Source organism: Borrelia turicatae 91E135, from assembly GCF_000012085.2.
GTDB lineage: Bacteria > Spirochaetota > Spirochaetia > Borreliales > Borreliaceae > Borrelia > Borrelia turicatae.
This window is the reverse complement of record NC_008710.1, coordinates 230687-288357: the sequence shown is the minus strand read 5'-3', so window position 1 is coordinate 288357 and position 57671 is coordinate 230687. Positions and strand designations below refer to the sequence as shown.

Annotated in this window: 47 protein-coding genes, 1 tRNA gene and 1 pseudogene (2 of these 49 running past the window's edge); 28 read left to right on the top strand and 21 right to left on the bottom strand. The window is 29.1% G+C overall.

Translation table 11 applies throughout. The features are described from left to right. From flhB to BT0_RS01315, 9 genes and pseudogenes are all read left to right on the top strand, one after another. Positions 1–359 carry the 3' end of a flagellar biosynthesis protein FlhB gene (gene flhB / locus BT0_RS01355; RefSeq protein WP_011772229.1) on the top strand. It extends 763 nt beyond the left edge of the window, so only the last 359 of its 1122 coding nucleotides appear in the window; its start codon lies beyond the left edge, outside the window; its stop codon occupies positions 357–359. Positions 360–367: 8 nt separating this feature from the next. Further along, positions 368–2458 (top strand): flagellar biosynthesis protein FlhA, encoded by a 2091-nt coding sequence (gene flhA, locus BT0_RS01350; protein WP_011772228.1) that lies wholly within the window; start codon positions 368–370, stop codon positions 2456–2458. A gap of 4 nt (positions 2459–2462) precedes the next feature. Continuing rightward, positions 2463–3629 carry a flagellar biosynthesis protein FlhF gene (gene flhF, locus BT0_RS01345; protein ID WP_041178439.1) on the top strand — a complete coding sequence of 389 codons (1167 nt, stop codon included), beginning with the start codon at positions 2463–2465 and terminating at the stop codon, positions 3627–3629. Between the two features lie 12 nt (positions 3630–3641). After that, positions 3642–4529 (top strand): MinD/ParA family protein, encoded by an 888-nt coding sequence (locus BT0_RS01340; protein WP_041178566.1) that lies wholly within the window; start codon positions 3642–3644, stop codon positions 4527–4529. A 5-nt stretch (positions 4530–4534) separates the two neighbouring features. Beyond that, entirely contained in the window at positions 4535–5020 is a 486-nt protein-coding gene (locus BT0_RS01335; protein WP_011772225.1) for a hypothetical protein, read from the top strand. A gap of 2 nt (positions 5021–5022) precedes the next feature. After that, a complete protein-coding gene (locus BT0_RS01330; protein ID WP_011772224.1) occupies positions 5023–6921 on the top strand; it encodes a FapA family protein in 1899 nt (632 codons plus the stop codon). Positions 6922–6945: 24 nt separating this feature from the next. Then, entirely contained in the window at positions 6946–7257 is a 312-nt protein-coding gene (locus tag BT0_RS01325) for a hypothetical protein (RefSeq protein ID WP_011772223.1), read from the top strand. A gap of 21 nt (positions 7258–7278) precedes the next feature. Continuing rightward, positions 7279–7834 (top strand): annotated as a pseudogene (locus BT0_RS01320) (DUF6115 domain-containing protein). Then, positions 7776–9284, top strand: a complete 1509-nt coding sequence (locus BT0_RS01315; RefSeq protein ID WP_041178438.1) for an Hsp70 family protein — start codon at positions 7776–7778, stop codon at positions 9282–9284. The pseudogene BT0_RS01320 and the gene BT0_RS01315 overlap by 59 nt, the downstream one beginning before the upstream one ends. A gap of 45 nt (positions 9285–9329) precedes the next feature. Here BT0_RS01315 and lepB read toward each other — a convergent pair whose 3' ends face one another. After that, positions 9330–9833 (bottom strand): signal peptidase I, encoded by a 504-nt coding sequence (lepB, locus tag BT0_RS01310; protein ID WP_011772220.1) that lies wholly within the window; start codon positions 9831–9833, stop codon positions 9330–9332. A 64-nt stretch (positions 9834–9897) separates the two neighbouring features. On the opposite strand from lepB, the gene BT0_RS01305 reads away from it, so the two are divergent. Continuing rightward, positions 9898–11151 (top strand): peptidoglycan DD-metalloendopeptidase family protein, encoded by a 1254-nt coding sequence (locus tag BT0_RS01305; RefSeq protein WP_041178437.1) that lies wholly within the window; start codon positions 9898–9900, stop codon positions 11149–11151. Position 11152: 1 nt separating this feature from the next. On the opposite strand, the gene BT0_RS01300 is transcribed toward BT0_RS01305, so the two are convergent. After that, on the bottom strand, positions 11153–12523 hold the full coding sequence (locus BT0_RS01300; protein WP_011772218.1) for a tetratricopeptide repeat protein: 1371 nt from the start codon (positions 12521–12523) through the stop codon (positions 11153–11155). A 189-nt stretch (positions 12524–12712) separates the two neighbouring features. Here BT0_RS01300 and BT0_RS01295 point away from each other — a divergent pair, with 189 nt between their 5' ends. The 4 genes from BT0_RS01295 to BT0_RS01280 are packed head-to-tail and all read left to right on the top strand — an operon-like array spanning position 12713 to position 19194. Then, positions 12713–13906, top strand: coding sequence for a hypothetical protein (locus BT0_RS01295; protein ID WP_236842842.1), 1194 nt, complete (start codon positions 12713–12715; stop codon positions 13904–13906). Then, positions 13845–16028, top strand: coding sequence for a flagellar assembly lytic transglycosylase (locus BT0_RS01290; protein ID WP_181005553.1), 2184 nt, complete (start codon positions 13845–13847; stop codon positions 16026–16028). Before BT0_RS01295 ends, BT0_RS01290 begins: the two co-directional genes overlap by 62 nt. Before the next feature lie 15 nt (positions 16029–16043). After that, a complete protein-coding gene (locus tag BT0_RS01285; RefSeq protein WP_041178435.1) occupies positions 16044–16838 on the top strand; it encodes an undecaprenyl-diphosphate phosphatase in 795 nt (264 codons plus the stop codon). A 13-nt stretch (positions 16839–16851) separates the two neighbouring features. Continuing rightward, positions 16852–19194, top strand: coding sequence for a DNA translocase FtsK (locus BT0_RS01280; protein ID WP_011772214.1), 2343 nt, complete (start codon positions 16852–16854; stop codon positions 19192–19194). Between the two features lie 39 nt (positions 19195–19233). Here the strand turns inward: BT0_RS01280 and rpsU are convergent, their stop codons facing one another. Genes rpsU through BT0_RS01260 form a run of 4 tightly spaced genes read right to left on the bottom strand, consistent with a single transcriptional unit; the run spans position 19234 to position 23224 of the window. Next, positions 19234–19443 carry a 30S ribosomal protein S21 gene (gene rpsU, locus BT0_RS01275; RefSeq protein WP_025375292.1) on the bottom strand — a complete coding sequence of 70 codons (210 nt, stop codon included), beginning with the start codon at positions 19441–19443 and terminating at the stop codon, positions 19234–19236. 19 nt (positions 19444–19462) lie between these two features. Continuing rightward, positions 19463–20401, bottom strand: coding sequence for a M23 family metallopeptidase (locus tag BT0_RS01270; protein ID WP_011772212.1), 939 nt, complete (start codon positions 20399–20401; stop codon positions 19463–19465). Further along, positions 20401–22515, bottom strand: a complete 2115-nt coding sequence (recJ, locus tag BT0_RS01265; protein WP_011772211.1) for a single-stranded-DNA-specific exonuclease RecJ — start codon at positions 22513–22515, stop codon at positions 20401–20403. The genes BT0_RS01270 and recJ overlap by 1 nt, the downstream gene beginning before the upstream one ends. Before the next feature lie 22 nt (positions 22516–22537). Further along, positions 22538–23224, bottom strand: a complete 687-nt coding sequence (locus tag BT0_RS01260; RefSeq protein WP_011772210.1) for a hypothetical protein — start codon at positions 23222–23224, stop codon at positions 22538–22540. A gap of 67 nt (positions 23225–23291) precedes the next feature. Here BT0_RS01260 and lon point away from each other — a divergent pair, with 67 nt between their 5' ends. Further along, positions 23292–25739: an endopeptidase La gene (gene lon, locus BT0_RS01255; protein WP_011772209.1), complete on the top strand. Its 2448-nt coding sequence runs from the start codon at positions 23292–23294 to the stop codon at positions 25737–25739. A gap of 58 nt (positions 25740–25797) precedes the next feature. Here the strand turns inward: lon and BT0_RS01250 are convergent, their stop codons facing one another. From BT0_RS01250 to rdgB, 7 genes are all read right to left on the bottom strand, one after another. Continuing rightward, on the bottom strand, positions 25798–28083 hold the full coding sequence (locus BT0_RS01250; protein WP_011772208.1) for an efflux RND transporter permease subunit: 2286 nt from the start codon (positions 28081–28083) through the stop codon (positions 25798–25800). A gap of 10 nt (positions 28084–28093) precedes the next feature. Further along, positions 28094–30622, bottom strand: a complete 2529-nt coding sequence (leuS, locus tag BT0_RS01245; protein ID WP_011772207.1) for a leucine--tRNA ligase — start codon at positions 30620–30622, stop codon at positions 28094–28096. 142 nt (positions 30623–30764) lie between these two features. Further along, positions 30765–30848: transfer RNA gene (locus tag BT0_RS01240), tRNA-Leu, on the bottom strand. A gap of 18 nt (positions 30849–30866) precedes the next feature. Further along, entirely contained in the window at positions 30867–31475 is a 609-nt protein-coding gene (locus tag BT0_RS01235; protein WP_011772206.1) for a DedA family protein, read from the bottom strand. Positions 31476–31484: 9 nt separating this feature from the next. Continuing rightward, the gene (gene pcsA / locus BT0_RS01230; RefSeq protein ID WP_011772205.1) at positions 31485–32192 is read right to left on the bottom strand and encodes a phosphatidylcholine synthase; all 708 of its coding nucleotides are present in this window, start codon (positions 32190–32192) and stop codon (positions 31485–31487) included. 11 nt (positions 32193–32203) lie between these two features. Next, positions 32204–33976: an oligoendopeptidase F gene (gene pepF / locus BT0_RS01225; RefSeq protein ID WP_011772204.1), complete on the bottom strand. Its 1773-nt coding sequence runs from the start codon at positions 33974–33976 to the stop codon at positions 32204–32206. Between the two features lie 133 nt (positions 33977–34109). Beyond that, entirely contained in the window at positions 34110–34709 is a 600-nt protein-coding gene (gene rdgB, locus BT0_RS01220) for an RdgB/HAM1 family non-canonical purine NTP pyrophosphatase (protein ID WP_011772203.1), read from the bottom strand. Positions 34710–34938: 229 nt separating this feature from the next. Between rdgB and BT0_RS01215 the strand changes: the two genes are divergently transcribed. The 3 genes from BT0_RS01215 to BT0_RS01205 are packed head-to-tail and all read left to right on the top strand — an operon-like array spanning position 34939 to position 36998. Next, positions 34939–35964 (top strand): M23 family metallopeptidase, encoded by a 1026-nt coding sequence (locus BT0_RS01215; RefSeq protein ID WP_041178433.1) that lies wholly within the window; start codon positions 34939–34941, stop codon positions 35962–35964. Further along, positions 35965–36507 carry a bactofilin family protein gene (locus BT0_RS01210; protein WP_011772201.1) on the top strand — a complete coding sequence of 181 codons (543 nt, stop codon included), beginning with the start codon at positions 35965–35967 and terminating at the stop codon, positions 36505–36507. After that, positions 36504–36998 (top strand): YaaR family protein, encoded by a 495-nt coding sequence (locus tag BT0_RS01205; RefSeq protein WP_011772200.1) that lies wholly within the window; start codon positions 36504–36506, stop codon positions 36996–36998. Before BT0_RS01210 ends, BT0_RS01205 begins: the two co-directional genes overlap by 4 nt. An 85-nt stretch (positions 36999–37083) precedes the next feature. Here the strand turns inward: BT0_RS01205 and BT0_RS01200 are convergent, their stop codons facing one another. From BT0_RS01200 to BT0_RS01180, 5 genes are all read right to left on the bottom strand, one after another. Then, positions 37084–38646, bottom strand: coding sequence for a glycerol-3-phosphate dehydrogenase/oxidase (locus BT0_RS01200; RefSeq protein WP_011772199.1), 1563 nt, complete (start codon positions 38644–38646; stop codon positions 37084–37086). Between the two features lie 41 nt (positions 38647–38687). Next, complete coding sequence (gene glpQ, locus BT0_RS01195) at positions 38688–39704, bottom strand: glycerophosphodiester phosphodiesterase (RefSeq protein ID WP_011772198.1); 1017 nt, start codon at positions 39702–39704, stop codon at positions 38688–38690. A 73-nt stretch (positions 39705–39777) separates the two neighbouring features. After that, positions 39778–41142 carry a glycerol-3-phosphate transporter gene (glpT, locus tag BT0_RS01190; protein WP_011772197.1) on the bottom strand — a complete coding sequence of 455 codons (1365 nt, stop codon included), beginning with the start codon at positions 41140–41142 and terminating at the stop codon, positions 39778–39780. Positions 41143–41246: 104 nt separating this feature from the next. After that, the gene (gene glpK, locus BT0_RS01185; RefSeq protein WP_041178564.1) at positions 41247–42740 is read right to left on the bottom strand and encodes a glycerol kinase GlpK; all 1494 of its coding nucleotides are present in this window, start codon (positions 42738–42740) and stop codon (positions 41247–41249) included. A 61-nt stretch (positions 42741–42801) separates the two neighbouring features. Next, positions 42802–43563 (bottom strand): MIP/aquaporin family protein, encoded by a 762-nt coding sequence (locus BT0_RS01180; protein ID WP_011772195.1) that lies wholly within the window; start codon positions 43561–43563, stop codon positions 42802–42804. A gap of 813 nt (positions 43564–44376) precedes the next feature. Here BT0_RS01180 and BT0_RS01170 point away from each other — a divergent pair. After that, positions 44377–44979 carry a deoxynucleoside kinase gene (locus BT0_RS01170; RefSeq protein ID WP_041178432.1) on the top strand — a complete coding sequence of 201 codons (603 nt, stop codon included), beginning with the start codon at positions 44377–44379 and terminating at the stop codon, positions 44977–44979. A gap of 69 nt (positions 44980–45048) precedes the next feature. After that, complete coding sequence (locus BT0_RS01165) at positions 45049–45813, top strand: hypothetical protein (protein WP_041178431.1); 765 nt, start codon at positions 45049–45051, stop codon at positions 45811–45813. Here BT0_RS01165 and lnt read toward each other — a convergent pair. Continuing rightward, positions 45777–47330: an apolipoprotein N-acyltransferase gene (gene lnt, locus BT0_RS01160; RefSeq protein WP_011772191.1), complete on the bottom strand. Its 1554-nt coding sequence runs from the start codon at positions 47328–47330 to the stop codon at positions 45777–45779. The two genes, BT0_RS01165 and lnt, sit on opposite strands and share 37 nt — an antisense overlap. Before the next feature lie 156 nt (positions 47331–47486). Here lnt and BT0_RS01155 point away from each other — a divergent pair, with 156 nt between their 5' ends. From BT0_RS01155 to BT0_RS01120, 8 genes are all read left to right on the top strand, one after another. After that, entirely contained in the window at positions 47487–49493 is a 2007-nt protein-coding gene (locus BT0_RS01155) for a hypothetical protein (protein WP_181005557.1), read from the top strand. A gap of 25 nt (positions 49494–49518) precedes the next feature. After that, positions 49519–50625 (top strand): redox-regulated ATPase YchF, encoded by a 1107-nt coding sequence (ychF, locus tag BT0_RS01150; RefSeq protein ID WP_011772189.1) that lies wholly within the window; start codon positions 49519–49521, stop codon positions 50623–50625. Between the two features lie 17 nt (positions 50626–50642). Next, on the top strand, positions 50643–51464 hold the full coding sequence (locus BT0_RS06195; protein ID WP_011772188.1) for a hypothetical protein: 822 nt from the start codon (positions 50643–50645) through the stop codon (positions 51462–51464). Between the two features lie 73 nt (positions 51465–51537). Beyond that, entirely contained in the window at positions 51538–51795 is a 258-nt protein-coding gene (rpsT, locus tag BT0_RS01140; RefSeq protein WP_011772187.1) for a 30S ribosomal protein S20, read from the top strand. An 11-nt stretch (positions 51796–51806) separates the two neighbouring features. Next, complete coding sequence (locus BT0_RS01135; protein ID WP_011772186.1) at positions 51807–52133, top strand: HU family DNA-binding protein; 327 nt, start codon at positions 51807–51809, stop codon at positions 52131–52133. Between the two features lie 3 nt (positions 52134–52136). Next, on the top strand, positions 52137–52544 hold the full coding sequence (locus tag BT0_RS01130; RefSeq protein WP_011772185.1) for a bactofilin family protein: 408 nt from the start codon (positions 52137–52139) through the stop codon (positions 52542–52544). An 88-nt stretch (positions 52545–52632) separates the two neighbouring features. Beyond that, positions 52633–54177, top strand: a complete 1545-nt coding sequence (gene rho, locus BT0_RS01125) for a transcription termination factor Rho (protein ID WP_011772184.1) — start codon at positions 52633–52635, stop codon at positions 54175–54177. A 57-nt stretch (positions 54178–54234) separates the two neighbouring features. Continuing rightward, a complete protein-coding gene (locus BT0_RS01120; RefSeq protein WP_025375264.1) occupies positions 54235–54483 on the top strand; it encodes a type B 50S ribosomal protein L31 in 249 nt (82 codons plus the stop codon). 16 nt (positions 54484–54499) lie between these two features. Here BT0_RS01120 and BT0_RS01115 read toward each other — a convergent pair whose 3' ends face one another. Together BT0_RS01115 and BT0_RS01110 are read right to left on the bottom strand one after the other, a co-directional pair. Next, entirely contained in the window at positions 54500–57418 is a 2919-nt protein-coding gene (locus BT0_RS01115) for an insulinase family protein (RefSeq protein WP_011772182.1), read from the bottom strand. 12 nt (positions 57419–57430) lie between these two features. Continuing rightward, positions 57431–57671, bottom strand: partial view of a hypothetical protein gene (locus tag BT0_RS01110; RefSeq protein WP_011772181.1) — the final stretch only. Its footprint extends 476 nt past the window's final position; 241 of the gene's 717 nt are visible here — the last part of the coding sequence; its start codon lies beyond the right edge, outside the window; it ends in the stop codon at positions 57431–57433.

The window sequence follows — 57671 nt, the reverse complement described above, 5'->3', positions numbered from 1 at the left end:
ATCCTCTGCTTCGTTCTAGAATGCGGGAGCGAATGAGAGAAATTTTGAATGCTAATTTAAAAGTAACGGTTCCTCAAGCGGATGTAGTAATTACGAATCCGGAACATTTTGCTGTTGCTATTAAGTGGGATAGTAATACTATGTTAGCACCAAGGGTGCTTGCAAAGGGGCAAGATGAAATTGCATTTGTAATTAAGCAAATTGCCAGGGAAAATAATATTCCTGTGATGGAAAATAAGCCTCTTGCAAGGGATCTTTATGCTAATGTTGATGTTAATGAAGAAATTCCAAGAGAATATTGGGAAATTGTTTCTAAAATTCTTGTGAAAGTGTATTCTATCGCTAAAAAATTTAATTAGAGGTTAAGTTGTTGGATGCAAGAAAAAACTCTGTATTAGTATATTTTGGACTTAATAATAAAGCGGACTTGGTAGTTTCAGTTGGTTTAATACTTGTTGTTGCTAGTTTTATTTTGCCACTTCCTGCATTTATTTTAGATGCTTTGATTGCAGTTAATTTGGTAATAAGTCTTTTAGTTATGCTTATTGTTCTTTATTCTAAACGTTCACTTGATTTTTCAGTTTTTCCAACGCTTTTACTTGTGATGACCATTTTTGGTCTTGTTTTAAATATTTCTTCTACTAGATTAATTTTGATAAAAGGAATAAGTTTTGATGGTCAAATGATAAGGGCCTTTGGAACATTTGTTGTTGGAAGTTCTGGAACTCAAGGTCTCTTTGTTGGTTTTATAATATTTCTTATTATAATTGCAGTTCAATTTATTGTTATCACTAAGGGTTCTACAAGAGTTGCTGAAGTGGCCGCTCGTTTTGCTCTTGATGCTCTTCCTGGAAAACAGATGGCTATTGATTCTGCCTATAGTTCTGGAAATTTAACAGAAGAGGAAGCTACAAGGCAGAAGAATGATTTGCAAGCTGAAGTAAATTTTTATGGTGCTATGGATGGTGCTTCTAAATTTGTATCAGGCAATGTGAAGGTTGGATTTTTAATAACGCTTATAAATATTCTTGGAGGACTTATAATAGGGGTTACTCTTCAAGGACTTAGTTTTAGCGATGCGGTCAATAATTATGTGTCTTTGACTGTTGGGGATGGACTTGTTTCTCAGCTTCCAGCGTTGTTAATTTCAACAGCAACAGGGCTTATTGTTACTAGATCGATATCAAAAAATAGTTTTGGAGTTGAGATTATTGAACAATTTACTTCCTATTCAGGAATTTATTGGATTGTATCTGGGTTTTTATTATTTTTGGCATTTCTTCCAGGGTTCCCTACATTAATACTCATTCTTTTAGGTATGTTGATAGCCTTTTTAGCTTATTCACTGTCTAACTTAGATAGGAATAGAGAACTTCATGAAAAACAAAAAGCCGAAGAGCAAATATTAAGTTATGCTGATAAGGAGATTGCTCCTGTAGTGCCACTAGATCCATTGGCTTTAGAGATTGGGTATAATCTTGTTCCAATAGTTGATGATTCAAAGACCTCAGAACTTCTTGATCGTATTGTGAAAATACGTCGTGAAATTGCTCTTGAATTGGGAATAGTTGTGCCTAAGATTAGAATAGTGGATAATATGCGACTTGAACCAAATGAGTATTCATTTAAGCTTAGGGGAGTAGAGATTGGACATGGGGAAATTAAGTTAGGTAAGTTTTTGGTTATAAATGTGGGATCTGATTCTGGTATTGAAGGAGATCTTACAAAAGATCCTTCATTTGGACTTCCATCTCTTTGGGTAAATGACAATGGGAGGGAAATTGCTGAAAAATTGGGTTATACTGTAGTTGATCCTCCTTCAATTATTGCTACTCATATGACTGAACTTATTAAGAGGCATGCTTGTGAGATTTTGACACGTCAAGATGTTCAAAATATTCTTGATATTTTTAAAAAAGATTATGGAGCTATTGTTGAAGAAGTTTTAAAAGATTTTTCAGTGGGAGAAATTCAAAGAGTGTTACAAGGTCTTTTAAAAGAACAAGTCTCAATACGTAATTTAGTGACAATTTTTGAAACAATAGCAGACTTTACGAGTATTACTAAAGATACATTTTTTTTAATTGAAAAATGTAGACAAGCAATTGGAAGACAGATAGTTAGTGGATATTTAAATTCTAATTTAGAACTTAATGTGATAACAATAAATCCAGAATTTGAGCAAAAAATAATTGATTCACGATTTGAGACAAATAACGATCTTATAAGTTCTCTTGATCCAAATTTAAAAACTAAATTTATTTATGAACTTTTTAGACTTGTAAATGAGGTTCAATCACAAGGATATTATCCTGTTATACTATCGAGTGAATCCGCACGACCTGTAATAAGGGTCTTGACCAGTAGAGAACTTCCAGATATTGTTGTTATATCTGTTTTAGAGGTTCCTAAAAATGTTAAAGTTAATGTGCTTAAAACAGTAGAGGTTGAAGAGTAGTATTATGGTTCAGTATTTTACAGAAAGAGGTCCGACCTATAATGAGGTCATAGAAACTGTTAAGAAGAAATATGGAAAGAATGCTAGAGTTATGACTTATAAGACAATAGCTCATGGAGGAATATTTGGCTTGTTTAGTAGAGATTGGATTGAAGTTTCAGGTTATGTTAGATATGACATTGGACAACAACAAATAAATGTCGAAGAGGAGAAGCGTAAAATTCTTCAAAGCATTAAAAAAGAAGAGAGTTCTTCAATTGAGGATGTAATTAAGGAAGTTAAATCTCTAAAAAATGAACTTGCACATAAAAAGGAAGAAATTAATCATCCAACAATTTTAAAAATAGAAGATATTTTACGTAGTAATGATTTTTCTGAAAGTTACATTAGAGATATTAATGATTTTATTAAGAGAGAGTTTAGTTTATCAGATCTTGATGATTATGATAAAGTTAGAGATAGTGTTATAATATACATTGCTAAAACTATTAAATGTTCAGGTTCTATTATTGATAATCTTAAGAAAAGAATTTTTATTTTAGTTGGACCAACGGGTGTTGGGAAGACCACTACTATTGCAAAACTTGCAGCGATCTATGGAATTAATAGTGATGATAAGAGTTTGAATATTAAGATTATTACCATTGATAACTATCGTATAGGAGCTAAGAAACAAATTCAAACATATGGTGATATTATGGGGATTCCTGTTAAGGCGATTGAATCTTTTAAAGATTTAAAAGAAGAAATTACACAGTCAAAGGATTTTGATCTTGTTCTTATTGATACAATTGGTAAGAGTCCTAAAGATTTTATGAAACTTGCTGAGATGAAGGAACTTCTTAATGCTTGTGGTCGTGATGCTGAATTTCATTTGGCTGTCAGCTCTACTACAAAGACGGCAGATATTAAAGAAATATTTCATCAATTTTCTCCCTTTAGCTACAAGACCGTGATTTTTACGAAGTTAGATGAGACAACATGTGTTGGTAATTTAATAAGTTTAATTCATGAAATGAGAAAGGAAGTTTCTTATGTTACTGATGGGCAAATTGTTCCTCATAATATTAGTATTGCAGAACCGCTTACCTTTATCAAAAAAATAAATGGATATAGAATAAGTGATGATATTGAATTTATTCGAAAGCTAAAAGGTAAATCTTATTATTAAGGATAATATATGATAGAAGATCAGGCTCAAAGTTTACGTGATATTATGAGATTGAATAATAGGGCTAGTTTTGTTGTTGATGATAAAATTCAAAATAATAGAACAAGATTTATTGCCGTTACTAGTGGTAAAGGTGGTGTTGGCAAAAGTAATATTGCTGTGGGTCTTGCTCTTAAATATGCAAATCTTGGTAAAAAAGTTTTAGTTTTTGATGCAGATATTGGTATGGCTAATATTAATATTTTGCTTGGAGTCATTCCAAAGTACAGTATTTATCACATGATTATGCAAGGGCGAGGTATTAAGGACGTAATAACAAAGACAGAATATAATATTGATCTTTTAGCTGGTGCTTCTGGGACAACAGAACTTTTAGATTTATCAGAGACCGAGATGAATCAGTTTATAAAGGAGTTATTAAAAGTTTATGAATATGATATAGTGATAATAGATACCAGTGCTGGAATTTCAAGACAGGTTATTTCGTTTTTGTTTTCTAGTGATGACGTAGTTATTGTTACAACGCCAGAACCTACTTCTATAACGGATGCTTATGGTATAATCAAGGTTTTATCTCATAAAATGGAAAATTTAAAAAATTTAAGACTGGTTGTCAATAGAGTGGCTAATGTAAGTGAGGGAAAAGGAGTGGCTAAAAAAGTTATTGATATATCAAGTCAGTTTTTGAATTTAAATATTGATTATTTAGGATATGTTTATGAAGATCAAAATATTAGGAATTCTGTTTTTAAACAAAGACCTTTTATTTTATTAAATCCCAATAGTAAGGCTAGTTATTGTCTTGATTCTATTGTGGCTGCTCTTGAAGAAATTACTCTTGATAATAAAAAAAGAAGAGGTGTCATAGGTTTTATATCTAAATTTTTTGGGATGGAATAGGTAATATGTTATTTACTAAAAGACGCAAGTATGTTTTATTATTTAGTGCGTTTGCATTTGTTCTTGCGGTGATTCTTGGCATTTTTGCTCGCGTGCCTTTTATTACAGTATTGTTTAGAGCGGTTTTTCAGTTTATAGTTTTTTTTTGTATTGGACTTTTACTTGAATTTATATACAAGAAATATTTGTATGATCTTTTTAAAGATGATAGTTTGAGTAATGATACAAGGAAGAAGGATATTGATGAGAATAGTAACTGTAAGCCTGAAACAGATGATAAGAATTCTTTTTCTAAAAATATTCATCTTGATAATAATAAAAGTGGTGATAATGACAATTATAGTCTTTCAGACAAATTGAGTAAATATGATACAGTTGCTAAAGAGAGTAAATTAAGTAGTAAGTTATTAGATCAAATTTCACATGTTGAGAATACTGATCCAAAAATTGTTGCTGAGACTATTAAGAGTTTGATTAATAAAAAGGAATAATTATGGCTACGATTAGCGATTTTGCGGATTTTAGGAATAGAATTAAGAATTATTTAGAAAGAGAAAATCGTATTAATTTAATAGAGGTGGAATCAGATACGCTTGAAGAGGCTTTAAATGATGCTTCTTTAGAACTTTCAGTTCCTTATAAAGACTTGAATTATGAGGTCTTGGTACGTGGAAATAATGGACTATTTGGATATGGTAAGAAAAACTGGAAAATAGTTGCTTATAAGAATTCTTATTCAAAGTTTGGTGTTACTGATGTTTTAAGTTCACAAAGTGAATTTGAAGAAGTTGCGTCTCTGGATGGGAAATTTTTTATCAGGAGAACTGCCAAGGGGGTATTTTTGAAGGTTACTCCTGCTCAAGGAGATGGGAGTGTTGTTAAGTTTAAAGATGTAATGGATAAATTTGCTTCATATAGTAATATCAAAGATTTGGATGAAAATTTTGTTAGATCGGTTATTGAGGATGCTAATGGTAAGTATGAACAAGTATCTGTTTTTGAGGCCGATCTTGTTGAGAGTGTAACTATGATGGTTCATATATCAGAAGATTCAATGTCAGTAACTGTTGAATTTACTGTTCCTGGACCTAATGGTGCTGAAGTTTTGGAAAAAGATATTTATAGTATTCTTAAGAAATATGGAGTATCAGATCGAGCATTGCTTAAGAATAAAATAAAAGAATTTGTAGATTATCCTTTTTATGGTGAACCAGTTGAGATGGCAAGGGGAGTAAATCCTGTTAAGGGAAGAGATGCTTATATTAATTTTATTGCTAAGAGTAAGTCTTCAGGTGAGTATGGTGCTGTAGGTAATGAGTTTAGAAATGTTAATAGAGGAGATGAATTGGCAGAAATTATTCCCTTATCAGAGGGTATTGAAGGGTATACTGTTTTTGGAAAAATATTAAGAGCAGAGCATGGTCGAGAGCTGGATTTGATTTTGGGAGATAATACTTTCATGGAAGGAAATAAGATTATTGCAGGGTGTGATGGATATATATCTATTTCAAATGGTATTATTTCTGTGCATGATGTTTATGTTGTTGAGGGTGATGTTGGACCTGGTACTGGAAATATAGTAAATAATGGTATGGTGCTTGTTAAGGGAAGTGTTTTAGATGGATATAATGTTATGGCTAAGAGTGGAATAGAAGTCAATGGACTTGTTGGTAGGTGTAATTTGAGAACTGATGGTTCTATTGTTCTTCGAAGTGGGGCTAATGGAAAGGGTGGTTCAGAGATTTATGCAAAGAAGTCTATTAAGTCTAAATTTTTAGAAAATGTTAATGTACGATGTGAAGGCAATATTGAAGTTGTAAGAGGAATTGTCAATTCTTTTGTTTCTTGTACAAAGAAGGTGCTTTGCATTGGAAAAAAATCTAAGATAGTTGGTTCTGATGTTCGTGCGAGAGAAGAGGTTCGAGCATATTCTATTGGATCTGAGGGTAATGCTGAGACTTCTATTTGTGTTGGGTGTGATCCTGAAATAAAAGTTTTGCTATCTAGATTTACTGAATATCTTGTGAAGATTGAGAAACGGTTGGAAGTTTTAACAAAAGATATTTCTGCTTTAAAGAAGAACATTCAACTTACTGTTGATAAAGCTGAGAAATCTTTAAAAATTGACAGTTGTAATGAGCTTATTAATGAGCGAGATATTTTAATTTTGGAAATAAAGATGGTAAAAGATAAGCAAGAAAGTTTGCAAGATGCACTTGAAGATAGTAAGATTGATGGCAAAATTTTTGTTGAGTACATAGCTTATACTGGCGTTAAGTTGCATATTAAAGATGCTTATTATGAACTTCCAAGAGATTATAATAATATTACTTTTGTAGAGGATGACAATATTATTAAAATGTTAGCTTATGTTCCTTTTAAATCTAAATAGGTTGCAAATTGTAGGAGGAGCTTTATGGATATTAATGGTTCATCTGAAGTTGTAAAGATAATTACACAAGGTGCTTTTAAGGCTAGTGAAATTTCAAATGAAGATTTAAGGAAAAAAAAGATAAGAGAAAATAAAAATCTGAGTTTAAATCAAAGCAAGAGTTATCATGTTGACTCTGAAATAAATAGCATATATCCAGCTGATGAAAGCATGGATGGTAATGTCAATTTTATTACAATGTCAAAAATTAAGACTGCTAAGAGAAATTCACCTGGCATATATGATATTAATTTTCATGATCCAAAAATTGGAAGAAACATTGATATTGAGCGATAGTTTAAGTATAGGACATTCTGTATGTTTGTTGTTTTTTGTTTTATTTTGATTATATTTATTTTTATATATTTTCATATTTATATTAGTTTGAAAATCAAATCTAATAGTATACTTAGGAAATTTAGGAGTGAGGTAGATAAAACTATTATTGAAATTAATCAAGCAACTGATAGAAATATAAATATTATTGAGATAAAGATTGAAAGCTTAAATAGAATTATTAAGGAAGTTGATGAGAGGATAGAAATACTTGATCAAAGACTATTGGGATTTAATGCTCATTCGATTTCAATGGGAAGTAATAATTTTAGCATGAAAGGGGATAGTAGTGTTTATAAGAGTAATTTAGATTATTCAATACCTACTATTGAGAAAAATATAATCAAGGAAGGATATAATATTCGCCAGCAAGTTATTTCACTTTATGAGCAAGGAATGTCTTTAGAAGTTATTGCTAAAAAGTTGAAATTGGATTTGGGTGAAATTGAATTAATTGTTTCAATTCATAGGGGTACTTGATGGAAAAATGGATAGGCATAGATCTTGGGACTACAAATACTGTAGCGTCTTATTTTGATGCTAATTCTAGGGTTATATTAAATGATAGGGGTGAGAGAATGACACCTTCTATTGTGTCTTTTACAGATTCTGGTATTATTGTTGGTAGTATTGCTAGACATCAAATATTGGTAAACCCAGATAAGACTTTTTATAATTTTAAAGTTGATATAGGTACCGAAGTCTCTTATGAAGTGGGTAATAATACATATAGAGCTGAGGATATTGCTTCTTATTTACTTTTAAATGTGAAGATGAATGCTGAGAAATTTTTAGGTACAGAGATTTGTGATGTTGTAATAACTGTTCCTGCTTATTTTTCTGAAATTCAAAGAAGAGGTGTTGTAGAAGCTGCAAGTCTTGCGGGATTGAAATGTCGTGCAATACTTAATGAACCAACAGCAGCCGCTTTGTCTTATGCTTTTGAAAAACAAATAGATGGATTATTTCTTGTTTATGACCTTGGTGGTGGAACTTTTGATGTTACTCTTTTAGAAAAACAAAATGATACTTATACTGTTCTTGCAATTAAGGGCGAGAATAAACTTGGCGGAAATAATTTTAATGAAGTCATAGAAAGGCATGTCTTAACCAGTTTTGAGGAAGAATATCCTGATATTGATTTAGATGATATTGTTATTCTTGAACAGATAAGAGACAAAATTGAAGAAGCTAAAAAAAGTTTATCTATTATGGATGAGGTTAGTATTGTATTACCTTTTCTTGATGGCAAGCATTTGAATTATAAACTTAAGAGAAATGATTTTAATTCTATGATTAAGGAATTTATAGAGAAAACTATTAGTCTTACAAATGAATGTATTGCCGATTCAGGTGTTGATCTTGAACGTATTTCAAAAATAATACTTTCAGGAGGTTCAACAAGAATTCCTTTAGTTAAAGAGAGATTGAAGGAAATTTTTCCTAAAATTGAAGTATTGGATTCCTTAAATCAAGATGAAGTTGTTGCAAATGGTGCGGGCATTCATGCTTGTAGTCTGTCAAATAATAGTACTCTTATTGATTTTAAAGATGTAACCCCTTATTCTCTTGGCATTGAGACTTGTAATGATGGATTTTTTACGTTAATTAAGAGAAATACTTTATTACCGGTTTGTGAGCGAAAAATCTTTACAACAACTAATGATTATCAGGAAGAGATTGAGATACATGTCCTTCAAGGTGAATATAAGAAAGCATCTTTGAATTATTCTATAGGCAGATTCTTTTTTAGTAATATACAAAAGGCTTTAAGAGGTATGCCAAAGATAGAGATACTTTTTAGTTTGGATGAAAGTGGTATCTTAAGCATTTCTGCAAAAGATTTAGATACGCATGTTTCTAAGTCAATTCAAATAAGAATGACAAGTTCTTCTTTTGATAGTGGTTTTGAAAACGAAGGTGTTCTTGCTTCATTAGAAGACATGAGATCTAGTAGGGTGTTAGAAGACAGTATTGAATTGACTTAAACATTTATTTGAATTGAGATATTAATTTTGTTATTATAAGTTTTTTTACAGGCAGTATATTATTTTTCCAATGATATCATTGATGTTTATAAACCCATATTCTCTTGAATCAAGGGAAACTTTTTTGTTTTCTCCTACTACCAGGTAATAATCCTTTGGGATATATATATTTTCTAAAATTTTTAGATGTTCCTTATCTATATTAAAGTTTAAATTATGTATGGATATTACATTTTGTTTTAGCTTTATAAATTTTTCGCCTGGTATGGCAAAAATTTTTTTAATGGATATTTTTTTTGTTATAGGGTCTTTAATAAGTACCATTTCGTTTTTTTTAGGCAAGCCCCATAATATAATATATGTTTTGCTGTTCTTTAGTCTTATTCCATAAGCTAGTTTGTTATTGATTATCCAATGTTTTTCTAAAATTTTTGGTGACATTGAAGAACCTTTGACTAAATGAAAAGACAGAGATATTTTTATGATTGCTATCATTAATAATAAAGCCAGTATAATGGGTATTAGTACTTGTTTATGAGTTTTGATCATTTTTTAAATTTCCAATTGATATCTTTTAGCAAATTGAAATTTCTAGTGTATAATGAGTCATATTATGATTATACCAAAAAAGGATCAGAATGTATTAAAAAGAAATAGAAATTTTTTATTTGATAGGGCTATTAAAGGTGATTTTGAATTGAGAGATTTTGGTAATATTCGTAACTTTCATAGAAAAAAACGGAAAAAATTTTTTCGTTTTATGAATATTCCAAACAAACTTTTAGATGTAATTAAGTTATTATTTTTGACTTTATTTGGTAGGATGGTAATCATTGATAATTATAAGTATCGATCTTCTTATAATAAGATTCGACTTAAAATGATTAATGATTATGATATCAATCTAACTTATATTTTTATTTTTAGATTTAATGCGATAATTTTTGTTTTAGTATTAGTCTTTTACTTAAATATTTTTTCGTATTATGGTTCGTACATTTTTTTAAGTAGGCTGAGTTTTCCCAAGGATTATTTTATTGATACTTTTTTATATTATAGCGATCAAGATTTAAGTCAGATCAATAATCATCTATTTGGAGTGGATACAAATAGTTATGAAGCAACTGTAAGGAAGCCTTTTGTTTTAAAGGTAGTTAAACATAAAATTAATCCTGGAGAGACACTTTCTCATATTGCAGCCAGATATAGCATAACGAGTGAGACTTTAATTTCTTATAATGATATTAAAGATGTAAGGAGCATTAGGCCTAATTTTGTTATTAATGTGCCTAATATGAAAGGCGTTCTTTATACTGTTGAGAAAAGTGATTCTCTCTCATCAATTGCAAAAAAATATAAGATTCCCAAAGTAGATATTCTTGATGCTAATAACCTTGATAATGAAGTTTTGTATTTAGGGCAAAAATTGTTTATTCCTGGGGGAAAAATGGCTAAAGAATTACTTAGAAATGCTTTAGGAGAGACTTTTTTATTTCCAACTCAAGGCGTTATTACTTCAGGTTATGGCTATCGTCCTGATCCTTTTACCAAAATTATTAGTTTTCATAATGGGATTGATATTGCAAATGTAGCTAATACACCTATTTTTGCAACAAAAGAAGGTATTGTGGTAACAGCTGGATTTAGTGTTGGAGGATATGGAAAATATATTATTATTTCTCATAATAATGGTTTTCAAACTCTTTATGCTCATTTAGGTTCTTTTGCAGTGAAAGTTGGACAGAGGGTTTCAAGAGGACAAATAATAGGACGTATGGGAAGTACAGGGTATAGCACGGGCAATCATTTACATTTTACTATTTTTAAAGATGGAAAAACGGGGAATCCTATGAAATATCTCAGATAGGCTATACGTATTTTGATATATCCAGTGTTTTTAATATTTGTATTAGTTTCTTTCCTTCTATGAGGTCAATTAACCTCCCTTCAATGATTTGTTTGGCTTTATCAGAAAATGTAGCTGGTGCAATACAGAGTCCTTTTAATTTGCTTTCTTTGGTTTTTGCAATAAGGTCTTTTAGGAATAATTCTCCAAAATTTTTTTGATCTGTTCTGACAAATCGAACTATTAAATTTTCTTCCCATTGATTATTTGATAGTTGGAAATTTATGTCTATAAATTGTGAGGTTATTTCATTTATCTTTTTATCTCTTACTTGAAACTTGTTTTTATAGAGTTTAAGGATAATTGCATTAGCTAAATTATCAAACTTTTCTTTTGGACTTCTAAGATATATTCTTAATGCTAAATTTTCATTCAGTCTTTTACTAAATTCTAATTTTTCAGTAATTTTTTGATAGTGTGGATCAATTCTTTCAACTCGAGTAAACGCTTCAGTTGCTTTTTTGTAGTTTTCATGTTCTATATACAGCTCTCCTAGTTTGTAAAATAGTTTAAGGAATGTTTTTGTTGGTAAATCAGGTTTGATCTTCATCATTTCTCTAATGTTATCTTCTAATTTTGTTAAGTTGTTATTTTTTGAATTAATTTCAGATTCAATTAAAAGAGCTTCATATATCCTTCCATCTTTGTTTCTTATTTTGTTTGCAATTGAAAATGCAAGCCGGTCCTGATTTAATTGAGATAGAGATTGGGCATATGCTAATAGAGCATTTACGTCATTTTGTATATATTTGCTTATGCTGTTAAATATCCCGACAGCTTTAGTATAGTTTTCCATATGAAAAAGCGTTATTCCTATGTATTTTAAGGCATCCTTATTGTTTTTATCAAATTTATATATTTTTGTGAGATAATGTAGTGCTTCTTTATAATGTGCATTTCTTAAGAAGGCTATTCCAAGGTAGTAATTTGCATCTACATCGGTTTTTTTCATGATGTATGCTTTTTTAAGAAATACCAATGCTTCTGAATTAAAATTTCTCTCAAGATTATAAAAACCGTAACTTAAGAAAGCCTTAAAAGAATCTATTCTTTGATTTGTAGGATTTTCTTCTATAAGTTGGCATAATTTTTTGGCATATTTAATACCATTTTCAAAGTCTTTATTGGAATAATAATAATCGTTTAGAGTTTGTAAAGCACTTATTTCGTTTGGATTTGTTTTTAATATGTTTGCAGCTTTGTCTGTTAGTTTTTTTGTTTTATTATGTTTACCTTTTTTTCTTATTTTTGTGTTTGATATTGCAATTTTGAAGAATAAAAATATCAAAAGAGATATTGCAGCTGAGGAAAGTATTATGAATAACGGTAACACCCTAACTTCTCCTAAAAAGTCATATTTAGTAATATCATATAAAACAGTAGTTTATAGCCTTTGAATGTTTTTTCTGTTAAATAAAAGATTACTTGTAAGTTGAACATAGTATTAATTATATTATATTATTGTTATAGTTTGATTATATATAAATTTGTTTTTTACAAAAGAACAAAAAGGTTGGAATTCTTGAAAGGGTTTTTAGCCATAAGGCTGTCTAATGATGAATATTTTTCAATTTTAAGTTTGGATGATACTGCTGTAAAGAGAGTGGTATTAGGTAAGATTGCAGATGAACCTAATGTAAAATTGGATTTTTATATTAGTGAACATGATGACTTTTCTAATTCTGTTATTATTGGGTCTTTTTTCTTAGATAATCTTAGGAAAGAGAGTGCTAATATAAATGTTTATTTCAAAATAGATTCTATGATGCTTTATGTTTATGGTGAGTGTGATGGAATTGCAAATAAGTCTAAGTTTGATTTAAGCTTAATTAATCTTGCTGTAGATTCAGAAGAAATTAATGATTTAGAGAGTGCTAAGTCGAGTGATTTGCCCGTTGGTTTTAGTGGTGTAGAGCGTGAAGAGGAATTTGTTAAAGAATTTGGCAGTGTTGCTGGGCAGTATGATTCTTTAGATGGTGATTTAGATAATTTTAATGATTTACCTAATTCTCAAAATTTGTCTGCAGACGAAAAGCTTTTTAGTAATGAGAATAATTTTAATTTATTATCGGATTCTTTAAATTCAGATAATGGTACATTGGTAAGTGAAAATTTGGATTCTGACTCTGATCTTAATTTAGAAAATTTTGATTTTGGGCTTACAGGAGATGGGTTTGAGAATAATATTGATGAAGGGAATGATCTTGAAGAACACGTCCTTAATGATAAAGATACTGTCAGCCGAGATGATTTCGATTTAGATAACATTTCTGTTGATATTAGTGATTCGAGTGCTGCTTCTGATAATTCTGCTGCTAATGCTGTGAAATTAGTTGAAGATAAGGACACTGATTTTAAGAGTGTTAATGTTTATACTCTTCAAGATTCGTATTCTGATAATTGGGACGTTGAGGACATTATTACCGACCTTGATAATGGGTTGGGTGAGAGTGAATTTGATGATGTTGCTTTGGATTTTAGTAAGGAAGATTTTGCTACAGATATTGAAGAGAGTCGATTGGATTTAGATTCGGAAGAAGGTTTGATTCAAACTTCTATGCTTTATTTAAGTCTTATTTCTTTATTTCTTTTGATATTTTTTTCATTGTTTTTGATTTTTTCTAAAGTATTAAATCCTAGAAATTTTGCAATTTATGATTGTCCTTTTTATAAAGAAGAAAAAATTACTAAATGTGAAAACAGTAATTATGTTTAAGCAAATTATTTGTTTGTTCTTATTAAGTTTATTTTCTTGTTCTTTTGGGAAAGGGTCTTTAAATAGCAATATAGTTAAAAGGAATGTTGATAATTTTGATTTAAGTCATCTGAATTGGTTATGGAATTTTGACTATGCGGGAAAAAATTTCGATGAATATTTTGGCATAGATTCAAATTCTTATGTGTATATTGCCTATCTTTTTAAAAAAATAGGATATGATGAAAAGTTTAAGGAATATATGTATAAGGCAATAAAGAGTAGCAATGATATTGCATCTCAATTTGCTGGAATTAAGCTTCTTGAATATTATAATGCTAGAAGGGAATATTTTGAGGCTGAACTTGTTGGACGCAAACTTTACAAAAGATATGATAATAATAAATTTATTATATTAGGATATTTCAAAAGTCTTTATTGGCAAAAAAAGAATGATGAAGCTCTTTTGGTTTTAAATAAGCTTGAAAAGATGAATTTTGCACAATCTCAAGAGAATGAAAATCTTTTATTTAAGGCAGTTCTTTATTTTAATGCTTCTGATATTAATTCATCATTGATTTATTTCAGTAAATTATTTGAAGATTTGCCAGCAGAATATTTACACGTAAGGGCCCATGATTATCTTGTTCTTGAAGAGAGATCCAATCTTTTAAGTTCAGTTTTTTTTAATCTTGTGAAGTTTAAATCCTTGGTAGCTAATGGAGATTTAAAGGGCGCAATCAGTATATTAAATGATGATTTTAAGAAATATTATAATAATTTTGTATTTTTAAATGATGTTTATAAAGCTTTTCTAGGTTCAGGTTATATTAGTAAGGCGTTGTCTTTTTTTAGTAGTTTAAATAGTGTTTATAAGGATTATTATTTAGGGCTTATTAATTTAAGATTAAAAAAGGACGTAGGGTTTTTTACCATAGTTAAATATTTAGAAAATGCTTCTCTTGAAAATGAACCTTATAGGTTAGAAATACTTAATGAAATTTTTGGCAATTTAATATTTTTGCAGAATACAAGAAATTATTTTGCTCAAAATGTAGCTAGATTTTATACGGATAAGGATAGGAATAATCTTGGCTTTATTAAGATATTAGATGAATATATTCTAGAAGCTGTGCAACTTAAGGATTATGATAATTTATATGCACTTTATCATAATGGTCAAAATATTATTGATGGTGCTGTTTTATCTAGACTTGCCTTTATTAATGCAAGGCTTATATATCATAAATTTATTGCTTCTAAGTCAAGAAATGAGTATGACGAACTTTTGCGTTCTTCTATTAAGTATAATCGGATATCTTATGCCTCATTTATGAGCAAATATTTGTTGAATCAAAGTATTAATGATTTTTTTGAAAATGATTTAAATATTCATTATGATCAGTCTGATTATGAAAGGTTTTTAGAAGGGTTTTTAAAATTTAATCTGCATTCTTATGTTAGTGCTTTTGTTGCTAGTGATTTTAATAATGGTTATAGGTTTTCTCCTAATTTTTACCGTAACCTTTATGATGAACTTGTAAGGCATGAATATTATTATGAATCTACACTTGCTATTAACTATCTTGTCAAACAAGATAACTCGGCTTTAAGTAGAGATGATTATAAGCGTCTCTATCCGTGTTTGTATAATGATTTAATTAGGTATTGGTCAAAGAGACGGAAACTTGAGCCTAGTCTTGTGTTTTCTTTAATAAAAGCTGAGAGTAGTTTTAAAGGAAATGCTGTGTCTAAGCCTGGTGCTATTGGGCTTATGCAGATTATGCCTTTAACATCAGTTGATGTTTCTAGAGAAATTAAATATTATGATTATGATTTGAAACAACCAAAAGATAATGTTATCATAGGAACTTATTATTTAAGTAAAAGAATAAAAATGATCGGAGAGGTATATAAAGCTCTTGCATCCTATAATGGTGGCATTGGAAATGTGCGTAAATGGGAGAGGGATTATGGGCATTTACCTAAGGAGTTTTTTATTGAAGCAATTCCTTTTGGGCAAACTAGAAATTACGTTAAGAAGATATTGGTTTATTGTGTGTTGTATGATGCTTTATATGAGAGTAAGGGAATGGATTTTATTATAGAATATATTATGGGTGAATTTCCCAAAAGTTTTTAGGTTGTCGAGAACTTGATGGAAAATGTTTTAAGAGTTATGATTTTAGGCTTTGTTCAAGGAATTTCTGAATTTTTGCCTATATCTAGTTCAGGGCATTTGTTGCTTTTAAAAAAGTTTATGCATATTGATCTTCCGATGGTATTTGATATTTATTTGCACTTTGCAACTGTTTTGGTTGTAGTGATTTATTATCGCAAACGAATATTAGAACTTGTGGTAGTCTTGGTAAAATTTGTTTTAAGAAAGACTACCAAGTTGGATTTTGTAAAGTTGAGATTAATATTACTCATATCAATAATCACTCTTATTACAGCATTTGTTGGAATTTTTATAGAAAATTTTAAGGAGTTATTTACTCTTGATTTGGTTTTAGTTAATTTTATTTTGACAAGTATTTTATTGTTTTTGCTTGAATTTAAGATTTTAATTTTTGATTTTAAAAAAAACATCTTGTTTGCAGGATGTTTAATTGGGACCATGCAAGGAATTGGAGCTATGCCGGGTATTTCTCGTTCAGGAATTACAATTTTTGCTTCAGTTTTGCTTGGGTTTAGCAGGTCAGAGTCATTTGAGATTTCGTTCTTATCTTTGATTCCTATTGTTTTTGGAAGTTTACTTTTAAAGTATAAGGAGTTATTTGAGTCAGATATGCTTTTTAGTGTTTTTGAGATAAACTTAGGGGCAATTATTGCTTTTATGGTTGGATTATTTTCAATTAGTTTGTTTGTTAAAATGCTTAAGGATAGTAAACTTTATTATTTTTCGGTTTATTTAATTATACTTGTAAGTTTAGTTTATTTCCTTTTTTGATTTTAATAGAGTTATGAAAAATTTTTATCATTATTTTCATTTTTTGTTTTTTTTTATGTTGGCTGTTATATCATTCTCGCTTTTTGTTGCTTTAACCCCTGTAGGAAATATATTCATATTTTTTGTTTTTAATCTAATAGGTCATATGCTTCTAAATACTTTTTCATTTTTATCATTTTATCTAATACTTTATCCGCTTGTAAATTGGTATGCTTATCGCAACAATATATTTAGCAAGAAATTTGTATTTAATTGGAATTATACGGTTATTTTATTTTTTACGCTGACATTTTGGTTAAGAATTAATTCTGATCTTGAGGGTTCTAATTTTATTAATTGGTTTTTGAGTAATTTTGGGATTATGCTTGGCAATTTTTTTGTTTTTCTTATTTTAATTTTGGAACTTGTTATTTGGATTTACTTGAATTATGTCCTTTTTAAGGATGCTAGCTTTGTTTTAAATACTTTTCATTTTATAGTATTTAAATTGAAAATTTTGTTTGAAAGTATGTTTGCTTTTTTACCGTTTTTAAATACTCTAAAAATTAAAAAAAATATTAAAGTGTATAAAGATTGTGATGGTAATTTGGATGCAGCTAAGACTTCTGATAAGGGAGATAATATCATTAATGATGAAGAGTATCAGGCTTTATGGTCTTTTAAAGCCTTTTTAAGAAAACCCAATAAACCTTTAGATGTTAATTTAGATAAGACCATTTTTTGTCAATCAGAGGTGAGCGATGACAACTTATCGGAAGAGCAATCGTTTCAAGATTCTCAGTGTGATCTAAATGTTACAGATGATTCTAAGTATAAAGCATTAACAGAATTTGAGGATAATAAGTTAGTGTCTAGTGGAAAAATTAAGGTTGGTGATATACGGCATAAGGGCATCATAAGTAATCTTGTTAAGATTGATTATGGAAATTTATTAGTAGGTGAGGGTAGTGATAATTATTTAATAGATATTTCTGTTTTTGATCAAAGAGAACCTAAAAGTGAAACTGAAGATATTGAATATGATCGAGAAATTCAAAAACAATCGATGATTTTACAGGAAACTTTTAAAGAATTTAATATTAATGCTAAGCTTATTGATGTTATTAAAGGACCCGTTGTTACAATGTATGCTGTTCGTCCTGATAAAGGTATTAAGCTTTCAAGAATAACTTCTATATCTGATAATATTGCCTTAAGGCTTGCAGCAGTTCGGGTTAGAATTATTGCACCAATACCTGGTAAAGAAGCTGTTGGGATTGAAATTCCTAATAAAAGACGAGAATTTATTTTGATCTCAGAAATAATAAATAGTAAAGAGTTTCAAAGTGATTTTAAAGTGCCTTTTGCACTTGGTAAAGAAATTAATGGAAGTAATGTTGTTTTTGATCTTATCAATGCTCCCCATCTTTTAATAGCAGGTGCTACTGGGGCTGGAAAATCGGTTTGTGTAAATTCACTGATTGCTTCAATTATTTTTTCAAAATCCCCAGATGATGTTAAGCTTGTACTAATAGATCCTAAAGTGGTTGAGCTTAAGCTTTTTAATGATATTCCACATTTGTTAACCCCAGTTATTACTGATGTAAATAGAGCCTTAGAAGCCCTTCGTTGGTGTCTTGATGAGATGGAGAGAAGATATGTTCTTCTTGATAATTTTCTTGTGAGGGATATTAATGCTTATAATAAAAAAATACTGGAAGAGGGGTTAAATGAAGCCCCATTACCTTATTTAGTAATCATTATTGATGAATTTGCAGATTTGATCCTTTCTGCAAGAAAGGATTTAGAAAATTTGATTTCTAGGCTTGCAGCTATGGCTCGGGCTGTTGGAATGCATTTAGTTCTTGCTACTCAAAGACCATCTGTTGATGTTATTACGGGAGTAATAAAGGCTAATTTTCCCTCAAGGATTTCTTTTATGGTTGCTAGTTCTATGGACTCAAGAATAATTCTTGGAGCATCAGGTGCTGAGAAACTTTTAGGAAAGGGTGATATGCTTTATGTTAATCCTACTACACCTTTTCCTCAAAGAATTCAAGGTGGATTTTTGAATGAAAAAGAAGTTTATAGATTAGTTGAAGAAGTGAAAAAATTTGGTACCCCAAATTATATTGATGATGAAATATTTATTGATAGTATTGTGGGAGCTGATACTGTGGTTCTAAATCCTTCAGATGAGCCCATGTTTGAGGAAGCTCTTGAAATTATTCGTTCTACTAAAAAAGCATCTGCGTCTTATTTACAGAGGCGATTAAAGATAGGATATAATAGAGCTGCACGAATTATTGAGCTTATGGAAGAGATGGGATATATAGGTCCTGTAAATGGCTCAAAACCACGGGATGTGTTTATTTAGATATTAAAAAGGACATTCAATATGAATATCCCTATTTTATTATTTCCCGATTTTTTGTTTTAACTTTCTTACTTTTTTTGCTTGTTTTCTTTTGAATGCTTTTTCTTTTTTGACGCGAATGGTGGATGGTTTTTCATAATATTCTCTTCTTTTCCATTCTCTAATTATTGCTTCTTTTTCAATCATTCTTTTGAAACGTTTTAGTGCTTTTTCTAAGCCTTCATTTTTGTCAACATTGACAGTTATCAAAAAAATCACCTCCTTGTTTTTACTCTATCCTTTTAGTGTTATTGATTATTTGATTTTTGTCAATAAGCATTTGTTCTAAGAAAAAATCTGGGTTTACTGCAACTCCATTAATTCTAACTTCAAAATGTAGATGAGGTCCTGTTGAAATTCCTGTGTTGCCAACATGACCAATGTATTCACCTGTATTTACTATTGTATTCTCTTTAACTCCAAATTTTGAGAGATGTAAATAAATTGTAAATACTCCTGGTAAATGTTGAATTATTACGGTTTTACCAGTAATTTCTCTATCTCTTGCGAATACTACTTTGCCTCTACCAGCTGCGAAAATAGGTGTTTTTTCTCTTTTAAGTGGGGCATAATCTTTTCCATTATGCATTTTATGGCTTGATATTTTTTTTTTGTCTTGCATATAAATTCTTTGGTCTCCGTAAGGACTGGTTATTTTGTATTGATCTTTGATTGGATAAACCAATGTATCATAGTGGTAAATTGTTGTATCTCCTATATTTCCAATTATATTCCATAATGTGAGAGCTTGTTTTTTTTCTTTAGGTGATTGTTGACTTTTAATAAGCTTGGATTTGTTTTTATTAAGCTTTACTGTTGTTTTTTTAAATTTGAGTTTTTTTATCTCTATTTCTTTTATGTATGTTTTATGTTCAAATTCTATTTTAATTTTCCTTTTTCCTTCTTTAATCATTGGTGTAATTCCTATTAGTGCTATATGGTATTCTCTGTTTCCTGCGTTGAATTTGAAAGGAGATGCACTTAAAATAGGTTTTTGATTTGTACCTAAAAGAGATAGTTTTTTGAAATTTTTATTGCTTGCAAAGTAAATATTATCTCCCTGGAAAGTTTCTTTTTTATAGTAACTTTTTATGGTATCATTACTTACTGCATTGATGTTAAGTAATCCTGTTATGAATGTAAATAAAAGGCTTTTGATGTTAATCACTAATTTTGTCTCTTTTTGATATCAATAATTTTTAAAATTTTATCGTTTTGATTGTAAAGATCTTCACTAATTGTGCATATTATGTCTATATTTTGGCCATCTTTGATACCGAGTTTTTGGATATTTTGAGTTCCATTAAAGTAGATAGCTTTATAATAATCTTTATTGTTTTTGATTTTCATGCTTATATGTTTTGAATTTCCATTTTTATCAATTGTTCTGAGGTCTTGAATGTATACATTTTCCATCATAAAAACAAATTCTCTAAAACCATGTCCGTAAGGTTCAAATAAGTTTATTATTTTTAAAAGTTCTTTTTTATTAAAGTCTTTAGGTATAATCGCATCTATGAGTATTGAATCCTCATATAATTCTTTGTATTCTATTTTTTCAAGAGCGTTTTCAAGTTCTTTTATAAATTCATTTAATACACTCTCATATAGAGTAAATCCGGCAGCGGCTTTGTGTCCACCAGAATTTATTATTAAATGGTTTGGTATCATCGAAATTAATTCTTTTGAATTTACTTTATTGTTTGATCTTATGGATCCTTTAATTATATTTTCTTGTCTTGTTAAGAAAACAGCAACTTTTTGATAATAAGTAGAAAGTCTTGTTGCCATTCTAGAACTAATTCCTTTTGGAGTATGTTTGTCATAACATACTATGAATTTATCATTTTTAAAAATAATATTCTCATTATGTGTATTCCAAGATATATCTTCTTTGCGTTTTCTTAAAATATTTATGTTTTTAATTTCTTTAAACTTATTTTCTATTTGATTAATATCTTCGGTTAATAAAAATTGAATTGTAATATCTGCTTTTTCAAGTCTTCCTGTTGAATTTAATATTGGAGCAATTTTAAACGCAATATCTGTTGCAGTGATCATTGGTTTTGTTAGTATATTGGCCTCTTTTAATAGATAATTGATGGATATGTTTTCTCTTAGTGCGATTTCTTTAAGTCCTTCTCTTACAACTATTCGATTTTCATTAATAATTGGCATATTATCAGCAATAGTTCCTATTGCGACAAATTTAAGTCTCTTAAGGCAGTTTTTTAGTAAATCTTTATTTATTGCAAATATTATGTTGTAAAATATGTAATATAGTTTTTCTTTAATATTAATTTCTCTATATTTAAAATATTTGGTAATTTGCATGAGTTCTTTTAGTGTTTTTTTAGCAAATTTAGGATATTTTTTGACAAAATTTTCACTAATATCAATTGTTTCAATATCTATTTTGTGATTAAAGAATTCATTTAGAAGTTGATTCTGTTCATCTTTATTAAATACAATTATGTATTTACTTTGTGAGAATTCTTCTAGTTTATTAATATTGATTTGTAAGTCATTATTGCTTTCTAGAGTTATATACTTTTTTAAAATGTAGTTGTTTATTTCTATTGCATGAAGTGTAATATTATTATTTAATCTTTCTAGGAATAAAAATACCATGTTTTTATTATAAAGATTGGTAGTGGAGAGGTAGAGCGCAAGACATGCTTTAAAACTGACATAACATCCAGCTATTTCTTTAAATGGAGAGAGATCACCTTTTAAATGAGGGTCAATAATTATATTTTCTATGTCAATTTCTTTGTTTGGAAGATGATGATCTGTAATTATTACTTCTATGTTTTTTGATCTTGCATAATTTGCTTCTTCAATGTTAGAAATTCCACAATCAACGGTAATTATTATTGATATTTTATCTTCCAATGCCTTATCAATGATCTCTTTTGTAAGGCCATAAAATTCTCCATTAGAGGGTATTTTATAGGTTACGTTGATTCCAAAATCTTTAAGGGTTTCATACATTATTATTGTAGCTGTGATTCCGTCGGCATCTTTGTCTCCAAAGATTAATACATTTTCCTTTTCTGCAATGGCTTCATTCATTCTATAAATGAATTTGTTTATATTTTTTAATAAGAATGGATTGTGCATTAAATTTACACTACTTTCAATAAAAAATAAAAAGTCTTCTTCTTTTATTTCTCTTCTAAGTAGCAGTGTTGCTTCAAGAATGCTAATATTATATTTTTTTGCAATATTGATTATATTTTCTTTTTTGATGTCAATTTCTTTTTTTTCCCAAATTTTCATGTCTTATTCCAGTTTGCTTTATTTAAAGTAGCGTTTGTTCAAATTCTGTATTGATCTTATTTTTGATCATAATTTTGATAAGTTCTTTTGACTTACTGATTAAATTTACATTTAAGGTTTCTTTGATGTTTTTTTGAGTTGTATATTCTAAGTATTTAAAACTACCTGTATTAATATAGTTATTTTGATTGTTGGTGCATTTTATGCAATTAAATCCGTTAATGTGGATATCATAGTAGTAATGCTTGTCTATTTGTTTATTACATTGAAAACATAATTTTGATAAGTATAAAAATCCCTTTATTATTAAAAATCTTGTTTTGTATTGTAAGTCAATTAATTGTGCTTTTTCTAAGCTTGTGGTATTTAGTATCTCTGTTGCTTCGATAAATAACTTAAAGCATTCCCCATCATCAAAGCTTAAATTAATAAGCTTGATCCAAAGATAAATAATTATTAGTTTTTCATAGATTAAATCTTGCATTATAAATTCTTCATCATTAACTTCTATTATTTTGCATAAATTCTTTTCTTTCACTATCTCGAAATTGGCTTTTACTAGGTTATTGATGTTTGATTTAAATTTTTTTATAGTAGAATTATAAATTATTGTGTGAATAATTCCTTTTGAATGAAATAGATTTAACAGAGAATAACTTTTTTTATGATATAAATTTGTTATGATAGCATTAACTTTATTAAACTGCATTATAACTATTGTATAATAAAAGAATTCATTATTAAATGAATTCTCAGAAAAATTTTCTTTTGTTATAATGAAGCTTAAGGAGATTAAATATTCTATGGAAGAAGTAAAAAATACTGTTTCTAAGGGAAAAAAGCGTTCAAAAAACTCTGGAGGCATTCTGCCGCATTTTGATAAGCCTGTGAGAGTACCTTTAATTGCTGTGCCATCACATCCTGTGTTTCCAGGTATGTTTATTCCAATTGTTATAGTCTCTGATACTGATATGAAGGCTGTTGATTATGTGATTAAAGGTAACGGCATTATCTCCTTATTCGTATTACGTGATAAATTTTTAGAAAAATCAAGAACTAAAAATGATAAATTAATTATCAATTATAAAAAGGATATTTATTCTGTTGGTATTACTGCTAAAATAGTTAAGAAAATTAATCTTCCTGATGGTGGATATAATATTTTTGTTTCAACTATTGATAGAGTGAAGTTTGTCAAGGTTGTTCTTAATGAAGATTTTCCGATAATTGAAGTTGATTATTTAAAGCAAATTCCGATTAAAAAAGATGATGTTCAGTCAAAGGCAATTTATAGTAGTATTTTGCTTAGAACTAAAGAAATATTCTCACATAGAAAGATGCCCGAATTTCAGTTAAATATGGTTAACATTGAAGATAAAGGTAGATTGTGTGATGTTGTTGCAGGAATGATTTCATCTTCAAAAGATGCTCATCAAGAAGTGCTTGAAACTTTAAGTGTTAAGGATAGGCTAAAAAAGGTCTTGGAATTGATTTATGAAGAATTAAATTTAATTGAGATTCAAAATAAAATTGCTAAGGGCATTCAGGAAAAGTTAGAAAAACAACAAAAAGAATTTTTTTTAAAGGAACAACTTAAAGCTATTAAGGCTGAACTTGGTGTAGGAGATGAAAAAAGTAATGAATTTTTAAAACTTAAAGCCAAGATCGATTCTTTAGCTTTAAAAGGAGAAGCTTTAGAAGCAGTTGAGAGGGAACTTGAAAAATTTTCATTTCTTGAAAAGCATTCATCTGAGTATATTGTGGTTAGAAATTATCTTGAACTTATTACTAACCTTCCTTGGGGAGAATCTAAAGTTAATTTTGATAAATTTAATTTGCAAAGGGCAGAAAAGATTTTAGATAAGACGCATTATGGAATGAGAGAAGTTAAAGATAGAATTATTGAATATATTTCTGTTCTTAAATTAAGAAAATCTCAAAAAGGAGCTATTATGCTTTTAGTTGGACCTCCTGGAGTTGGTAAAACTTCGATAGGAACAGCTATTGCTGAAGTTCTGAAAACAAAATTTTTTAGATTTTCTGTAGGTGGTATGAAAGATGAGTCAGAGATTAAAGGGCATAGAAGAACTTATGTTGGAGCATTACCTGGGAAAATTATCCAAGGGCTAAGAATTACAAAGACCAACTCTCCTGTTTTTTTAATAGATGAAATTGATAAGGTTTCAGCATCTAATTATGGAGATCCATTCTCAGCTCTTCTTGAGGTTTTAGATCCTGAGCAAAATATTAATTTTAGAGATCATTATCTTGATTTGCCTTTTGATATTTCTAATGTGTTTTTTATTTTAACAGCCAATTCTCTTGAGACAATACCTACGCCTTTATTAAATAGAATGGAAATAATTCAGCTTTCAGGATATGTTGATGATGAAAAAATAGAGATAGCAAGAAAGTATTTAATACCAAAGGTCTTAAATGAAAATGGTGTTAATAAAGATTCCTTAAAATTTCAAGGTTCAGCTCTTGTTCAAATTGCTAGGGAATATGCAAGAGATAATGGGCTTAGGAATTTTGAAAAGTATTTAAAACAAATTGTTAGAAAAGTTGCAAGAAAGCTTATTGAAGATAAGTCTGTTAAAGCATACCAGATTTCTAAGGAAAATTTAGAAGAATATATTGGTATTCCTGTATTTAGAAAAGAAGAATTTTTGCATAAAGTCATGTCTCCAGGAATGGTAATGGGTCTTGCTTGGACTAATTATGGTGGATCAACTTTGGTAATTGAAACTGTAAAAACTGAGTCTAAGTCCCCTGGTATTAAGTTGACAGGTAGACTTGGAGATGTGATGAAGGAATCTGCAAATATCGCGTTTACTTATGTAAATAGCATTAGTAATGAGCTTAAGTTAAATAAGTCTTTTTTTGAAAAATATATGATTCATTTGCATATTCCAGAAGGGGCTATACCAAAGGATGGACCTTCGGCTGGTATTACTATTGCTAGTGCTTTTATATCTTTAGCTCTTAATAAAGTGGTGAGACCTCATTTGGCTATGACTGGAGAGTTATCATTAACAGGTAATGTAATGGCTATTGGGGGATTGAGAGCGAAAATAATAGCTGCTAAACGAAGTGGACTTGAGCATATTATTATTCCTAAATCAAATAAAGTGGATCTTGATGATATTCCTATTAACATCAAGAATGGCATAAATTTTCATCTTGTAGATAATATGAGAGAAGTTATTAAATTATTATTTTAGAATTTTAAAAGACTTTAAGTTTTATTTTGACTTTTACTATTTTTTGAGCAGAATTATTTCATTCTGTTAATATTTCATTTGTTGTCTTTAGTGTTTTAACTGTGGGTTTAAATAGGTAAATTAGTAATGGAAGTAGTGTTAATGATGCAAGAGATGTTGTTAACATTGTAAAGGCTATGATTGCGCCCAGTGTTGCGATTATTTTATAAGTAGAAAATATTAATGTTAAAAATCCTATTCCTACTGATATTGAATTTGCAAATATTCCATTAAATACATTGGGAATTGATTTAATTAAAGCTTTTTTATAATCTTTAGTTGTTTGATAATTTAATATAAATGCATTAAAGAAATGAATGGAGTAATCTACCCCTATACCCATACTAACGGATGCAATTGTTGCTGTTGCAGGATTGAGTGTTATTCCGAAAAGTTTCATTACAGCAAAATTTAAAAATACTGACCAGGCTACTGGAATCACAATTATTATTCCGGTTTTAATGGATTTGAAGAATAACATTAGCAATATTGTTATTGCACTGAGTGTTGTAATAATATTTGTGACTTGTTCTACCACCATGGTTTTAGATATTAATATTTTGTCATACGCTCCTGAGAAGTTATATTCATGTCCTGGCATGTATTCTTCAATCAAATTGCTTGCATAGTTGGCAAAATTTTTGATTTCTTCAGTTGAATTTTGGTCAGTTCTCACAATAATTGATATCTGAGACCAATCATCATTAATGTACATCTTAGTCATGTTCTTAATAGAATTGCTTCTACTAATTAAGAGTATTAACTTGTTTAAAATAGCTTGATTTTCAGGAAGTCTATATTCTTTTGGATTTTCTTTTTTGAATTTGAAATTCATCAGTCTTATAATTCCATTTATTGAACTGGATTGTGTTTTTTCAGTAAATTTATCAAGATTGTCTGTAATTAAATCCAAATTTTTCATATTTTTTTCATTTTTGAATTCACCAGTAGTTCCATTAATTTCAATTTTGATGATAGATGTTCCCCCTATTTCTTTTTGCATTAAATTAAGTGTTTGTTTGACACTTGTATTTTCTTTAAAATAATCTTTCTCGTCAAAGTTAATTTCTATTTTAAAAAGACCTATAATTGAGGTTAATAAAATAATTAGAGTTATGATAGATGAGAGATATTTGTTATTTAATATCCATTGTGTAACTGTTTGGTTTATCAGTGAAAGTTTTTCAAGAAAATCGTTTTTTGCATTTTTATTCTCTTTGTTTTTGTATTTAAATGGTATGTAGGTTAGTATTCCAGGAAGCACTAATAAGGACATAAGCATTGCAATAATGACCCCTGTTGACATAAAAATTCCCATTGTTTTGTATGCTTGAATTGAAGAACTTATTAATGATAAAAATCCGAAAGCTGTTGTAAGAGAAGTTAAAATTATTGGTGTTCTTAGAGTTTTAATTGTAGTTATTATTGTTTTTTCAGTGAAAGGTTCGTTTTTTATTCTCTTTAATATTCCATTTATTATATGTACAGCATTAGCACATCCAATCGAAATAAGGAGAACGACCATTGTGGTTTCTGGAACAGTAATGGGGGACATAACAATGCTTTTGATTCCAAATGTCCAAATTAGTGCAAATGTTGCAATAAGTACAGGAAGTATTGCTCCCAATACATTTTTTACAATAAAATAGAGTGATAAAATTACTACAAGGGTAGCAAGTGGACCTAACAATTTAAAATCGTCAGCCATGTAGTTAAGTATTTTTTCCCTTACTATAAGATCTCCTGTTAAGTAAAGTTTAAGATCATCAGTCTCATATCTTTTAATTGCCGCTTCCATTGCTTCAAGTTCATTCTTTAAACTTCGGCTAAAATTTGTTTTGTCGTCTGTTGTTGATATGACTATAAAGTATATTAAAGTCGCATCATCATTTAAGAATATGTTTTTTATGAATGATGATGAATTTACTTTGTTTCTTATTTCAGTTATGTCTTCATCTGTGTATACATCTTTTTTAAATTGTGGAAAGTAAGTAAATATACTTGTAACAGAGTTGGGTGTTACTTTGAGTATTTTGGTTATATCATTTGCTACTTTATTAATTTTTCCAAAGGTTTCTTTATTAAAAATACTTTTTTTGTCTTTAAACATTACTATTGTTGATAATAGAGAATTACTTTTGTCTATGTCTATTATTTTTTCGGTTTTTTTGTTTTTTGGGATAAGTTTCAAAATATTGGAATCGAATTTTATGTTTTTTAGGAAAAATCCTAAAAAAATTGTTATTAATGTAAATATTATTAATATAAAAACTCTGTATTTAATGCTTAGGGTTTCCAAATCCATTTTTGCCTCGTTATTTTGTTACTATATTTATAAGTTTATCTTTGACCGTAATGATCTTTATTATTTGCTTATTTTGTATATTTTGCATGATTTTATGATTTTTAAGTGCAATATCTTTAAGAGTGTCCTCATTTATGCCTTTGTTTAATATAATTTTGTCTTTAATTTTTCCGTTAACTTGTAGTACAATCTCTCTTGTATTATCAATAATGAGATTTGGATCGTATTTTGGCCACTTTGCGTTTTTGAATATACTAGGTTGTTCTCCCATATACTCCCATAGTTCTTCTCCTAAATGAGGCGCAAATGGTGCTAGGATAATGGTTAGGGGTTTGAAGATTTCTAAATAATTTTTATCATGTTTTAAAAGTTCATTTATAAATATCATCAATGATGAAATCGCGGTATTAAAATTTAAATTTTCTATATCTTCTGTTACTTTTTTTATTGTTTTGTGAAGTCCGGATATTATTTCTTTTGCTGCTGATTCTTTTGTTAGTTCTTTGTTTTTAATAGCCCATATTTTGTTTAAGAATCTAAAAATTCCAATTAGTCCTTGTGTATTCCAAGGTTTTGAATCAGTTAAAGGTCCCATGAACATTTCGTAGATTCTCATTGAATCTGCGCCGTATTCTTTAATAATATCATCTGGATTTATTATATTTTTGAGTGATTTTGACATTTTGGCAATTATTTGTTTTAGTTCCTTATTATTTGTTTTGGAAAAAAACTTATTATCTCTCTTTTTAACCTCATCATTGGGAATTAAAATGCCATTTTCATCTTGATATGCAAATGATGTTATCATTCCTTGGTTTATGAGTTTTTTAAAGGGTTCTTTTGTATTGACATATCCTAGATCATAGAGAACTTTGTGCCAAAATCTTGCGTATAGCAAGTGTAATACTGAGTGCTCAGCACCTCCAATATAAAGATCAACGGGCATCCAGTAATTAATTTTTTCTTTACTTGCAAATTCTTTTTCGTTATTTGGATCAAGGTAACGTATGTAATACCAGCAGGAACCTGCCCATTGAGGCATTGTGTTTGTTTCTCTTTTGTATATTTTGCCATTACGTTTAACATTTACCCAATTTTGGACTTTTGAGAGAGGAGATTCGCCTGTATCTGATGGTTTATAATTTTCTATTTCTGGGAGTCTTAAAGGTAATTCATCTTCTTCTAATGGTATTTCATTTAAATCATCATCAATTATAATAGGAATGGGTTCACCCCAGTATCTTTGTCTTGAAAAAATCCAATCCCTAAGTTTATAATTGACTTTTTTTTGACCCTTTTTGTTTTTTGTAAGCCATTCTATTACTTTCGTTTTTACCTTTTCAGTTTTGAGGTTGTTAAATTCTTCTGGGGTGTTAATTGAAATGCCATTCTCAGTAAATGGTTTTGTTAGTATTTCATTGTTTCCTGTTTGAGACACTACTTGTTTGATTGGCAGGTTGTATTTTTTTGCAAATTCAAAATCTCTCTCGTCATGTGCTGGGACACTCATCACAGCTCCAGTACCATAAATTCCAAGTACATAGCTGCCTATCCAGATTGGGATTTCTTCTTCAGTTATTGGATTAATAGCATATGCTCCTGTAAATACTCCTGTTTTATCTTTTTCAAGAGAAGTTCTTTCAAGATCGCTTTTAAGGATTTCTTTGTCTTTATATTCTGCAATTATAGTTTTAAGTTCATCTTTTGTGATTTTATCTACTATGTTATGCTCTGGTGCCAGTACTAAATATGTTACTCCAAAAATTGTGTCTGGTCTTGTTGTAAATACTTTTATCTTTTCTTTGCTTGCCTTTATTGAGAATTCAATCTCGGCTCCTATTGATTTTCCAATCCAATTTTTTTGCATTTCTTTAACAGATTCAGGCCAGTCTATCTCTTCAAGATCTTTAATTAGCCTCTCTGCATATTCTGTGATCTTAAGAACCCATTGTCTTAAAGGTTTTCTTTGTACTTTATGGAAACCCCTCTCAGATCTGGGCCCATCAGGTGTTTGGATAACTTCTTCGTTCGATAATACTGTCCCAAGATCAGGACAGTACCATACGGGCATTTCTTTTATGTAAGCTAGACCTTTTTTGTATAGTTTTAGAAAAATCCATTGTGTCCATTTGTAGTAATTTTCATCGTGGGTTCTGATTTCTCTATCCCAATCATAGGCAAATCCTAATGCTTTAATTTGTTCTTTAAATTTTTCAATATTTTTTTCTGTTATTTTTTTGGGATGCTCCCCTGTTTGTATTGCGTAATTTTCTGCGGGTAATCCAAAACTGTCAAATCCCATTGGGTGAAGTACATTAAACCCATTTAAGAGTTTATATCTTGTTAATATGTCAGTTGCTGTGTAACCTTCAGGATGACCGACATGGAGTCCATTAGCTGAAGGGTAGGGGAACATATCAAGAATATAGATTCTTTTCTCTTTAGGAATATTTGGATCTTCATTAACTTTATATGTTTTATGTTTATCCCAATAATTCTGCCATTTTTTTTCTATTTTGGTAAAATTGTATTCAGACATCTGCCCCTCAGTAAATAGTAATATTTTATTTAAGGTTTATATAGCATTTTTATATTCATAGTCACTTCATTGAAAAGCAAATTAAATATTTAATCCTTTTATTAACTTAACAGTTTGTAACGTTAGATTTGCTCTTAAAGCATGCTGTGGACTGGACTTGAACCAGCATGGGCTTACGCCCACTAGCCCCTCAAGCTAGCGTGTATACCACTTCCACCACCACAGCGCATACATATTATATTTGCTATTTGAAAAGTTTGTCAACTTTTTTAATTTTTTTCTTTCTTATAATGTAAATTATTAAAATTATTATTGTGATGATGATAAGTGCTATTAGTGATATGATCCTAATTTTAGGAAAGATTAATTTAAACGATTCACCTATCTTAAAGCTTAGTGTAAAGTAAGTTGTAATTGATATCATGGCTGCAAAAAAGTCAGTTATAAGAAAGTTACTGGTACTCATGTTTCCCATTCCTGCTGATATAAATATTGCGTTTCTAAATCCAAATGGAATAAATCTTCCAAATAGTAAAGTTAAGCTTCCGTAGCGTTTATAGTAATAATTCATTTTATCGATCAATTTATTTGTTTGTTTTTTTTGTTTTAAGAATTTGTTAGCTAAGAATTTGCCTATATAAAATGAAATTATATCGCCAATATAAGCACCCCAGAAAATTCCTAGGAAGATTAAGATTGTATACTCATTTTTTCGACTAGAAAGTATGCCACCCATTATTACTATTGCATCTTCAGAAATGGGAATGTTAAAACCTGCAAGAATAAGTAGTCCGAAAAATACAATTGGTGAATAAGCTATATTGAGATCTATAAATTCTAGTATGATATGCATAATACCTCGTTATTTTTTTTTTGTCTTGTAAGTTAAATATATGCTCATTAAGATTAGATATAGACAATAAAAAATTATTAGTGTTTTACCTATCTTTAAGTAAGTGTCTGGCAGCTTTGCGAATGTTATAAGTATTACTGATAGGGCTGCTATTACTGTTACAGGAAGTGTTATATATTTGAATTCTTTTGTTTTTGAAGGGTAGATGACTTTAATTGGTACAAAACTGAATATGATACATAATAATATTATACTAAGGTTTGTGATTTGGTCTAATTTGAAAATTATGTTAAAGATTATTAAAAAATTCCATAAAGATGGAAAACCTCTAAAGTAATCGTCGCTAGTTTTTGCGTCTAATCTTGAGAATTGGTATGCTGATGCCAATAAAATTCCAATGCAAGTTATTATTTTGTATTCATTGCTTATGAAGTTACCGTAATAAAAAAATATTGTGGGAATGAACGTATAGTTTATGTAGTCTACTATATTGTCAAGGAGTTCTCCATTTATTGTTGGAATTATTTCTTTTATTTTTAATTTTCTTGCCAGTGTACCATCAATCCCATCAATTAAAAGTCCAAGGATGGTAAGTTTTAATAAAAGATTATAATCTGTGTTTATTATGGATATTATTGAGTAAAGACTAACTATTAATCCGGAAGCTGTTAAAATATGTACTGACCAGGCTAAAATAAGATTTAATAATTTTTTCAAAGCTTACTCCTTTATTCAAATAATTTTTTTACATCTTCAAGACGTTCTTTGAATATATTAATTGTATTTTTTATTGTTGATTTTAAGCTTAAATCAACACCGGTAACTTTTAAGGATTCTAAGGGATATTTTGAACCCCCTATTTTCAAAAAATTTATGTAATTTTTAGTAGCATCTTTTTTGTTATTTTTTATGTTTTTATATATCAAAAGAGCAGCTGTGATGCCTGTTGCGTATTGATATACGTAAAATGGTGAGTAAAAATGAGGAATTCTAAGACATTCGAGTGAACTGTTTTCATCGAGTTTAAAATTTGGACCAAAGTATTTTTTTAGTAAGTTTAAATAGGTTTGCTTAAGTGTTTCTTTTACCACTGGCTCATCTTTATTGATCATTTCATGAATGATATATTCAAATTCGGCAAACATTGTTTGCCTGAAAAATGTTGCAAGTAGGTCATCGATTTGGTTTAATTTAATGTATTTTATTTTTTCGATATCATTTTCATTTTTTAGTAAGTAGTCTGCAAGTATTTGCTCATTCACTGTGGATGCTATTTCTGCTTCAAAAATAGAATATTGATATTGAGGAAATGGATTATTTTTGATACTGAAATAGGAATGCATGGAGTGTCCTGCTTCATGGGCCAGGGTAAACATATCTCTTATTGATTCATCTTTGTAATTCATTAATATATAAGGTTTTCCATTATATGATCCTGCACTAAATGCCCCTGCTCTTTTTCCTTTATTTTCATATTTGTCAACCCAACGTTCTTCTAAGAGTCCTTTTCTTAGTACTTCGGTATATTCGCTTCCTAGTATTTCTAGCGATTTTAAAATTTTATCACAGGCTTCTTTAAAGGAGTTTTTGAATTTGATATTTTTTGTTAGAGGAACATAGACATCGTAATGATTAAGATATTCTTGGTTAAGTATATTTTTTCTAAATTCGTAATATTCATGAAGTACAGATAAATTTTCATTAACTGTTTCAATTAAGTTCATATAAACTTTCTTATCAATATTGTTTTGAAAAAGTTTCATTGAAATAGTATCTTTAAATTTTCTTGTTTTGGCTAAAAATTTATTTTTATTGATATCGGCAATTAAGAGGTTGGATAATGTATTTTCATGTTTTTTATATTCTTGATAAAATTTCAAAAAAGCTTCTCTTCTTATTTCTTGATTTTCATTTTGAAGAAATAGACTGTAAGTGGCATTACTTAATGGTTTACCATCAATTTCTCCAAATTCCATGTCCGCATTTGTTAATACAGAGAATATATCATTATAAGATGAATAAAGAGATGTATAGTTAGCTAGTATTCTCTCTTCGTCTTTGCTTAAGACGTGTTCTTTTTCTCTTAAGATTTTTTCAATAGCTATTTTTTTATCTTTGAGTTCTATGTCCTGCAGCCATTCTCTTATTTGGTTTGTATCTGTTTTTAAAATTTTTGGTATAAAAAATGAGGTGGAATTTGATGCGTATGTTTCTAAGTTGATATTGATTGCGCGAAGTTCGTTTGAGGTCTGATTGCTTACATCTGTTTCTAATTGAATTTGTGTGTAATATACTGTTCTTTCCAGTTCTTCTTCGATTTCATAGTAATCATTTAATGCTTGTTTAAAGATGTTTAGGTTGAATTCTAATTTTTCGTATTCCTTGAAGTCTTGAAGTTTTAGTTTTATTTTTTCGACTGTTTCCTTGTATTCTTCATTGTTTTTAAATAGAGAAGATAAGTCCCACTTGTCATCTTCATTAATTTTACTTCTCTCTATCATCAGACTTGCTCCTTGTTAATATGACACTAATTGTGATTTATAAATAATAACCATTTTAAATCTTTACTTGTAATTTTACAATTGAGTTGAATACTTGATTTATGTTGTTTTTTAAAATCTGTTTTTTTTGGTATCAATTCAAAGATTGCATTAAAAATTTTTTAAATTTAGCAAATGCAATTCCTCTATGGGATATTTTGTTTTTTTCTGTAAGAGTTAATTCACTGAGTCTTTTATTATTTGCAGTTAAAAATATTGGATCATATCCAAATCCGTTTTTTTTGTAACAATCAATATCCAAAGCAATTGTTCCATTGAGGATGCCTTCAAAATTGGTTATTGTTCCGTCTATAGAGATATGACTAACTATACATATAAAATATGCTGTTCTATTTTCTTTGTCTTTCATTAAGTCTATAATAAGATGGTTTTTTTCATTTGTTCCTAGTTTTTTTCCTAATTTGTATTGATCATATCTTTTAGAATAAATTCCAGGTTCCAAATTTAAAGCTTTTATGCATAATCCAGAATCCTCACTAAAAACAGGTTTTTTTTTATCTAAAGATTCAAATAGAGTTTTTGCTTTGAGCAAAGAGTTTTCTTTAAAAGTTTTACCTGTCTCTTTTACATCGAAGTTTTTGGGAATTTTGATTTTTATGTTAGGTATATCTAAAATTTGTTTTACTTCGTTTATTTTATTTATATTAGTAGTTGCAAAGAATAATGTTTTCATTGTATATAATAATAAATCATTTATGTATATTTTTGGTATTTCTATTGTACTTATAGAGATAATTTATGATTTAATGGAGATAGTGATTATATGGAAGATAAATTTTAGAATTTGGTGGTGTTACTTGGTATTAAACATTAAAATCATTAAATCAGAATTTGTGGCTTTCAAATAGGTTTTAAATGTTGAAATCTCTATTGATTAGTGAATAAGTGGTGAGGGGTTTGTGATGAGAGACAGAAAAGGTTTTAGAATTTTATCTTTTTTTAAAAAATTAGATAAGATCTTTTTTACGATTTTTAGTTCCTTTCTTAAACTTTTAAGTAATGTTTACTCAATTTTTAGGCAAAATATTAGCTTTATGATTATTCCTCATGTTAAAGGGGATGTTAAGAATATAAAGATTTCTTTCTTAACTCTATTTTTATTTTTTTTATTTTTTCTTTTTATTTTTATAGGGTTTGTTTTGCTTTCTATTAATTATGTTACTCTTAAATCTATTGTTAAGTCTACTGAGAAAAATTATGCACTTGCTGAATCTGAAATTGAGGATTTTAGAAACACAGTTGTAGAAATTAATTCTGTTGCTAGTAATTTTTCTAAAGTTTTGGATGAACTTAACGTTTCCTTAAAAATAAAAGAGAGTAATATTGATCTAAATCGAAGTAAATTAGATGGGGATCTTGCGGATTTTCTTGATTTGCAAATGTTAGAAGCTAATGCACTTAAAGAATTAAATGATCTTAAGAATGTTAAGAATACAATAGAAGGGTCAATTTCTCCCCTTAAGAGTATTGTTAAATTACTTCATTCTCAAAATAAATTATTAAATGATATTCCTTCGCTTTGGCCGATTGTTAAAGGAGATGGTATTGTTTCTCTTCATTTTGGTCCGGCTATTGAGCCTTTTACCAGACAATGGTATATTCATAAGGGTATAGATCTTGCAGGTGTGAGAATTGGAACAGCTATTGTGGCAGCTGCTGATGGTGAAGTTATTAGAGCTAGTTATCAGGTAACAGGTTATGGTAACTTTGTTCAAATTAAGCATAAGTATGGACTCTCGACTCTTTATGCGCATATGTCTCGTTTAAATATTTCTAAGGGTTCTTATGTTAGGAAGGGCCAAGTAATTGGTTTTCTTGGTCAAACAGGGTATTCAACAGGTCCGCATCTTCACTATGAGGTTCGCATAGGATCTCAAGTTGTAAATCCTGATATGTATTTAAATTTAGCAACGGGGGCTTCAAAATAAATGTTGAATCTATTGAGTATTAAAAAGGATAAGAAAATTTCGTCATCTTTTATTTTTGCTGATGTAAAAACAATTGTTGGAAAAGGTGATTTTTTTAAAGGAGAACTAATTTCAAATAATTTTATTCGAATTGATGGTGATTTTTTAGGCACTATTAATTCTACTAAAAGAGTTATAATTGGAGAGGCAGGACGAGTTAAGTCAAATATTAATGCAAATGAGGTTGTTGTTTCTGGAATAGTTCTTGGAAATGTGCAGGCTAGCAATAAAATTAAGATTTTTCAGTCAGGATGCATTATTGGCAATATTTCATGTAAGTCAATTGAGGTTGAAGAAGGAGCAATTATTGATGGGTATATGAATATTGGTATTGGAAGTCTTAGTTTTTCTGAAAAAGATGTGTTGATTTATACGGGTTCTTATAAGGTTGATGAAGATGTTTTAATTGAAGTAAATAAGGAAATGAGTCGGGAAGAATCAACTAAGGATGCTTGCATAGATGAGTGTGATAAGTACTTATTTGATGACGAGCAAGATAGATGAAGATTAATAATTTGGTTGCAGGAGTTTTAAATCTTGATTCAAAAGATTATAAGGCCGCAAAGAAGAAAGTTAATGTCAATAGAGCAAATATTTTTTCTTCGATATTTAAAGCCGAACTTGTAAGAGAAGATAAGCATTTTATTGTTTTTGAAAATGGTGAATTTAATCTTGAATTAATTAAAGATATGTTAGACAAGATTAATGATGTTGGTGAAAAGCTGTTAAGTGAACCTTCTCGTCAAAATGTAATTTTTTATAAAAAAACTATAGGAGAATTTTTATCTATTGTTTTATCATTTTCTATTTCGCTTAAAGAACAAAAGGGAGGTAATAATGGAGAGCTTAAAAGACCCAAATATCGCATTATTAGGATTATTAATGAAAAGCTTGATAGGCTTGCTTATTCTGTTTTGCAAAATCAAGTTTCTCAGATTAAACTTTTAAGCAGTATTGAGGAAATTCAAGGATTGCTTATAAATTTGCTTAAGTGAGATACTCTTTTCTTTATAAAATAATATAAGCTTATGATACATGAAAATTTTAAAATATGAAGGATTATATCATATCCTTTATATTTTAAACTAAATATTTTGTTGCTACCTCTTTAAAGTTTTTTATTTGCTCTGTTTTCCATTCTTTAGATTTGCCAAGTTTATGCATCATAATTTCAGCGACCTTTGGTGTGGATTCAATTGTGGCTTTTGCATTAAAAAGTAACGATCTTGTTCTTCTTGATAAAATGTCTTCAACAGTTTTTGCTTGTTCAAATTCAATGGCAAAGGTTATTTGGGCTTCATTTAATGGCAAGTCTGTGTGAATCTTTTTGTTAAAGTCTTTCATTTGACTTAAATGTTCGAAATCACTTCCATAAGCTCTAAAATATTCAGGAATTTTAAGTGCTTCTTCTCTTTCTATATACCCATGCAGCTTGAGGTTTTCTGTTATAGACTTTGAATCAGGTATTAAATTTTCTTCTATTGCTCTTTTTAGAACTTTTTCAGCCATCTTTCTGTAAGTAGTATATTTCCCTCCGGCAATTGTAATGAGATTTGAGTCTGATACAAATATTTTATCGTTTCTTGATATTTTTGAGGTATTTTTTTTCTCTTTGGGAGCTACTATTAAGGGTCTAATTCCTGAGTAAACACTTAGAATATCATTTTTTGTTATTTTAATATCTAAGTAGTTATTTATATTTTTTATTATGAATTCAATTTCACTCTCTAGTCTTTTAGGCTCTTCCTCAATTTTGTTTATTGCAATATCTGTAGTTCCGCAAACAATGACATCATACCAAGGTACAGCAAATAAGATTCTCTTATCACTTGTCTTAGGCATTAGCATTGCGTATTCGGTATGTAGTTTATCTTTGTTAATTACTAAATGTGTTCCTTGGGAAGGTTTTATAATGTTAGCTGCATTAGTATCATCTAATTTTCTGATCTCGTCTGCAAAGATTCCTGTTGCATTTATTATGCATTTGCTATTAATGATAACTTGTTCTTTAGTCATTCTATCTTTAATAATAGCACCAGATATTTTGCCATTTTTTTTGATAAAATTTGTGGGTTCTGTATAATTAAACGCAATTCCTCCTTTTTCAGTGAAAGTTCTAAGCATACTTATTGCCATTCTGGCATCATCAAATGAAGCATCGTAGTATAAAACAGAGCATTTAAGACCTTTGGTTTTAATATTTGGCATTTTTTCTATTGTTTTGGATTTTGATAATAGCTTTGTTTTATACTGAGATTTTTTATGCTTGCCAAGAAGGTTGTGATACCAACTTAATCCGAAATAGTAGTAAGGAATATTTAAAATGTTATATATGGGCGTAACAAATTCACATTTACTAACTAAGTGGGGTGCATTTGTTTCAAGTAAAGCTTTCTCATATAAGGCCTCTTTGACTAAAGGCACATTTAATTGTGCTAAATACCTTACGCCTCCGTGTATTAGTTTAGTTGATCTAGAGGAAGTACCTTTTGCATAATCAAATTTTTCAATGAGTAAAGTTTTGTATCCTCTTGTAATTGAGTCTATTCCAATGCCAAGGCCAGTTGCTCCTCCTCCAACTATTATTAAGTCAAAATCTTGATTATCAATATCTCTTAATTCTTTTTTTTTATTTTTACCCATAAAAATCAGATATTCTCCTTATTAAAATTATAGTTATCGTTTTATTGTTTTACAAACTTCACTACTGTATCAGTAAAATCTGTAAATAGGCCATCTATTTTAGCTTTGTTAAATAATAGATCTAATAGCTCATTTGCATCTTTTACATATGAAGGTAATGAGTCAATTCTAAATGTATAAGCATGAACCTCCATGTTATATTTGTGAGCTAAACTTGTTAGATCTGTTATTTTTCCATCAATTATAATTTGGGGTATCCAAGGTCCAATTCCATCGGCATATTTTGCAACCTCTGTCATACCTTCTTGTGATTTTATGTATTCATAGTCTGTTGGTGCTTCATCCCAGTCATTTTCGCCAACAAGCATTATTAATTTTCCTTGATATCCAAGTTCTTCCCTTATTCTCTTTAATTCGTCAAAGTCGAATGTTTGAAGATAAATTTTGTCTTCTTTTGACTTATATCCATATTTATTTAAAATTTCTATTACAATTTTAGAGATATCTTTACCTTGTTGTTTATGCCATAAGGGTTTTTTAATCTCAGGGTAAATTCCAACGTTTCTTCCTGTACTTTTGTTTAATCCTTGTATAAATTGTATTTCTTCCTCTAAAGTTGGGATTTTAAAGTTATATTCGTTTAAGGGAAAACGGTTGGGATATATTGGTTTTCTGGTTTCTAGATCAAATCTTTCGCTAAGACTTAGTGATTTAAGCTCATCTAGTGTAAAATCAACAGAATAGTATCTTCCGTTTTCTCTAGCTCTTTCAGGAAATAGTTTTGCAACATTTGTTGTTGTATCAAGTTCTGGGTCATGCATTATAATAGGAACATTATCTTTTGTCAAAACGATATCTTGTTCTAGGTAGTCAGCTCCTAAAGCATAAGCGAATGCTTTAGCTTCTAAGGTATGTTCTGGTAAATACCCGCTAGCACCTCTGTGAGCTATAATTAATGGTGGTTTTTTGTTTGTCATACTCATTTTTTCATTCTGACAGGCAATGATGAGAAAAATATTCATTGTAAGCATTAATAATTTTGTTTTAATTAATTTCATTATTTAACCCCTTATATTGTGATGATTACCTTATTATAATATATTTACTTATTAAGCTTCCATATTTATATAATTATTGTTTATTGGTATTATTAATTTTTTTCTCTTGCTTGAGTGTTAAACTTATAAATAGTATTGAAAATATGCAAGCAGTTATTAATAGATAAAAATAAACATTCCAATTAAAGTGTTGCAGTACAAGACCTGTAATAGCGCTAGCAGTAACAGAACCTCCTATATATCCAAATAATCCTGTAAATCCTGCAGCAGTGCCCGCAGCTTTTTTGGGTGCAAGATCAAGAGCGTGAAGACCAATAAGCATAACAGGGCCGTAGATTAAAAATCCTATTATTGCTAAGAGAATAGTTGTAAGTGTTGGATTATTTTCTGGTAGTTGCCAATATATAATTATTGTAATAAGAGCAGCGGTCATAAAAATTATTCCAGTCTCAGATCTTCTTCCTTTAAAAATTTTATCAGATATCCATCCGCAAATTATTGTTCCAGGGATAGCTGAAAATTCATAAAGGGAATATGCCCATCCTGAATTTTTGATGGAAAAGTTTTTTACTTGCGAGAGATATGATGGTGCCCAGTCTAGGACTCCGTATCTGACAAAGTATATAAATGCGTTAGCAGTAGCTATGTACCATAGCAGTTTATTGTTAAGGACATATTTTATAAATATATCTTTTGCATTAAGTTCTTTTTCTGCCTCTTCTGTATAGTCGTCAGGATAATCATTTTTATATTCTTCAATTGGTGGTAATCCTACAGATTGAGGTGTATCTCGTAGTGTAATGAGAATAAATATTGCAATTCCTAATACTAATATTGCTGGTACATAAAATATGGCTTGCCATTCTTTAAAGTGAATTAAAGCCCAAGCGGATATTATTCCAGCTGCTCCTCCTCCTATATTGTGAGCTAAATTCCAAGTAGCTACAGTTATTCCCCTTTCTTTTTTTGCCCACCAGTGAACCATAGTTCTTCCGCACGCAGGCCATCCCATGCCTTGAACCCATCCATTTGCAAACATCAAAATAAACATTAACATTATCGCAGTTGTGGGGTCGAGTAATTGCCATGAAAATAATCCAAATAACAAGGTAATTATTGCTGTAAGCAGTAGTCCTAGTGCTAGAAAATATCTAGGATTGCTCCGATCTGAGATATTTCCCATAATAAATTTAGAAAATCCATATGCAATTGAAACTCCAGATAAAGCTATTCCTAATTGGCCTTTATTGAAACCTTCTTTTTCGAGCTCTGGTATAGCAAATGAAAAAATTTTTCTAGTTAAATAAAAACCAGCATATCCAATGAATATTGAAATAAAGATTTGCAACCTTAACTTTTTATATAGTGAATCTTCTATTTCTTTGTGTACTCTCTTTATGTGAGGTGCTGGTTTTAAAAAATCAAATAACTTCTTCATAATTTAACATCTCCGTTGTATTTATCAAATATTAATTTTATATATTACGTTTATAACTTAAGAAATACTAGTCTTTGGATTTTAACAAATTAGTAATATAAATGTTATTGGATCCAATCCTTTGCTCTCTTAATAGCTTTATGCCAATTATAGATTAAATCTTCTCTTTTGCTATTTTCCATTGAAGGTTCAAATATTTTATCTGATTTCCAAAGACTTGTAATCTCTTCAGTACTTTCCCAATATCCCACAGCAAGTCCTGCCAGATAAGCAGAACCAAGAGCAGTAGTTTCTGTAATTTTTGGTCTGACAACATTGCACTGTAAAATATCAGCTTGAAATTGCATAAGTAGATTATTTTGACTGGCTTTTCCATCAACTCTTAGTTCTTTTATTGCAAAACCTTGAATTGAGTTTTGCATTTCGGTTAGTACATCAAAGCTTTGCAATGCAATGCTCTCAAGAGCGGCTCTTGTAATGTGTTCTTTTGTTGAGCTTCTTGTAAGTCCAATAATTGTTCCTCTGGCATAAGAATCCCAATGAGGTGTTCCAAGGCCTACAAATGCTGGTACAAAATAAACACCCCCATTATTATTTACTGAGGCTGCCAGTGCCTCTGCATCACTATTTTTTCTAAATAATTCTAGATTATCTTTTAACCATTGAATTACAGCTCCTCCAATGAAAACACTTCCCTCAAGAACATAAGTTATTGAATTTTTTCTTCCCCATGCAATTGACGTTAAAAGTGTTTGTTGTTCATTAATAATAGGGTTTTTTCCTATATTAACGGTAACAAAGCAACCAGTTCCATAGGTATTTTTAGCCATTCCTTTTTGAAGACATGCTTGTCCAAATGTTGCTGCAAACTGATCACCCGCAATTCCTGAAATAGTGATTTCTGTCCCCAGTATGGAAGAGTCGGTTTTTCCATACACTTCGGAACTTTGTTTAAGTTCAGGTAGAATTGATTTTGGGATGTTTAATATTTGCAGTAGTTCTTCGTCCCATTCAAGTGATTTAATGTTTAAGAGTAGGGTTCTTGATGCATTAGAATAATCTGTAATATGTATTTTTCCTTTAGTAAGGTTCCAGACTATCCAAGTATCTATTGTTCCAAAACATAATTCTCCCTTTTCTGCTCGTTTTCTTGCTCCTGCAACATTATCCAATATCCATTTTATTTTTGTACCGCTAAAATAAGCATCTAATACAAGACCTGTTTTTTTTAAAAAATTTTTATCTTGTCCTCTTGCTTTTAATTCATCGCAAAGTTGTGCTGTTCTTCTATCTTGCCAGACTATTGCGTTATAAATTGGATGTCCTGTTTGCCTATCCCAAATAATTGTCGTTTCTCTTTGATTCGTAATTCCAATTGCTTCAATTTCATTGGGAAAAGTTCTTGCATTTGCTAAAGCTTCTGCCATGACTCCTAATATTGAGCTCCATATTTCGTTTGGATTATGTTCAACCCAACTTGGATATGGATAAATTTGTTTAAATTCTTTTTGTGCAAATCCTTTTATGTTTGCTTTTTTGTCAAATATTATTGCTCTTGAACTAGTTGTACCTTGATCAATAGATAGAATATATTTCATATTCATTGTTCCTCCTTAGCATTATTGTTATAACCAATGTTAGCTTGAATTGTATTTAGGATCATTCCTTGTCTTCTAAGGTAAATTCGTAAACTATAGCACCTAGGATAGTACCAATTATTGGACCTAATATAGGGATAATGAATACGTTCATTTCGTCAAAACCGTGATTTTTAAAACCGGCTAGTAGTAGTAATATTCTTGGTCCCAAATCCCTTGCTGGATTAATAGCGTAACCATTCATTCCCCCAAAGCTTATTCCAATGGCTAAAACTATTGATCCAATAATGAAAGGAAAAAATGGATTTTGAGTGTCTCCTTTTATAAATTTTCCAACAACTAGAACTAAAAACATTAGTAAAAATGTTCCAAATATTTGGTCAATAAATCCAGGCCAAAAACCAGGGACAGCGGGAAAAGTTGACATGATTCCTTGGGTATTTTCAAATGCAGGATCTATTTCTATCCATTTTGGGTAAAATACAATTAATGTCATTAGAGCCCCAGAAAATGCTCCAAGTATTTGTGCTGAAATGTAGTGAAAAAGTTTTGCCGTTGGAAATCTGCCAATAGTAGCTAATCCAATGCTAATGGCAGGATTTAAGTGTGCACCACTAATTCTTGCTGCTGTATAAACCCCAAATGTTACACCAAGTCCCCAGCCAAGTACTATATTTGTATAGCCTCCCTTTATTATTTCTCCAGTTACAGAAGGGTTTGATGGGAATAAGGTTGTCATTGCTACAGAACCTGTTCCAAGTGCCAGTAAAATAAATGTACCTAAAAATTCTGCAATAAATTCTTTAAATCGTATATAAATCATACTTTAACTCCCTTATATTACTTAAAATCTAATTTGAAATTAACTTTTTATATTTTTTCAATTTACATGGTGTTTTTTTATAATTTTTTATTTTCATTTTCTCTCATAATATTTTTTTAATATGTACTAGTTATGTTGAATTTGTTAAATTATTGCCAAATATGAAAACTTTAGTGAAGTCTTTTTATGCTGACTAATTGCTCTTTTTTCATTTGATATTTCAATATTCATTATCTTAGAATTTGTGAAACTTGATATAAGACCATTGATATGCTCTTTATATTTATTTTTGTAGCATAGGTTCTTATTCATTAATAAATTTTTTGTTATCAAGGGGATGAGATTATGAGTTATAAATTTGTGCCAATTGTGACCATTGCCTTTTTGGTCGTTTAAAATTATATGATTTGTGCTGTATAAATTAAAACTTTTGATTAATTCTTTGATTTTATTTGTGAATCTTTTTGAGATGAAAAATTTTTTACATCTTTCCTTTATGGATTTTTTAATTATTGCTTTAAACAGTGTTATTTGACTATTTAGATTGTATTTGCTATTCATTGAATATTCTCCTGAATTTAAGCATTAAAGTATATGAAATTGTTTTGTATATTAGAGATTTTATTTTTTATTGTTGTTAATGTCAATAATTTAAAAATATGAATTTACCAATACTTGGTTTATGTTTTTAAACATTTTATTACTTTATGTTTTTTTAATAATTTATGTTTTTATTTGTTTAAATGATGTTGTTTTTAATTATTATTAATGTTAGTTAGAAAATATTAGTTAGAAATTTTGGAGGCAGGTTTGGTGATTGTAATTGAGGGTTTAATTGGAGTAGGAAAAACTACGCTTGGACATGTTTTGTCTAAGGAGTTTAATATTCCTTTTTACAGTGAATTAAATAATGAATTTACATTGTCTATGTTAGATAAATTTTATAAGGATAAGTCTAGGTGGGCTTTTTTAGTTCAGATTAATTTTTTAAATGAAAGATTTAAGCTTATAAAGAGTATATTTAAGACTAAGGGAGGGATACTTGATAGATCTATTTATGGCGATCGTGTATTTGCTTCTCTTTTAAATGATAGTGGATATATTTCCAATGATGAATATAAGATATATCTTGATTTGCTTGATAATATGCTTGAACATTCTCAGAAACCTGTATTGATGATTTATCTTGATTGTAGCGTTGATGAAGCTGAGCGTCGCATTAAAAATAGAAATAGGAGTTTTGAGACAGGCATTCCTAGAGAGTATCTTGAAGGTCTTAATGAGAAATATTTAAGTTGGTATGATAGTTATGATTTATCGCCTAAATTGAGCTTTGATTACAATAGCATAAATATTTTTGATGATAAACACAAAAGCAAGCTTATTGCTTTCATTAAAGATAAACTTGTAATATAATTATTTATAGATGATTTATGGTTGTATTTTTGTTTTTTTGAGGATGACTAGATTTTATTGGAGGTTAGTATGAAAAAATTGGTGTTATTGTTTTTTTCTTTTGCTTTTATAAGTTTATTTGCAAAAAATGGTTCTGTAGTTGATGAGCAACAAAAGGAACTTGCTATTTTTTATTATGAGGTTGGGCAGCGATACATTGATGTTGGTAAAGTTAGAAAGGGGAAAATTTTTCAAAAAAAGGCTTTGGAGATTTATCCGAGACTGAAAGAAGAAGTTAATCTTAAAGTCGCTGTAGAGGAAATTGATTCTAAGATTAAATTGGAGGGTGAGACCAACTTCCTTGCATTTGATGATGTTAAACTTGATGATATTCCAGGGATAATTCATAGTAAAATTGAAATTAGCGAAATAACAAATGCTCCTAAAATAGAATATATTGCAAATAGAGAGAGAGAGAAATATAAAGAACAAGCAGTTAAATTTCAGTTTAGTAAATTTGTAAGAGCTCTTCTCTTGCAGGATTTAAATTTACTTGATTCTGTTGTGGCCGATGAAGTGAAAGTGTTGGGTAGAATTGAGCCTAAAACTGATTTTATTTCAAGTTTAGAGCTGGTTTCAAATGATATTAGTAAGGACGATGTAAGTTATCTTGCAGTTGATGATTTTTATGACCTCAAATCTTTAAATATTATAAAAAATACAGATGTTTCTTATAGTGTTAGAGTTAAAGCTAAGAAAAATGATGTTACTAAAAATATTCCATTTTGGAGAGATGTTCAAACTTTATGTTTTGAAAATCAGGATGATAAATGGGTACTCTTTTCAATAAAATAGAATCTTAGTGTCATGATTACAATTACTATTGCCAAAACATATATAAATAGGTCTCCAATGTGTTCATAGATTGTTGTGAATCTTGGAGGCAATTTTATTCTTGATATTAGATATCCTTTTTTGAATGTTGCTAAACTTTTAACATTTTCCCCATATTCATTTATTATAGCAGTGATTCCGGAATTTGTAGCTCTAACGGTTTTGATTCCATTTTCTATGCTTCTAAATTTTGCTACTACAAAATGTTGCCATTCTGATGAATCTGTATGTGACCAAGAATCATTTGAAAAATTTAATAGTAGATTTGCGTTTTGTTTTTTGTAATTTCTTGCAAGGTCTGGGAATGCATCATCATAGCATATTAAGAGTCCCAAATTGAATTTTTTGAGTTTAAAGATTTCAAGTTTATTGCCGTTGATTTGTCCTGTAATGTTAAAGTTTTGACGGAAGAATTTTCTTACAAATTTATATTCATAAAATGGTATTTTTTCTGAGAATGGAACTAAAAATATTTTAGAGTATATATTTTCTATCTTAAGGTTAGGTTTTATTGCGTAAACTGAATTTTGATGTGTTAATGATCTTTTATCTGGTTTTGAAGGTGAACCAATGACAAAATGAGCTTTGCTGTTGCTTATTAGTTCATTTACTGAATCATATAATTCAATCAATTCTTCATCATAATAAATGTAATCTTTGTAAGAATTGAATGGCAAGGCTAATGCCCCTTCGCTCCAAAGTACAAGTTCTGTATCAGGATGTTTTCTTAAGGCTTGTTTTGTAAGCTTTATAGATGTTTGAATTCCTTTTTTATGATTTCCAGGTAGCCATGGGTCAATGTTAAGTTGGATTGCTGCAATATTTAGAGTGTCTATTTCTTTGTTTAAGATTGGATTTAATTCTATTTTTTTCATGATTCCGTAAGCAAAAGATGTACTTACTAATAGAACGGAGAATAATACGTTTAATGTGTTTATTTTGTTTTGTCTTATTAAAAAATTTGCAATTCCTGCATTAAAAAAGTAAACGATGAAGCATACAAAAAAGACCCCAAAAATATCAGCTACTTGTATAAGGTCATTGAAGTTGTTTACCATAAAGGCTGAGAATCCCCAAGGATATGCTGCGAATCCAATTGATTTTGAATAATCATAAAATGTGAAAAGTATAGCTAAAGTCAATGTTTTATTTTTAAAAGTTTTTAATGCATAGTATAGAAAATATCCTAAAACGAAAGCGTAGGGAATATATCCAGATACTGCTCCTAAGAATGTAATTAGCCCAAATGAATGAAAAAATGCAAGCCAAAAATTTTGTAGACTATTAGCTACTAAAAAGTAAAAAATTGTTAAACCGATGAGAGTTTTTTTATCTTTTACTTTAATTAATGCAATGAAAAGTGGTATATATGCAACTAGACCAATACTTGAATATCCCATATTTTTTATTTCATTTGGAATTGCCAGAGTGGTAAGCATTCCAGAAAATGTGGCTAGTAAGAAATATCTTGTTTTCATTTTCCCTCTTTTTTTACTGATATTTATCTATAAAAATATATGGCATATTAAGTGGTACAGATATTAATATGCCATATTGCATAGTATAATATATATAGTATGTTTTGTATAACAATATCAAATTTATATAGTATTTGTTTAAGTATAAAGAGAATGATTTTAATATTTAATTTATTTGTTTTATTTTTTTTGAGTACATTTGTTTTAAATTCTCAAGGTATAGTTACCAACAAAGATGCTCAGGAAGAATTTAAATTGGCACTTAATTCTTATAATAATGGGCTTTATGATGATGCTTTATTATCTTTTAAAAGAGTTTTAAGTTTTGATCCAAGTAATCTAGATTATCGTTTTTGGATAGGTAATGTTTATTATAGGTTGGGATATGTTGAAGAAGCTTTGAGGGAATGGCGCAATCTGCAATCCCAAGGGTATAAGGCAGCTTATCTTAGACAGTTAATATCTATAATTGAACAAAGAAGAGGTATATCATTAAGTAATGAACTTGATGTTGAGAGATTTATTCAAGTTGCTTTTCTTAATAATTCTATTTATAGACGGCCAAATGGATATCAGATTACCTCTTTAAAAGCTGATCAATATGGTGGGTATTATGCTGTTAATTTTGTAGGAAATGAAATATTACATTTTGATGCTAACAATAATGTTAGTGTTTTGATTAAAGATGGAATCACTTCTTTAAAGTCGCCTTATGACGTAATTGAACTTGGTGACCTATTGTATGTGACACTTTGTTCAAATGATGAGATTGGCATATATGATAAAACTTTTGGTATTAAAAGGGGTTCGATTGGGAAAAAAGGCACTGATCCTGGTGAATTGCTTGCTCCTCAGTATATGACAGTTGATGAGAGAGGTTATATTTATGTTAGTGAATGGGGCAATAAGCGGGTAAGTAAATTTGATGCTAAGGGAAATTTTATTTTGCATTTTGGTGTTAAAACAGTTGGATATATGGGGCTTTTAGGTCCAACAGGTGTTACATATTTAAATGGAAATATTTATGTTGCTGATACTTCGAAAAATTCCATTGAGGTTTTTGATACTAGTGGTAATCATTTATATTCTATTGCAACTTCTCTTGAGGGAATAGAAGGTCTTAGTAGTGATTTTACAGGCAATAATATTATTATATCTTCAAAGTATGGTGTTTATAAGTACAGTGTTTTAAGAAAGACATTTGTTAAGCTTTTAAAAGCAGATAAGATTGATTCTAAAATTTCATCTTCAATTATTGATGTTAATAATCAAGTAATTGTTTCAGATTTTGATAATGCTCAGATTTCGGTTTATAAAAGTGATGTTAGTGTTTATGATAGTTTAAATGTTGATGTACGTCGAGTAATTAGGGTCGGAGGTCCTAAAATTTATGTTGAACTTAATGTTAGTAATAGAAATGGCTTGCCAGTTATAGGTCTAAAGAGCGAAAATTTTGCGATTGCTAATGAAGAATATTATATTGTTAATCCTAAAATTGCTTATGATATTAATACTTCTAATGATATGAATATTGCAATTGTTTTTGATAAGTCTTTTGCTATGAAAAATTATGAGTCAGAACAGATTATGGGTGTAAATACTCTTATAAAGTCTAGAGCGAATAAAAAATTTAGTTTTATAAATGCAACAAGTGTGCCTTTAGTAGATAATATTGAAAGTTTATTAAGTACTATTCATAAGACAAATTCTCTTGGAGCTTATGATTCAAATTATGTAAAGACTGATGTTAGTCTTAAACTTGCAGGTTCTGAGCTTATGTCAAAGAGTGCAAGAAGAGCTGTGCTTTATTTTAGTAATGGAAATTTAAGTCGTTCTGCTTTTAATAGATATTCTATAGATACTATTTTAAGTTATTATAAGAATAATGATATTAGATTTTATTTGATATTATTTGGCAATAATCCTGTTGATTCTAAATTACAGTATTTAGTAAATGAAACTGGTGGTGCAATTATTCCTTTTTCATCTTATGAGGGAGTATCTAGGGTTTATGATTTAATGATGAAACAAAAAACAGGTACTTATTTGCTTGAGTATGATTATCCAGGACTTCAAGAACCTGATGGTTATTACAATCTATCTGTTGAGGTGAATTTTAATCAACAAATAGGTAGAGGCGAATTTGCGTATTTGGTTAATTAGATTTTAATTTTATGGAGTTTTAGTTATGGCGCTTAATGTGGGAATAGTGGGTTTGCCCAATGTTGGTAAATCTACTTTATTTTCATCTTTGACAGCATCAAAATCAGAGATTGCTAACTATCCTTTTTGTACTATTGATCCAAATATAGGTATAGTGGAAATTCCTGATGAGAGACTTTCAAGAATTGCTAGTTTGGTTGTGTCAAAAAAAACTGTTCCTGCTGTAATAGAATTCGTTGATATTGCAGGTCTTGTGAAGGGGGCTTCTAGGGGTGAGGGACTTGGTAATAAATTTTTGGCAAATATTCGTGAGGTTTCTATTATTGTGCATGTTGTTAGATGTTTTGAAGATAGAGAGGTTATTCATGTTGATGGAGATGTAAATCCACAAAGAGATATAAGCACAATTAATACAGAGCTATGTCTTGCAGATCTTGATACTGTGCAGAAAAGCATTTTAAAGAATGAAAAAAATGTAAAGAGCGTTGATAAAAAGATTAGTGAGAATGCAAAGAAGATTGTTTCAATGCTTAAGAGCCTTGAGAAGCATTTAATGGATGTTAGACCGGTAATTGAATTTGAATTTGATGAATTTGGATATGATTTTATCAAATCTTTAAATCTTTTAACTATTAAAAAAGTTATATATGTTTGTAATGTTGATGAAAATTCTCTTTGTGGCAATAAATATACAGATACCGTAAAGAATATAGCTTTAGGTGAGGGTAATGATTATTTAATTTTGTGTGCTAAGGTTGAGGCAGAACTTATTGAGATTAAAGACTTGCGTGAGCGAAGGGAAATGCTTGAGTCTATGGGAATTAATGATAGTGGTCTTAGCAATTTAATACGAACAACTTATTATGCTTTAGGTTTGAGAACCTATTTTACTGCTGGAGAGCAAGAAGTTAAAGCTTGGACTTTTATGGATGGAATGAAGGCTCCAGAAGCTGCAGGTATCATTCACAGTGATTTTCAGAGAGGTTTTATTAAAGCCGAAGTATATTCATTTAATGATTTAATTGAATATCAGAGTGTTCAAGGCGTCAAGGAGAAAGGGCGTTTTAGGCTTGAAGGGAAAGATTACTTAGTAAGAGATGGTGATATAATTTTCTTTAAATTTAATGTTTAAATATAATATTTATTAATATGAATGAGTTTTTTTTTTATAAAATCAGGTTAATTTTTATTTTTCTTCTTAATTTGAGCTTTTCTGTATTTTATATGTTGTTATATAAAAATATCTTTGGTATTTTTGTTCTTTTTTTAATATTGATAAATCTTTTTTTAATAATTTTTTATTTAAGATATTTTTATGAGCTTGATTGTAAAGGGGATAAAATTTTTTATAAAAAATTTTATCCCAAGGTTAATTTTACTTTTAATGATATTCTATGGTTTGAAAAGAGATTATCAGGTAGTATATTAATTCTAGGATTAAATAATAAACGGAAAATAAAAATTTGTTTTTTAAGAAAAAAATATTTAAGCAATTTTTTCAGGAAGCTTAAAATTATGAGAAGTGATCTATTTATTGCAAAGAATGAGGAGTTGCCGATAAGGTATTATATTTCAGGTCTTTATTTGTTAATGTTTTTGTGTCGAATTTTAATTAACATGTCTGTTTGTTATATTGCATTTGGTAGCATAATAGTATTTTTTTTTATTTTTCTTATCGGTATTAAGGTTTTAATAGATGATATTTTAGTTATTAAAGATTTGGTTATTTTTTATGAATTTAGAAAGGATTCTGTTTATGAGAAAAAAATCTTTTCTCATAAAGAATACTTTTATAAATTTTTTAACAGTATATTTGTTCATGTTTCTGAGCTGAGTAGGGATGGTTATTTGTCTTTTGTGTATAATCATAGAGGTACTCTTAAAAAGGTATACATTAATAATGAGGGAATGTCTTATTCTATGCAAAAGGTATTTGCTTATATTGATAAATATTGTAGGCAGTGTGTTTAATGTATGATTGACTATATTGTAATTAGTTGGTATATTTATTTATTATCATGTTTGCTGCATTAAGGAGTTTAATTTGGGCAATAATCCATCAGCATTAAAACGAGCTCGGCAAAATTTGAAGCGGAATTTGAGAAATGTAAGTGTTAAGAGTGAGTTGAAAACAATAGAAAAGCGTTGTATGAACCTTATAAGGGAAGGTAAAAAAGAAGAAGCTTTGGAGTTTTTTAAATTTGTTTCAAAAAAATTAGATACCGCTGCTAGAAAAAGAATAATTCATAGAAATAAAGCTGCACGTAAAAAATCAAATTTGAGTATTTTGTTATTACGATAAGGAACTAGTTTATGTCTTTTTCAAGAAGACCCAAAGTTACTAAATCAGATATTGTTAACCAAATATCTTTAAATATTAAAAATAGTAATGAAAAATTAGAAAAAAAATATATAAGGCTTGTAGTTGATGCTTTTTTTGAAGAGCTTAAAAATAGTCTTTGTCTTAATAATGTCATAGAGTTTAGATCTTTTGGTACATTTGAGCTTAGAAAAAGGAAAGGTCGCCAGAATGCTCGTAATCCTCAAACAGGTGAGTATGTTAATGTTGATGATCATCATGTTGCTTATTTTCGTCCAGGAAAAGATTTAAAAGAACGAGTATGGGGCATTAAGGGATAGTTAATGCCTGTTAATATTAAGGATTCTTACAAATGGGACTGTAAGTTAGATTCAAGCTTAATTTTCAGAGGGAAGTTAAAGTTTGAGGGTGCTTTATATCTTGATTCGTCTTTTGAGGGGGAGATATTTTCAAAAAGTGGAATACTTTTTATAGGTAAAAATAGTAAAGTTATTACAGATGTGGTAATTTGCGATACGTTAATAATTGAAGGAATTTTAAAGGGAAATATTAATGCTAGCAATAAGGTTTATTTAAATAGTGGTTGTAAGATATACGGTGATGTTAAGACAAAAAAGATATTTATTAATGATAATATAGTCTTTGATGGTAAGTGTGAAATGATTAAATCTAATGAGAGTATAGATTTATTTTCTTTTACAGTTTCACAATTAAAAGATACTTTTCAATGAATTAGTGTTATATTTATTGATTATTTAATGGTTAAGTATTATTTTTGATAAAATACCCTTCTTAAAAATTTATCTCATAGAGGAGATTATGGATAAAAAATGTGCGGAATTTGATTTAGAGGATGAAATGAAGCGTTTAAATTCTTCTAAAGAATTAAAGATTGAGGATAATTCTAAGAAAAAAATAGTTAAAGTTGTCACTAAAAAAGAATCTGTTGCTAGTGGACTTAAAAACTCTAATATTGATAAATTGAGAGAATCTAATGGAGTCTCGTCAGGTTTTGATTATGATATATCTGATCCAGATTTAGAAAATAGTATTAAGACTCTTGAGCAAAGCAACATTATTAATTTTTTAGGTGGTAAAGATTTTATCGTTATTGATAGTCTTTATGATAAGCCCATTACCGAAATCAGGAAAGTTGTTGAGGGTCTTGGGACTAATCATACTATTGCGGTAACAATGAAGAAGACAGAATTAATATTTTTACTTGTTAAGATATTAACTGAACATAATATTAATGTTTTATTTACTGGCGTTCTTGATGTTTTAAGTGATGGGTACGGGTTTTTGCGTACAGCATCTAATTCTTATCTTTCAGGAGGTAATGATGTTTATGTTTCACCGTCTCAGATTAGACTTTTTAATTTAAGGACAGGTGATATTTTATATGGGCAGATTAGGTCTCCAAGGGATGGTGAGAGATTTTTTGCAATGATTAAAATTAAAAGCATTAATGACCAGGACCCTACATTTGCACAAAATAGAATACCTTTTGATAATTTAACACCTTTATATCCTAGTTCAAAGTTGGATCTTGAATATGAAAATTGTAATATTTCCACTAGGCTTATTAATCTTTTTTCTCCTATTGGAAAAGGACAAAGAGCATTAATAGTATCACCTCCAAAGGCTGGGAAGACTACTTTGCTTCAAAAAATAGCAAATGCAATTACTACTAATTATCCAGACATTGTTTTAATGATTTTACTTATTGATGAGAGACCTGAAGAAGTGACTGACATGATTCGGGGTGTTAAGGGTGAGGTCATTGCATCTAATTTTGATGAGCAGGCTAGTAGACACGTGCAGGTTGCAGAGATGGTTATTGAGAAGGCAAAAAGACTTGTTGAGAATAAAAAGGATGTTGTTATTCTTTTAGATTCTATTACAAGACTTGCAAGGGCTTATAATCAGACTATGCCAACTTCTGGTAAGATACTCTCAGGTGGAGTTGATTCTAATGCTTTACATAAACCAAAAAGATTTTTTGGTTCTGCTAGAAATATTGAGGAAGGTGGAAGTCTTACTATTATAGCTACAGCTTTAGTTGATACTGGAAGTAAGATGGATGAAGTTATATTTGAGGAATTTAAAAGTACTGGTAATATGGAGTTAATTCTTGATAGGAGTTTGGCAGATAGAAGGCTTTTTCCTGCTATTAATATTAAGAAATCAGGGACAAGAAAAGAAGAATTGCTTTTAAGTGAAGAGGAGCGTTCTAAAATTTTGCTTATTAGAAAAATTTTAGGTGGTGTTGATGATTATGAAGGTGTTGAAGCTTTAGTTGAAAAGATGAAAAAGAGTAAGAACAATGAAATTTTCCTAAAGACCATGAGTAATGGGGATTAGTAAAATTGACTTTATTTGAAATTTAGACTAAACTTTTATCAAATTAAGAGAGGCATTATGAAAAAAGATATACATCCTGTTAGTAATTTAGTAATATTTAAAGATAGTTCCAATGGTACGATGTTTTTAACTAGATCTACTTTAACTTCAAAAGAGACAATTAAATATAGTGATAATAAAGAGTATCCATTAATTACTGTTGAAATTACAAGCAAATCGCATCCTTTTTATACAGGTCAACAAAAGTTTGTTGATGCAGCAGGTAGAATTGACAAATTTAACAAAAAATATAAAAAGCTTAAGTAATTTTTTTTCTTATATATTAATATATTTTTTTTACCTTGTAGTTTGTTCCAATAAATGCTTCTAGTTTTTCTTTTTCATCTTCATAAGTTGCATGGTTAACAAGAGATGTAATGCTATTTTTTTGTTTTAATTGGTTTAATACTTGTTCAGATATATTTTTAATGTCTGTGCTTGTTATTTTGAAGTAAGAGTTTCTTATATCTTGTCTTAGCTGATCACTAATGTTTAGCATTTTTCTTTTATGGCTTTCTAATATTTCTATGGATTTGGTTTTTACATTTGTACTTAAACCAATTACTCCTACTAAATATGTATAGAGTTCTTCGTTTTTAATTTCGTTATTAGCCAATTCTTCTAATGATGTTTCAAATGCTTGATATGTCTTTACAAAGTTAGGATCTCTATATGATGCAAAAGAAAATATTCCGTTTGTAATTGATGCAAATGCACCGTATGCTCCTCCCATGACCCTTATTTTTTCCCATAAGATCCCACTTTTTAATATATGTGTTAAGAAATTTATTTTTGGATAATTTTCATCTGTTATTTTATAGCTTGCAAAGCTTATGGAGTTAAAAGATATTTTTGATGGAATAATGATTATTTCTGTTAAGATATTGCCTGATGGTTGTATTGTAATTGGGTTATTGATATAAGTCTTTTTACTTAAACTTTCTCTTAATGTGAATAATTCACTTTCTAATCTTTTAATGACATCGTTAGTACTACCTATAAGCAGTGATGAGAGATTGTCTTTAAAAATTATTTTGTCCCTTAGCCTTTCTAAATTAGATGCAAGTTCTCTTAAAGATTCTATGTCTGTCTTTACTTTTTGCCAGTATTCTCTTCCTGTAAGGCCAACTTGAAGTTCTTTTAGATATTTGCTTTGACTTAATTTTGATTCTGATCTTATTGTTGCAAAGATATGTCCTTTGGGTATTAGTATCGATTTAAAATCATTTTTTAGGCTTAAGACTATTTCTTTTAATCTATCGTAATCATGAAAATTTATGTTGATTAAAATTTCTTTAATTAATATAAATGATTCTTGAATTTTATTGTTAAATGATTTGAAATTTATGTTAAATAAATTTATCATGTTTCCTTGTATATCTTCTTCATAACTTTCATGTATGTTTAATTGTCCCAAAGTATTTTGGATTTTATTATTTAAATCTACATAGGAATAATTTTGGGTAGATAGATCTTGAATGGCTCTTTTTAATAAAGAAAGATGCATAAAATCTTCTTTTTGTAGAAAATTTAATTTAAAAAATAGATGCACATTGAAGATATTATTGTTTTTCTTTAATTCAAACGTATGTGTTTTAAGTTCAGGAGTTTCATTAAGAATTAAACTTTTTTCAACTTCTTTTGGTAAATCCTCTATTTTTAGCATGGGAAGCTTAGTAATGTCGGATTTAAGATCTTCCTTTTTTTGATAGTCTTTAAATTGATTATAATCTTTAGTAAATTCTGCAAATTTTTCTGGATTTTTCTTAATGTCAATTTCTCTATCCATTAATTTTTTTTCTATTTTTTCTTCCATTTCTTTAAGGACTGTATCTGATGGATTAAATTGGATCAATGTGTAATGATTATTATTGAGTAAATATTTTTCTATTAGATTTTCAAAGTAAGGTTCCCCTTTCTCTAGTTTGTTTTTAATCTCATCTAGATGACAATTAATTTTTAAAGTTTCAGTTGGATGCATTCCATGTAACCAACCTTTAAAACTTTTGATCATTAAAGAAATAGGCCATCCTTGTCCTTTTTCTTCTTTTAATGCAAATTCATAACCAAAGAGAATACCTTGTATTAGTTCTTCTGAAATTTTTACTTTAACAAGATTTTTAAGTTCATTAAAAACCATATTTTTAAATTCTTCCATTTTTCCTGGAACTACGTTTTGTAATCCGAATGAAAATACGCATTCTTTTATGTCTGTGTTGATGCCACTAACATCAGCTATTACGTCACCAATATTACTCTTTAGCATGTTTATAGTGAATTGACAGGAGCTGTCTAGGAGAATTTCTGATAGAATTTCAAGTCCGATATTTTCTTTGATATTTTTAATATCAGTACATAACCAGTTTATTGCATATACTCCTAGTGTATTTTCAGTTTCTTTTGGGATATCAAAATTTAGTGTTTTACCTTTATTCCATCTTGTGGTTTTTTTTATATTGTAATTAATATTTAATTTTTCCTTTGTATAAGGTCTAATTATATATTTTTCAATAAAATTAAGATTTTTATTAGTGTCAATATTGCCAAATAAAAATATTTTACAATTTTCTAGTGTATAGTGTTTTCTGTAAAATTCGATAAATTCTTCGTATGTAAGGTCAATGATATTGATAGGATTGCCCCCAGAATCGTATTGATAGGTACCTTCAGAAAAAAGAGAATTGGTAGCAATTTCGTTAATTAAAGAATTTTTGTTGGAATAATTACCTTTCATTTCATTTAAGACAATACCAGATAGTTTAAAGTTATTTGGGTTTATATTATAACCTTCCTGCATAAAGGCTTCTTTTTTAAGTAATGGGTTAAAAACAGCATCGGCATATATTTTGAATAAGTTAAAATAATCTTTTTGGATTGTAGATGCTGCTGGATAGAGAGTCTTATCTGGAAATGTCATTGCATTTAAGAAAGTGTTTAGGCTTCCTTTCATTAAATAAAGAAAAGGATCTTTTATTCTATATTTATTTGATCCGCAAAAAATCGTGTGCTCTAGGATATGAGCAACCCCCGTATTATTTAGGGGAATAGTCTTGAATGCTATTCCAAAAGCATTTTCTTTAAATGTGGTATTTTTTAGTTCAAATATTTCTAGTCCACTTTCATGTTTAAAATAACATCCTTCAGTGTCATATTCTTCTAGGTAAGTTTTTGAAATTAAGTTGAAAATTTTTTTTCTTTTCATTTATGATTTATTTTATCCTTGTTTTATATATTTTTGTGCTTCTTCTTCATTAAATTCGAATATGTTTTCGGTATCCTTTATGTCGTCTAAATTAAATACATAAAATGGGAATTTTATTATGATTTTTTTATTTTCAAAGTAAATCACTGCTTGCTGTAAATCAAATAGTAGTTTATTTGGGTATGTTTGTTCAATTTTTTCTTTAATCCTTTGAGTAAAGTAGGGAAATGCTTCTTCTACGTTAATGATTTCA

Coding starts and splice junctions, on each gene's coding strand:
- flhF (WP_041178439.1), top strand. CDS start 2,463: ATGGTTCAGTATTTTACAGAAAGAGGTCCGACCTATAATGAGGTCATA.
- BT0_RS01335 (WP_011772225.1), top strand. CDS start 4,535: ATGTTATTTACTAAAAGACGCAAGTATGTTTTATTATTTAGTGCGTTT.
- BT0_RS01330 (WP_011772224.1), top strand. CDS start 5,023: ATGGCTACGATTAGCGATTTTGCGGATTTTAGGAATAGAATTAAGAAT.
- BT0_RS01325 (WP_011772223.1), top strand. CDS start 6,946: ATGGATATTAATGGTTCATCTGAAGTTGTAAAGATAATTACACAAGGT.
- BT0_RS01315 (WP_041178438.1), top strand. CDS start 7,776: ATGGAAAAATGGATAGGCATAGATCTTGGGACTACAAATACTGTAGCG.
- lepB (WP_011772220.1), bottom strand. CDS start 9,833: ATGATCAAAACTCATAAACAAGTACTAATACCCATTATACTGGCTTTA.
- BT0_RS01305 (WP_041178437.1), top strand. CDS start 9,898: ATGATTATACCAAAAAAGGATCAGAATGTATTAAAAAGAAATAGAAAT.
- BT0_RS01290 (WP_181005553.1), top strand. CDS start 13,845: ATGATTGTCCTTTTTATAAAGAAGAAAAAATTACTAAATGTGAAAACA.
- BT0_RS01285 (WP_041178435.1), top strand. CDS start 16,044: ATGGAAAATGTTTTAAGAGTTATGATTTTAGGCTTTGTTCAAGGAATT.
- BT0_RS01280 (WP_011772214.1), top strand. CDS start 16,852: ATGAAAAATTTTTATCATTATTTTCATTTTTTGTTTTTTTTTATGTTG.
- recJ (WP_011772211.1), bottom strand. CDS start 22,515: ATGAAAATTTGGGAAAAAAAAGAAATTGACATCAAAAAAGAAAATATA.
- BT0_RS01260 (WP_011772210.1), bottom strand. CDS start 23,224: ATGCAGTTTAATAAAGTTAATGCTATCATAACAAATTTATATCATAAA.
- lon (WP_011772209.1), top strand. CDS start 23,292: ATGAAGCTTAAGGAGATTAAATATTCTATGGAAGAAGTAAAAAATACT.
- BT0_RS01250 (WP_011772208.1), bottom strand. CDS start 28,083: ATGGATTTGGAAACCCTAAGCATTAAATACAGAGTTTTTATATTAATA.
- leuS (WP_011772207.1), bottom strand. CDS start 30,622: ATGTCTGAATACAATTTTACCAAAATAGAAAAAAAATGGCAGAATTAT.
- BT0_RS01235 (WP_011772206.1), bottom strand. CDS start 31,475: ATGCATATCATACTAGAATTTATAGATCTCAATATAGCTTATTCACCA.
- pepF (WP_011772204.1), bottom strand. CDS start 33,976: ATGATAGAGAGAAGTAAAATTAATGAAGATGACAAGTGGGACTTATCT.
- rdgB (WP_011772203.1), bottom strand. CDS start 34,709: ATGAAAACATTATTCTTTGCAACTACTAATATAAATAAAATAAACGAA.
- BT0_RS01215 (WP_041178433.1), top strand. CDS start 34,939: ATGAGAGACAGAAAAGGTTTTAGAATTTTATCTTTTTTTAAAAAATTA.
- BT0_RS01210 (WP_011772201.1), top strand. CDS start 35,965: ATGTTGAATCTATTGAGTATTAAAAAGGATAAGAAAATTTCGTCATCT.
- BT0_RS01205 (WP_011772200.1), top strand. CDS start 36,504: ATGAAGATTAATAATTTGGTTGCAGGAGTTTTAAATCTTGATTCAAAA.
- BT0_RS01200 (WP_011772199.1), bottom strand. CDS start 38,646: ATGGGTAAAAATAAAAAAAAAGAATTAAGAGATATTGATAATCAAGAT.
- glpQ (WP_011772198.1), bottom strand. CDS start 39,704: ATGAAATTAATTAAAACAAAATTATTAATGCTTACAATGAATATTTTT.
- glpT (WP_011772197.1), bottom strand. CDS start 41,142: ATGAAGAAGTTATTTGATTTTTTAAAACCAGCACCTCACATAAAGAGA.
- glpK (WP_041178564.1), bottom strand. CDS start 42,740: ATGAAATATATTCTATCTATTGATCAAGGTACAACTAGTTCAAGAGCA.
- BT0_RS01180 (WP_011772195.1), bottom strand. CDS start 43,563: ATGATTTATATACGATTTAAAGAATTTATTGCAGAATTTTTAGGTACA.
- BT0_RS01165 (WP_041178431.1), top strand. CDS start 45,049: ATGAAAAAATTGGTGTTATTGTTTTTTTCTTTTGCTTTTATAAGTTTA.
- lnt (WP_011772191.1), bottom strand. CDS start 47,330: ATGAAAACAAGATATTTCTTACTAGCCACATTTTCTGGAATGCTTACC.
- ychF (WP_011772189.1), top strand. CDS start 49,519: ATGGCGCTTAATGTGGGAATAGTGGGTTTGCCCAATGTTGGTAAATCT.
- BT0_RS06195 (WP_011772188.1), top strand. CDS start 50,643: ATGAATGAGTTTTTTTTTTATAAAATCAGGTTAATTTTTATTTTTCTT.
- BT0_RS01135 (WP_011772186.1), top strand. CDS start 51,807: ATGTCTTTTTCAAGAAGACCCAAAGTTACTAAATCAGATATTGTTAAC.
- BT0_RS01130 (WP_011772185.1), top strand. CDS start 52,137: ATGCCTGTTAATATTAAGGATTCTTACAAATGGGACTGTAAGTTAGAT.
- rho (WP_011772184.1), top strand. CDS start 52,633: ATGGATAAAAAATGTGCGGAATTTGATTTAGAGGATGAAATGAAGCGT.
- BT0_RS01120 (WP_025375264.1), top strand. CDS start 54,235: ATGAAAAAAGATATACATCCTGTTAGTAATTTAGTAATATTTAAAGAT.
- BT0_RS01115 (WP_011772182.1), bottom strand. CDS start 57,418: ATGAAAAGAAAAAAAATTTTCAACTTAATTTCAAAAACTTACCTAGAA.